Source organism: Bacillus sp. THAF10, from assembly GCF_009363695.1.
GTDB lineage: Bacteria > Bacillota > Bacilli > Bacillales > Bacillaceae_I > Sutcliffiella_A.
This window is the reverse complement of the sequence record NZ_CP045403.1, coordinates 210,514-268,184: the sequence shown is the minus strand read 5'-3', so window position 1 is coordinate 268,184 and position 57,671 is coordinate 210,514. Positions and strand designations below refer to the sequence as shown.

Here is a 57,671-nt window from a genome sequence, read left to right as displayed (position 1 = left end):
AAGCTTCTTCGACGTTTCCTCCACTACATTCGTACAAAAGCTCTTCTCTCCAATATCACCCGAGTAAAGTAGGCAGGTTCCTCCATATTTCTCGACTAAGTTTTTTGTTTCCTTGGCATCTTCATGTTCATCTAAATAAACAATGCTCACATTTGCGCCTTCTTTTGCATAAGCGACCGCAACTGCACGGCCGATTCCGCTGTCTCCACCAGTAATAATGGCATTTTTCCCTTGTAGCTTTCCACTGCCCTTATAATGTGGGTGATCATAAATTGGCTCAGGGATCATTTGATGTTCATCCCCTGGTTGTTTTCTTTGTTCCTGAGCGGGTTGTCCATCTTTTTGGCGATTTGCAAATAATTCATCCATTTTATACACCTTCCCTTGTTAGATTTGATAGTTACACCATTCCACTTGGGCAGGTTTTAAAACGTATTAAACGATAGGAAAAGCCAATCGAAAAAAAACTTGTTTATTTTTCTTTTGACAGGGGAATTACCTTCTGTGTAGACGTTGAAAAAAAATACCATTAAAAAAATAGAAGGAGGAAGGACACATGCTTTGGACAATATTTGTTGTACTATTGGTCTTATGGATACTCGGTTTTGCAATGGAAATTGGCGGAGGTCTCATTCACATTCTGCTAGTCCTTGCTTTGCTTGCTATCATCTTTAATTTATTTGGCCGCAGACGAGTCGGATAGACACTGTTCCAGATATTAGAATGAGTAGGTAAAACCATATCAGGGCATACCTAATATAAGGCTATCATGTCGTATAGTTAGGAGGCAGACTTCGATGTTATGGACAATCTTTATCGTACTTTTAATTCTATGGTTGCTTGGGTTTTCCTTTGATATTGCAGGAAATCTCATTCACATCGTTCTTGTAATAGCACTAATTGCTTTAGTCTATAACCTTTTCATCGGCCGAAGAAAGCCGTAGTAACAAAAACTACATGCGCAGGCAGATGCATAGGAGCTAGACGTCACTACTATGAATTTACTTAAAAAAAGCCGGAAGAGGGATAAACCTTCTTCCGGCTTTTCTGTTGTCTTTTATTTTGTTAAAGCATCCGTCAACACTGGGACTACTTGTTTTTTACGAGAAACGACACCTTTAAGTAAAACAGTATTGTTCTCTAGAGTAACGTTATATGCTTTTTCTACTGCAGGCGCCTGAGAACCCAGTGCAAGACCGACAGAATCGTTTTCAAGAATATCCGTTACCACTAATAGGAATAAATCTAAGTCCTTGTTAGCAACAACCTCTTTAATCACGCCTTCAAGCTCTGCTTGCTTAGCAAGAACATCGTTTGTATCAACCGTATTCACCTGAGCGATTTCTACTTTGTATGAACCCATTTGGAATTCCTTCGCATCTAAAGAAATCAGCTGTTCTACTGTTTTGTCACTAATGTCCGCTCCAGCTTTTAGCATCGCCAAACCGTATTCCTCTGCATTAACTCCTGCAATTTCAGCAAGCTCTTTTGCAGCTTGAACATCTTGTTCTGTGCAAGTTGGAGATTTGAAAAGCAACGAGTCAGAAATGATCGCAGAAAGCATTAATCCTGCAACACTTTTTGAGATCTCTACGCCGTTTTCTTTGTACAGTTTGTTTAGAATAGTCGCCGTGCAACCCACCGGCTCGGCACGGTAGTATAACGGGTCACTTGTTTCGAAATTAGCGATACGATGGTGATCGATAACTTCCAATACACGAACTTGATCAATATCATGGACGCTTTGCTGACGTTCATTGTGGTCAACTAAAATTACCTCTTGTACTTCATTTGCCACCGTTTCAACTAAGCGTGGAACTTCTGCATGAAACTCCTTTAAGGCATATTCTGTTTCCCCGTTCAGCTCACCAAGGCGAACAGGCTCTGCATCCATACCTAATTGTTTTTTTAGCTCTGCATACGCAATGGCAGAACAAATGGAATCTGTATCTGGATTTTTATGTCCTAAAACGAATACTTTTGACATGAGAACGCTCCTTGTAAAAAAGATATTAAGCTACGATAGCTCTTCCTCTTTGTATATTACCTCATATTTTAGTTAGTTTCAAAAACAAAAAAGAACGAGTACAGTATCGCACTCCATACATAGGCATAAAGGGGAATCTTACAATCTACTCCTTATTTTATAACGCGCCTATTAAATTTGATTTTCCTGTTCCTTCCATAATGAGGTCCTTTAATTGAATAAAAAAATCTTGTTGATTACACCAACAAAATTTTTTTGTAAGCAAAAGAGTATCGAAATGATCATATTCCAATACTCTTTTTAGATATAGGTGGTTTGTAAAATTGATCGCTTAAAGCTTTTGGGTTCAGCTTATCTTAACTTTTAGTCAATTGAGCTCGATCCTCACTAGATGGTGGTTCTTCCATCCAACCATTTTTGACCATGATTCTCCCACCTTGTTTTGCAAAATCATAAATATCTTTTGCAAGGAGCGCCATTTTTGCAGGTAAATCGCTTCGTAGACTAAACGCACCGCCAATTGCATTACTTCCAAGTCCAAATGTACTTAATAAGCTGGTATTGTACATCATTAATTTATCAGAGAATGGAGCGACAGTTGAATTTGTAGCTTTACCTGCATGAGTAGCCGGTGGCTCAATGTAATCCTGACGGAAAAATTCTCCTAAAGCTGTTTCAACTTTCTTTGATAATTCCATTCCTTTAACAAAATATTTTCGTACCTTATCTTCTTGTGCTACTTGAGCAAATCCAATCATTAATTGCATGCCCGTAAGGTTGGTCTCAATGGAATGATGAATAAGAGAAATCTCAATTGTATTTAAGGGTCTTTCATTACTTAACCAATTCAACCCAGTTAAATATTTTTGATTATGTACAAATTTAACTTCTTTTGGCATCGAAACATAAGGGGGACGTGAAAGAACTCCTGCTTCTAAAAGAACATGTGTGGCTTGGTCATACGCCTCTTGTCCTTCCTCAGTTAAACGTCTGAAAAATTTTCTTATATCTTTCCTGTAAGACATGGTCGAATAGAGAGCGTAAAGATTCGTTCCTATTTTAGACATCATGTGCAAATACATCACATCGTACATATAGTCAAATAACTTTGGAGCCTCTTTATTAACGTCTTTTTCAGTAAAACCGATTGGAATAGCCGCGCCTTCTTGTTGAAAAATCTTGGTCACAAACTCTACACTTTCAGTAGCACGGTCATAATAATACTGTAGAATCATTCGTATTTCCTCTTTTTCAACATGTTCCAGGAAGTATTCCAGAAATCTCATGATCATTGTTTTGTCTTGATAAGTCATCCACAAGTTCGCTAATTCTGAAGATGCTAATGGTATTCGATTTGAACTATCCACTCAAAAACCTCCAAACTCCATTCGTTTTCTTACACTTAATTTGAAAATTTTAGTAGAGAATCATTATTTTTTAACAGCAAAAATTGTTGAAAAAATCGTTTATTTAGGATATGGCAACAAAAAGCGAAATGAGGGGTTACTTTATTTATTATGTACTTTCATCAATTATCCATACGGTAAGCTCGTTCTTTCTCCCTTTTGGAAAGTTGGTATATTTTTTACATAGAGAGAAACGATATGGTGAAGTTAAAATGAAAAGCTAATAAATAGGAGGAGATGGCCATGTCTAAGGAAAAAAACGGATTTCACAACCAAGAAGAGAATAAGCATTCCGAACAACATCCCCCATACTTTGATGCTACCATACCAAAGGATTCCATCATGCTTGATGAAGATATGTCAAAAAATGCAACAAATGTCGATGATATTGAAAGGTAGCTTAATGTTATGGAAGCAAAAAAAATCCGCATGATATAGGCAACCCATTAGCCTTTCATGTCAAACTTACGAAGCGTACAGTTGGAAGAGGATAGAAGAATAGAAAGAGCCTCAGGATTTTGGAGTCTCTTTCTTTAGCCAACCTCGCAACCTAGAATGTAAACAAAAAAAAAACGCCCGGTGAATTTCGTTTGTGAAATTCGGTGCGTTTTCCTTTGATATTTACTTGTTTGCACTACAAAACTGATTCTAATGGGTAAGCCGCCCCTATTTCTGCATTAGTTATGGAGTCGGAGTTACTGTTCGTGCTTCTTTGCTCGATTTTTTGTTCACAAGTACCACAATTCTGCCGTTTTCAATATCTGTGGCATACATGGGAGCTTCTCGATCGGAAAGACCCAGTTTTGCGAGCCTATTGCCAACACCCTTTGGAATCTGCGCTCCATCTGGAATGAATGTATGCTTTAGCTTATCCATTACAGAATCCTCTTGTTCTGCTTCAATTCGTTCGAGTCGTGTGCCGATTGGATAGTCATGGCTAACATTATTGTCGAGTGCAACGACGACAATTTCTTCTGCATGATACCCTTGTACGATAAGGCCTTCAACAACATTTCGTGCTTTTTTATCCGAATCGTAAACACCAAGTATTGTCTTCATGTTTTTTCCTCCTAAGAATATCAGTATTGTTTTATACTGAATACATTCCCGTCTGGAGGCTATTCAAACAATTTTCCTGTCATTACCATCTGTAAGATCTCATCCAAATTGAGCCTGATGCAGTCTGCTATAAATTCCCGCAGAGCTCAATAAATCTTCATGACTTCCTTGCTCTGCAATTCCGTCTTTGGTGACCACCATGATTCTGTCTGCATTTTTTATCGTGGCCAAACGGTGGGCAATGACCAACGTCGTCCGGTCCTTCGCAAGCTCCGTTAAGGAAGCCTGAATCGCACGTTCTGTTTCGGTATCTAGCGCGGACGTTGCTTCATCTAAAATAAGGATCGGTGGGTTCTTTAAGAAAATTCGGGAAATCGCCAGGCGTTGCTTCTGTCCACCAGATAGCTTCACTCCCCGCTCGCCTATTACCGTATCCAAGCCTTGAGGCTGCGTCTGAATAAATGTATCTAGCTGCGAGCGACGTGCTGCTTCCATGATTTCCTCATCTGTGGCATCGAGTTTTCCATACGCAATATTTTCACGGATTGTTCCGGAAAACAAGAAAACATCCTGCTGAACAATGCCTATTTGACTACGTAGGGATTCTAGCTTCAATTCACGAGTATCGTAGCCATCAATGAGGATGCCGCCTTCTTCAAGCTCATAAAAACGTGGCAACAAGCTGCAAAGCGTGGTTTTACCTGCACCAGATGGTCCTACAATCGCAATGGTTTCTCCTGCTTTAACAGAAAGGTTGATGTTTCTCAATACTTTTTCTGTGCCCTCATAGCCAAAAGAGACGTTTCTATAGTGAATTTCGCCTTCAAGCTCCGCATGCACAGCTCCTGGTGCATCAGCAATATCAGGCTCTGTGTCCATAATTTCTGTGTATCGCTTAAAGCCTGCAATCCCTTTAGGATAGCTCTCAATAACGGCATTAATTTTCTGGATTGGTCCTAGTAATATGTTCGAGAGTAAGATAAACGCGACAAACTGTCCGTAAGTCAGCTCTCCGCCAATGACAAAAAACGTTCCGAATAGCAGCGTAAATAATGTAACTAGACGCATCAGCATATAGTTCGCAGTCACGTTCTGCGCCATAATTTTATATGAAGAAAGCTTCGTGTTTCGGTAGCTTTCATTGTTCACAGCGAACTGCTTTTGCTCGTGTTTTTCATTAGCAAAGGCTTGAACAACACGGATTCCCCCGATGCTATCCTCCACTCTCGCATTGATTTCGGCGACATTATGAAACATGCGGCGGAAGGTTTTGGTCATTTTCTTATTAAAATAGATCGCAAGGACCATTAGCACTGGAATCACGATAAAGGAAAGGATTGCAAGCTTCCAGTTGATGGTCAGCATGATGATGAATGCACCAACAAGCGTCATCAGCGCAACAAAGACATCCTCTGGTCCGTGATGAGCCACCTCGCCTATTTCCTCTAAGTCCTTCGTTAGCCTCGAGATAGAATGACCGGTTTTGTTGTTATCGTAGTACCCAAACGATAGTTTTTGCATATGCTGAAACAGCTTGCGGCGCATGTCCGTTTCAATATTGATGCCTAGCATATGTCCCCAATATGTAACAATGTAGTGCAGGCCCGTATTTATGGCATAAACAGCCAGCAACCCAATGCAGGCCCAGACAATTAGGTTCCAGTTCTGCTCCGGCAACAACCGGTCTATCACCTGATTAACTGCAACCGGAAAGGCAAGCTCCAGAATCCCCACAAGTACCGCACAGGAAAAATCTAAAATGAACAGCCATTTATATGGCTTATAGTAGGAAAAAAAACGGCGAACCACGGACTCCACTCCCTCTTAGGAAAATTTCGTTTCCCTAATGATAATCATTATCAACTATGATAACTATACTATTTTTCCATGCGGAGCGTCAACGAGTAATAGTAGGAAAGTAACCTAGAGTTTAAAAAAATGGAGAATATAGGATAGTTTTTGAGCGACCTGTATACCCCCTGCACGTATATTTTTTAGGGATTCAGCGATTATACGCAGAATTCAGCGAAAATGAACATGATTCTGGCGAAATTTTCGTTTATTCAGCGAAAAATAAGAAATTCAAGCGAAAATCACGATATTTCAGCGAAACGATAAATTTGTTGCTTTCAAAAACCCCATATACCCCCTGCATAGAAAAAGCCACCAAAGGGAGTGTCTCCCCTTGGCAGCTAACCAACTACATAAACACACTTTTCTCAATTTCTTTCATTTCATAAAAATAACCCTTCGCTTCCATCAATTCATGGTAGGTGCCGCTCTCGACCACACTTCCATCCTCCATCACCACAATCTGATCCATTTTTTCCAGACCAGTGAGACGATGGCTGATGAGGACAAGGGTATCATCCGCAGCCCTTTTAAAGAGTTCCTCCAAAATCGCACGTTCTGTAATGGCATCTACAGAGGAGGTAGGTTCATCTAACATCCACACACGCTCGCCTTTGAGAAAAGCACGGGCAATTGCGAGTCGCTGCTTTTCGCCACCTGAGAGGTTTTCTCCCTTCTCAAGAACACGATCCTCCAGCGTAAAGTGATCGAGTTGCACTTCACGAAGTGCTTCTCTCATTTCGTCATCCGTCAGGCCATCCTTTGCAAGTGCTAAATTGTCTCTGATCGTTCCGTAAAAGAAGTGATTTTCCTGCAGAACAACATTACTTCTGCTCCAAAGACTTTCAGAGTCAATATCTCTGCTGTCCTGATCATTCACCAAAATACTTCCACTTTCATGCTGTTGCAGCTTCAACAGCAAGTGCAGCAATGTCGACTTTCCAGAGCCACTCGGACCAACGATAGCCGTTTTGGTTCCTGCTTTAAGATTCACACTCACATCACGAATCGTGGAACGGGGCTCATTCGGAAAAGCAAAGTCAACTCCCGTCATGTGAAACGAGAGCGCTGTACTATGTGGCAATTCTTTTAAACGCGCAGAAGGTGTGGGAATCTCCTCCTCATACACTACTTCCTCCAAACGGCCGGCTGCTCTTCTGCTATCCTCATAAAAGCTAGGTAATACCGCCATTGGTGCGGCATTTTCAAAGACCGTCAAGCTAATCATGACCAGCATTGCAAGGAACAGCCCTTCAAATTGACCTTCTGCTGTTAGGAAAGCACCAAGCGCTAACAGGACCCAGGTCACAAGCAGTGTCACAAACGTATTAATGGAATGATTTAACATGGCCTGCTTGCCTTCGCGTTCTTGTTCTGTCACGTAGTCAGAGGCGACTTTTTCTAGCAACGCTTCTTTTTCTTCCAGCCTCTGATAAATTTTCAAATCTCGAAAGCCATAAAATAGTTCGGTTACTTCCGCAGAAAGCTTGGCACGCTCTTCTCGCACATTACGCTGAAGCTTGCGTTGCCCGAGTGCAAAAATCGTCGGCACGACAAATCCGGTGAGAAGTAGCCCAAGAAGCATAACGACTGCCAATGCCACGGAAAAATAAGTGATGAAAAGAATCGTGCATAAAAAAACGAGAACGAGCACTGCCGGTGGATAGAACACGCGTAAAAAGTAGTTTTGCAGGCTTTCGACATCGCCGACAATTCTTGCGAGCAAGTCCCCACTTCGATATTTTTGAAAAATTCGCGGTGCCAATGGCTCCAATTTCTTATAAAACGAAACGCGCAAATTACTTAAAATAGAGAAGGTTGCACGGTGAGAAAAATAGCGCTCTCCGTAGCGACTGAAGGCACGCGCAAATCCAAATAGTTTTAAGACGGCAATCATGACCGTTAGCGTATAGATTGGTGGAGTTAACGCTCCTTTAGAAATCAAGTATCCACTTGTTGCAAATAGGCCAACTGCGGCTATTCCAGCAGCAAAGCCCAGAAGGATGGACAGTAGCACATCTTTTCTTTCTCGTAACACCAAAGTGGTGATATGGCGCAATTCCTTCATTCCGCATTCCCTCCTTGCTGAATGGATACCATCTCTTTATAGGCTGGGACTTTTTCCAAAAGCTCCGTATGGGACCCTTTAGCTAGTAGATTTCCGTTATCTAAGAAAAGAATGAGGTCCGCATTTTTAATCGTATGCAGGCGGTGGGCAACTGTAATGACGGTTGCGTGCTCCGAAAGTTCTCGCAGCGATGCTTGCAGTATTTTTTCTGTTTGCAGATCTAGTCCAGTTGTTGGCTCATCAAACAGAATGATAGACGGTTTTTTCAAAAATGCCCGTGCAAGTGCGAGTCGTTGCTTCTCGCCACCTGAAAGCCCGCGGCCCCCTTCTCCAATATTCGTCTGAAAGCCCTGTGGTAAGGACTGAATCAACGTAAAGATACCGGCCTTTTTTGCAGCCAGGTTCAACTCTTCTACAGTAGCTTCAGTCTTTGCCCCAATGATCATATTTTCTGCAATGGTTCCCGCAAAAATATAGGGATGTTGTGAAATATAACTTACTTGGTCAAACCAGGTTTTTTCCTGATAGGTAAACAACGGCTTGCCATCTATTACTACGGTCCCTTCAGACGGTCGGATGAGTCCGGAGATAAGGTTAAGCAAGGTGCTTTTACCGGAACCACTTTTCCCAACAAGCGCTACTTGTGAAAAAGGCGGTAACTTCGCTTCGACCCCCTTAATCGAGAAGCCTTCTGCACCATACTGAAAGCCAGCATGCTTTAGTTCGATAGCAGGTGGCGTTAGCTTATCTGGCAGCTCTTCATTGCCCCACTCCATCGCTGCTTCCTCTTTGTTTAATTCATCGAAGATTTTCTGCGCAGCTCCCATGCTTCCACGACCTGTGTGGAAGGCACTACCGAGCTCTTTTAAATAGAGATAAAATTCCGGTGCTAATACTAGAACAAAAAAGGCCGTGAAAAAGCTGATATTTTCAAAGACAACAAGCTGAAAGCCTGCCTCCAATGCGATAAGCCCAATGGCAAGCATCGAAATAAATTCCAGCATCAGCGCTGATAAAAAGGCAATTTTCAACACTTCCATCGTGGCATCGCGAAAGCTTAGACTGCTATTCTCGATTGTGTGCTCCTGCTTTTGCGAGCGATTAAACAGCTTTAAGGTAGTTAACCCCTGTAACGTATCAAGAAAGGTCCCGGAAAAAGCATTTAGCTTTTCCATTTGTTCTTCTGATTTATTCTTCGTCTTCAACCCAACAACAATCATGAAAATCGGGATAAACGGAGCGGTGACTAAAATAATGAGACCGCTGTTGACGTGCTGACTGAAGGCGGCAATTAAGATGATTAACGGAACAATGCTAGATTGCATCACCTGTGGCACGTATTTACTAAAATAGGAATCTACTTCGTCCACTGCATCCATCATCACACTTACCTTTTGGCCTGATTGCCCTTGAAGCGCTGCTTGGATTGGACTTTTAGATAGTTTTTTTAATAGCGAGGCTCTTAGCTCCTTTTTCACTTTAGCAGCAAGCTTCACACCGGTAATTCCATTTAGATAAGTGAGGGCTGCTCGTGCTGCTAAAACAGAGAGTAAGCCTGCAAGAAACGGTAGTATTTCTGTGAACGAGTAACCCTGAAGGAACACCCGATCCACAATGGTCACAAAGAAATACGCCTGGCCAATCACGGTCAAACCGGTGAGTACGGCAATAAAAAGAAGTCTCATTCGAATGCCTTTATGTGATTTTGCAATGGCTTTTAGGTCCGTCATGTCGTTTCCCTCGTTTCATTTTGATGATGGGATAGGTTTTGTTTGATTGTTTGTTTGTTTGTGAAAAATCTCACATACTCTTCTAGTACCCATTATATAACAGATACAATCCAATTTCTCTTTCTGTGATTGACCAATTTATGACAGATTTGGGGCGGGATTTAACCTATTGAAGTTTGATGTTGGAAGGGACAGGCTGCTTGATTCGTTTTCTTTTGCGACTGCGGTTTTTCGGTCGTCCACCACCCCTGCTCGACTCATTTTCCTCTTCGGCTCCCGTTTTTCGGTCGTCCAGCATCTCTGCTTGACTCATTTTCCTCCGCGGCTCCCTTTTTTCGGTCGTCCAACACCCCTGCTTGACTCATTTTCCTCTGCGACTCCCGTTTTTCGGTCGTCCACCACCCCTGCTTGACTCATTTTCCTCCGCGATTCCCGTTTTTCGGTCGTCCAGCACCTCTGCTTGACTCATTTTCGTCTGCGACTCCCGTTTTTCGGTCGTCCAGCATCTCTGCTTGACTCATTTTCCTCCGCGACTCCCTTTTTTCGGTCGTCCACCACCCCTGCTCGACTCATTTTCCTCCGCGGCTCCCTTTTTTCGGTCGTCCAGCACCTCTGCTTGACTCATTTTCCTCCGCGGCTCCCGTTTTTCGGTCGTCCAGCACCCCTGCTCGACTCATTTTCCTCCGCGACTCCCTTTTTTCGGTCGTCCACCACCCCTGCTTGACTCATTTTCCTCCGCGACTCCCGTTTTTCGGTCGTCCAGCACCTCTCCTTGACTCATTACACTCCGCGGCTCCCGTTTTTCGGTCGTCCTACACCCCTGCTCGACTCATTTTCCTCTTCGGCTCCCGTTTTTCGGTCGTCCAGCACCTCTGCTCGACACATTTTCGTCTGCGACTCCCGTTTTTCGGTCGTCCAGCACCTCTGCTTGACTCATTTTCCTCGGCTACTCCCGTTTTTAGGTCCACCACCAGCCTCCGTGCTCAACCCACTCTCCTCCAAACCCCTCCTTTTCCGGTCGTGTGCAATGCGCTTTCAAAAAAAATTATTGCATTTCTCGCTTTCCTGTTGTAAATTAGTAAAATAATTAAAACGTTCAGATAATACTAATAACTATATAATGAAATTTCTTATCCAGAGAGGTAGAGGGAATGGCCCGATGACACCTCAGCAACCAGCAGCGCTCAGAACAGCGTTGAAAAGGTGCTAATTCCAGTGAGCAATGTAGGTTGCTTGCACAGATGAGAAGAATGAACTTTCAACCAAAAAGTCTTCTTCTTATAAGGAGGCTTTTTTCTTTTTATCCAAATGCCTCCTCCCCCATCCTAAGGAAAACCAAAATTAGCTATCGGGAGGTCTATTCTATGTATAAAACAGACACAAAGCTTGCGCAAATTGGTAATAGAAGTGAAACAGCCACTGGAACGGTCAATCCGCCTGTTTATTTTTCCACGGCTTATCGTCATGAGGGGATTGGTCAATCGACAGGCTATGACTACACGCGTACAGGAAATCCGACGAGACATGTGTTAGAGCAAGCAATTGCGGAACTTGAAGATGGCGACCAAGGATTTGCGTGCAGCTCTGGAATGGCGGCGATCCTCACGATTCTTTCTCTTTTTAAATCAGGTGACGAACTCCTTGTTTGTAAGGATTTGTACGGTGGGACTTACCGACTGTTTGAGGAAGGCTATAAAAAATGGGGGCTGTGTTGTACGTATGTGGATACCACAAACCTAGAAGAAATCAAAGCAGCGATTACCCCACAGACGAGAGCTATTTTTGTGGAAACTCCAACTAATCCCCTGATGGTAGAAACAGATTTAGAAGCCGTGTCACAGCTTGCAAAAGCGCGAGACATTCTTTTAATCTGTGATAATACCTTTTACACTCCTGTTCTATTAAATCCTATAAAGCTTGGTGCGGACCTTGTCATTCATAGCGCGACCAAATACCTTGGTGGCCATAATGATGTGCTTGCCGGACTGATTGTTGCAAAAGGCAAAGAGCTTTGCGAATCGCTAGCGCTTCACCATAATGCCGCAGGTGCGGTCCTCAGTCCTTTTGATTCTTGGCTATTGATGCGGGGCATGAAGACCTTGTCCTTACGTATGGAACGTCATGAAAAAAATGCGAAGGCCATTGCAGAGTATCTCAAAACACACCCAGCCGTAACCGATGTGTTGTATCCGGGGAGGGGCGGAATGCTGTCCTTTCGCATTCAAGAGGAAGCCTGGGTGAATCCGTTTTTGCAAAACTTACAGCTAATCACCTTTGCTGAGAGTCTTGGTGGCGTGGAAAGTTTTATCACCTATCCAGCAACCCAAACGCATGCCGATATACCAGAGGAGATTCGCATCAAAACCGGCGTTTGTAACAGGCTGCTTCGTTTTTCTGTTGGTATAGAAGACGCTGATGATTTAATACGTGATGTAGAGGCTGCCCTAAAAGCAGCATCCATTCAAAAGGAGGTCCTATCGTGAGCCATTCTTTTCAAACGAAATTGTTGCACAATCAGCATAAGGTCGATAAGCAAAATGGGGCGGTCAGTGTGCCAATCCAGCATGCTTCCACCTTCCATCAGTTTGATATCGATAGTTTCGGAAAATATGACTACGGCCGCTCGGCAAATCCGACGAGAGAAGCTTTGGAAGAAACCGTTGCCCAGCTGGAAGAAGGAACGAGAGGCTTTGCTTTTTCATCCGGCATGGCGGCAATCTCCACCTCTTTTCTCTTACTCTCGCAAGGTGATCATGTGCTGATTTCGGAGGATGTGTACGGCGGGACGTATCGGATGGTGTCGCAGGTGCTGACACGATACGGGGTTGAGCATACGTTTGTTGATATGACGGACTTGGATAGAGTAAAAAAAGCAATCAAGCCAAATACAAAGCTTTTTTACGTCGAAACACCGTCCAATCCGTTGTTAAAGGTGACCGACATCAAAGCCATTTCTGAGCTTGCTAAACACATAGATGCCCTAACCTTTGTTGATAACACTTTTTTAACGCCAGCATTGCAAAAACCGCTCGCACTAGGCGCTGACCTTGTTTTACACAGTGCAACAAAATTCTTGTCTGGTCACAGCGATGTGGTCGCAGGACTTGCGGTTGCCAAAGACCCAGAGCTTGCCAATCGACTGGCATTTTTGCAAAATTCCTTTGGAGCAGTGCTTGGGGTGCAGGATGCATGGCTTGTCCTACGAGGATTAAAAACCTTGCATGTTCGGCTAGAGCAATCGATGAAAACGGCGCATAGACTTTCAGATTTTTTCATCCAACACCCCGCCGTCAAAAAGGTCTATTTTCCAGGGCTCTCGACACATCCTGGCTTTACCCTTCAGCACAGACAGGCGCAAGGACCAGGAGCGGTGCTATCGTTTGTGCTTGAAGAGGGTGTGGATCTGCGAAGCTTTGTTAACAGCGTCGAAATTCCAGTGTTTGCTGTTAGCCTTGGTGCGGTGGAGTCGATTCTTTCTCTTCCGGCGAAAATGTCTCATGCGGCGATGCCAGAAGAAGAACGACAAAAGCGTGGCATCTCAGATTCTCTGCTGCGATTATCAGTTGGCCTTGAGAGTGCGGATGATTTAATTGCTGATTTTGATCAAGCATTACACATCGCTTCAGAAGGATTGGTTGAACAACGGAGGGTATATCATGGGAATATTAGATAGCCTACAGCAGGATAACATTTTAATTGCAGATGGCGCGATGGGAACCCTCCTTTATTCTTATGGATCGGACTGTTGCTTTGAGGAGCTGAATCTTTCCCAGCCTAACCAAATCTATCATATTCACCAGGCCTATTTGAATGCCGGTGCGGACATCATCCAGACCAATACCTATGCAGCAAACTACCATAAACTTGAACGTTACGGCCTTCAGGATCAGGTAAAAGAAATAAACAGCGCTGGAGTAAGATTAGCAAAAAAGGCGGCAGCTGACCATAAAGGAGCCTATGTGGTCGGAACTATTGGGGGCATCCGCGCAATCAAACCAGAAGCCATACCACTAGAGGAAATTAAGCGTACCTTTCGCGAGCAGCTCTACTGTCTTCTTTTAGAAGGTGTGGATGGTATTTTACTAGAAACATTTTATGACCTGGAAGAACTCGAAACGGTATTGCAAATTGCTCGAAAAGAAACGAAACTGCCCATCATTTCACAGGTGTCTCTGCAGGAGGTCGGGTATTTGCAAAACCGGGTGCCAATTACAGAGGCAATGAACCGGCTTGAAGCCTTAGGTGCTGATATTGTTGGCTTAAACTGTCGGCTTGGCCCTTATCACATGATTTCGACACTAGAAGAGGTATCGATTCCACAAACTGCCTTTTTGTCCGCCTATCCGAATGCAAGTCTTCCTTCTTATGTGGACGGCAAGCTCGAATATGATAGTGATGCCGCTTATTTTAAGGAAACGGCACTTGCTTTTCGAAATCAAGGGGTTCGGTTGCTTGGAGGCTGCTGCGGAACAACGCCAGCTCATATTCAGGCCTTTTCTGAAACGCTAAGAGACGTTCCTCCTGTAAAAGAAAAGCAGGTGAAGCGAAGAGAACGGAAGATTATCCTTCCGTCCAAAAAGAAGGATGTTCCTACCCCTCTTTTTGAAAAAGCAAAAAAAGAACAATCCATCATCGTGGAGCTAGATCCTCCACGTAAGCTAAATACAGATAAATTTTTGCAAGGAGCTCAGGCATTAAAGGACGCCGGCATTGACGCTTTGACGTTGGCTGATAACTCTCTTGCATCTCCGAGAGTTTGCAACACGGCACTCGGCTCGATTGTGAAATCACAAATTGGAATACGCCCGCTCATTCATATCACCTGCCGGGACCGGAATTTAATCGGATTACAATCGCACCTGATGGGACTCCACCAGCTCGGCATTCATGATGTGCTCGCTGTCACAGGAGATCCGACAAAGGTTGGCGATTTCCCTGGAGCTTCGTCCGTTTATGATGTGACATCATTTGGCTTGATCAATATGATTAAGCAGTTCAATCAAGGCGTCTCTCTTTCCGGAAAAGAGCTCGGCGAAAGCACCAGCTTTTCCGTTGGCGCTGCCTTTAATCCAAATGTCCGGGTGATTGACAAAGCGGTGGCACGACTGGAGAAAAAAATAGAAGCTGGAGCGGACTATTTTATCAGCCAGCCTGTCTTTTCAGAGGAAAAACTGCTGGAAGTTTACGATGCAACCAAGCATATTGATGCCCCTATTTATATTGGTATCATGCCACTGACGAGCAGCCGGAACGCGAACTTTTTGCATCATGAGGTACCAGGAATCAAGCTTACGCAGCCTGTTCTTGACGCGATGAACAGCCATCAAGATCACCCCGAGCGTGCTAGACAAGAAGGCCTGACGATTGCCAAAGGGCTTCTTGATACGGCGCTAACGCTATTTAACGGCATCTATCTGATTACGCCGTTCATGCGCTACGAGCTGACGGTAGAGCTAGCAAACTATGCAAAAAAACAAAACCTGTCTCATTCAGCAAGGAGGATACAAAATGTCTAAACCTATGACACTACTAGAGCAGCAGATGCATAAGAAAATCCTCATCATGGACGGTGCGATGGGAACCATGCTGCAGGAGGCAAACCTGACACCAGATGATTTTGGCGGTGAGGAGTACGACGGGTGTAATGAAAACTTAAATATCACAGCTTCTCAGGTCATTGAAAACATTCATGTTGCTTATCTTGAAGCAGGTGCTGACATAGTGGAAACGAACACATTCGGTGGAACTAATCTTGTTTTAGACGAATATGACCTCGGCTTCAAAGCGTACGAGATTAATAAGCTGGGCGCCGAAATTGCCAACCGTGCGACAGCAAGGGTTTCTACCTCCGAATGGCCACGCTTTGTCGCTGGCTCGATCGGCCCTACGACGAAAACGCTTAGTGTGACTGGCGGAACCACCTTTGATGACCTCACAGAATCTTACGAAGAACAGGCTCGCGGCTTACTCGATGGCGGCTCTGATTGTCTTTTAGTAGAAACAAGTCAGGATTTATTGAATGTAAAATGTGCGTTTCTTGGCATTCAGCGCGCATTTGAAAAAACTGGCCTAAAAGTGCCCATTATCATTTCTGGCACCATCGAGCCTATGGGTACCACGCTTGCAGGGCAAGCCATAGATGCCTTTTACATTTCTGTGGAGCATATGAAGCCACTTGCGGTTGGTTTAAACTGCGCAACAGGACCAGAGTTCATGCAGGATCACATCCGTACTTTATCTGGCCTTTCCAAAAGTGCGGTCAGCTGTTACCCAAACGCAGGGCTCCCAGATGAAGAGGGACACTATCATGAAACGCCTGAAAGCTTAGCTACTAAGCTTGGAGGTTTTGCCGACCAGGGCTGGCTCAATATTGTCGGAGGGTGCTGTGGTACCACGCCAGCTCATATTCGTGCCATTGCAGAAATGATGAAGGATAAAACGCCTCGTGCAACAAAGGCTGTTTCTCACCATAGTGTTTCTGGGATTGAATCGTTTATCTATGATGATCCTTCCCTTCGACCAATTATGGTTGGCGAGCGGACCAATGTCATCGGCTCCCGTAAATTCAAGCGTTTGATTGCAGAAAAAAAATATGAGGAAGCAGCTGAAGTTGCTCGCGCCCAGGTTCGTGGTGGTGCACATGTCATTGATATCTGCCTTGCGGACCCAGACCGCGATGAGCTGGAAGACATGAAGGCCTTTGTTCAAGAGGTCGTGAAAAAAGTGAAGGTCCCACTTGTCATTGATTCAACGGATGAACATGTCATTGAAGTGGCGCTGAAGCACTCGCAAGGAAAGGCTATTATCAACTCTATTAACCTCGAGGATGGCGAGGAGCGCTTTGAAACCATCATCCCGCTCGTTCATAAATACGGGGCAGCACTAGTTGTAGGAACAATTGATGAAGACGGCATGGGCGTGAGCGCAGAACGCAAGCTTGAGATTGCCAAACGATCGTACGATTTACTCGTAAATAAGTATCATGTATCGCCATCTGACATCATTTTTGATCCGCTTGTTTTTCCAGTCGGTACCGGGGATGAACAATACATTGGTTCTGCGAATGCCACTGTGGAAGGAATTCGTTTCATCAAAGAACATTTTCCTTCCTGCTTGACCGTTCTTGGTGTGAGTAACGTATCGTTTGGACTGCCACCAGTGGGACGCGAGGTCTTAAACGCTGTGTATCTTTATCACTGTACACAGGCTGGACTGGATTATGCGATTGTGAACACCGAAAAGCTTGAGCGCTTTGCCTCTATCCCTGAAGAAGAGGTGAAAATGGCCGAGCGTTTGTTGTTTGAAACAACAGATGAGTCACTTGCAGAGTTTACGGACTTTTATCGTGGGAAAAAGAAAGAGGCAAAATCGAATATTCCGGATCTTCCGCTTGAGGAGCGCCTCGCCTATTATGTGGTTGAAGGCACGAAAGAAGGGTTATTGCCAGACTTAGAGCTTGCGTTAGCCGCTTATCCGACACCGCTAGAAATTATTAACGGCCCTTTGATGAACGGAATGAAGGAGGTCGGCCGCCTATTTAATGACAACCAGCTCATTGTGGCAGAGGTTCTGCAAAGCGCCGAGGTCATGAAGGCATCTGTTGCCTTTTTAGAGCCGCACATGGAAGCAAGCGACACCTCTTCCTCTAAAGGCAAGGTGCTACTTGCAACTGTCAAAGGCGATGTTCATGATATTGGCAAAAATCTCGTCGACATCATTCTAAGCAATAATGGCTATGAGGTGGTTGACCTCGGAATAAAGGTTACCTCCACCGACCTAATTCAAGCGATTAAAAAAGAAAAGCCAGATATCGTCGGGCTCTCAGGACTGCTCGTTAAATCAGCACAGCAAATGGTCTTAACAGCGCACGATATGAAACAGTCAGATATCTCTGTTCCTATTTTAGTAGGCGGAGCTGCACTTTCGCGAAAATTTACCGACCAAAAAATCTCTAAGGAATACGAGGGTCTGGTACTCTACGCCAAGGATGCGATGAACGGATTGTCGCTTGCAAATCAGCTGCGCTCACCGGAGGAGTTTCAATTGTTAGTTGCGGAACAGGCCCAAAAGAAACGGAAGCTGAGTGAGGTTGCTGCCGAAGCTGCTGGAATTAGTCAACGAGCTTCTTCAGCGGTCGCGACTGCCGTAAAGGAGAAGGTCCGCTCCAACGTTTCGCGCGATGTCCGGGTCTTTACGCCAAGTGACACTAAGCGTCACTTGTTACGCCATATTTCCGTTTCCCATGTGGAGCCTTATATCAATATGCAAATGCTGATAGGCCACCATCTTGGCGTGAAAGGGAAGATTGAGAGATTGCTTGCTGAAGGGGACACGCGTACGCTTCAAGTAAAGGATGTAGTGGATAATCTGTTATCACAAGCCAAGCAGAAGCAGCTCATCTCCCCTGCTGCACTGTATCAACTTTTTCCTGCTCAAGCGGAAGGTGACACCCTGTTTATTTACAACCCAGAGGACCATTCCCAAGTGCTGGAGCAATTTGACTTCCCTCGTCAGGAAAAAACGCCGCATCTTTGCTTGTCAGACTACGTAAAGGAACGGAGTAGCGGTGTGATGGACTATGTGGGCTTTTTTACCGTCACGGCAGGCCGAGGCATCCGCGAGCTTGCCGCAACGTATAAACAAGAAGGCCGGTTTTTAGAAAGTCACGCCCTACAAGCTCTTGCATTGGAAACTGCAGAAGGTCTAGCTGAGCTTGTGCATCAGCAAATGCGCGATCGTTGGGGCTTTCCGGATTGTGTTAGCTTTACGATGAAAGAGCGTTTTGCAGCAAAATACCAGGGGCAGCGCTTCTCCTTTGGCTACCCGGCATGTCCAAATTTAGAGGATCAAGAAAAGCTGTTTAACTTGTTAAAGCCTGCAGACATTGGTGTGGAACTGACAGACGGCTTTATGATGGAACCAGAAGCATCGGTATCCGCCATCGTTTTCGCCCATCCAGAGGCTAGATATTTTAATGTATTGTAATAACAAGAAACAGGCTGGGACAAAATTTTTTTATCCTAAGTAAAAACCGAACTGATTATAGTATTTGATCAAATCAGTTCGGTTTTTTTATTATTACAATATGCTTTTATTTCTTAGATGACACCAGCGGTTGATTGGAGTGCATACGTAGACTCCTGCTTAGAGAAGTGGCCAATGTGAGACCCCGCATACGAAGCCGAGGAGGCTCACGGGTCACCCGCGGAAAGCGAAGTCTTGCACGGAAATCAATAGCGGTATTTAATGCGGCATTACTATTGTTCGTCTTTTTGTTTGTGTTTTTAAGTTTTGTCCCAGCCTCTTATTGTTGAACGAACGTTTCATTAAACGAGCGTAATGGAATATGAAGGATAAAATATTTTTTTGAATGAACGATCGTTTAAGTGCCTTAACCCTTAGTGCGACAAGGAATGATGGTGGTAAAACGAACGATTGTTTAACCTGTTGATTGGGCTTTATTTTTTGTGTTAGGTTTTAATCGATCGTTCGATTAACTGTTAAGGAACATCAATTGTCAGATCATCAAAATAATATTTTGCCGGCACATAGAATATCCCAAGATCCTTTGGCTTTATGGTTGTTTGATAATAAAGCTCCACATATTTTCCTTTTACTTTGTATTTGGTTGGTTGATACATGGTGTTTTCCTTATCCTCTAACTGCAAACTGCTACCAATCAGTTCATGTGGTATATTCCCTTTATCAATCGTCACGACAAGGCTGTTGTTTTTCTCCATTACCTTTATCACCTGAAATGTACCATTTACCGTATGGTAGCCTTTTCCTTTTACCAACGGTTCTCTAATTACATTACTAGGAGTATAATCAGCAATTATCGGGATGATTTGGTATGATTCCACATTCCGAAGAGGAGCAAATTCTGCCAGTGCTGGGTACGATTTTTGCTGACGTATTCTTTCAAGAAATTCATCATTACTGCTCATTGTAAAATAGTTATCTGCCAGATAATATCCACCTGATTGCTTTCCAATAATAATATAATTTAAATGCATGTTATTGGTAATCTCGGTTGAAATCTGTTCTGGCAAAAATAGATTTGTTTGTATTTCTAATTTAGAAGCAGTTTCCTCTAGAGTAGCCACTCTAAATTTAGCGCCTTCTTTGTTTTGTTTTTCAAGACCCATCCCTTTGACGAGATAACCACCTTCATTTATTAAATCAAATTGAAAATCCCACTCTGCCTTTGGTTTTTTCCATTCCTCATATCTTACATTTAATTCGAAGTTCACTTCATCCGGGAGGTCACTCACATCAAAGGAGAATATTCCTGTATGTTCTTTGTTCGGCTCTAGCTTATTCAAACTATACACTGTAACACCAAGGTCCTTATCCTGATAACTTAAATTGGTGACCATTGTTCCTTTTTGCTCCTCTTTTGATAGCACCTTGTATCCTATCACCAATCGTCCTTCATCCAAAAACGCTTCTGTCAGCTTTAGTTGAATATCATTTGATTCCTGCTCTAAATTTAATTCCGTGGCTTTTCCTTCTGTAACAACTAATTTGATTCCTTTGTCACCATGCTGATACAAGATATTGTCCTCAAAGCCGGCACTAGAAGTAAGCTCAGTGGTTTCATGTTGGCTAAGGAAGGATGAAGCTAGGACGGATATAATCCCGATCACTAGTATTGCGGCAAGGCTCCCTTTCCAGGCCTGAAACCTCCTAGCCCTTTTTCGATGTTGCTTTTGGGCAATTTCCAATGCATGTTGAACACGTTTGTTTAATTCCTCATCTGGAACATGAATTTCTCCAAACGCTGCATCTAGGTCATGATTAAGCTTCTCCAACCTTTTCTCCTCCTTCATCCAACTCCGATTTTACCTTTGCCAATGTTCGGTGAATTTGCGATTTAATGGTACCCTCTGGCTTATTGAAAATTTGTGCCATTTCTTTTATCGAATAACCGTAATGAAACCTCATCATCAAAAGCGTTCGTTGTTCAGGCTTTAGCCTTTGGAGTACTTCTGCGAGGTCTAGCTTATGTATGGAGAATTGGGTTTCCTTGATGGGCTCTTCGTATTTTTCTATTTCTAAGAAGGTAATTTTTTTCTTCCTCCTGAGTTCGTTGTTTGCTGCATTGATTAAAATTCTAGTCATCCATGTAGAAAAATACTGCACGTTTTGGAGCTTTTCAAATGCCTGATAGCCATTGATGATGGCTTCTTGTACAACATCGAGCGCATCCTGCTCATTTTTCATGTACGAAAAGGCTATTTTATAGAGTTTTTCTTGTTCTTGTCGAATTAAGCTTTCAAATGTGGGTCCTGAGTCGGACGTTTTAAAGAATTTGTTCCATTTTTTCATCTCGTTTGGACCTCCTTTCCTTCATTAGACAAACAGAGGATGAAATACGTTGCGTTGATAAAAAAAATATATGAGCTGTGAAATAAAAACCCCCAGCCATACGCAGCCAGGGGTCCATTACTCACATTTAATTTTCTTCTGTTAGCTTAAATCGCTTAATCATCTCACTTAAATCCTCACTCATCGTAAGCAGCTCCTCAGCTGAATAGGCGATGGTGCTAATCGCTTTCACCTGCTCGTCGGTTGACGCAGCGATCTCCTCTGTTCCTGCTGCGGATTGCTCAGCAATTGCCGAAATACTTTCAACAGAAGCAAGCACTTCTTCTTTCGACTCGTTCATCACCTTCATGTTTTCCATGATTTCTTCGATAAATCCGATAATAGAACGAATATTCGTTGCAATCTCACCAAACGAGTCTCCCGTGTCCTTCACCGCATGGCTTTGTTCCTCAGAGATATGATTGGTGCGTTTCATCTCGTCTAATATAACCTTCGATTCTGCTTCAATGCTTGAAATAACACCTTTAATATGGTGAGTGGAATCTGCTGTTTGCTCGGCAAGCTTTCGCACCTCAGTTGCAACAACTGCAAATCCACGGCCGTGTTCGCCGGCACGAGCAGCTTCAATGCTCGCGTTTAAGGCTAGCAAATTAGTCTGTTCCGAAATTTCATTAATGGTGTGCGTGATTTCTTCAATACTTTTAATCTTGTCGGTAAATTGAGTCATCCGTGTATCCAAGCTCTTGACAATTTTTCGTGATTCATTGGTATGATCCTGAAGATTTTCAAGTTTCTGCATACCCGTCTCATTTGCCTCGACAATTTGACCCGATAGCTTATCGAGCTCCCCTTGCTTAGAAAGAACGTCTTCAATGTTTTCGGCAAGATGTAGTGTACGAGAATTGGTTCCCTCAAGGTCTGTCGCTTGTTGAATCGCACCTTTTGATAGCTCCTCAATAGCACGATTCATTTCCTCACTTGTTGCGGATACCTCTTCTGTGACTGCACTCATATCCTCCACCGCTGCTTTCACCTTTTGCGATGAATCTCCAACCGTACTAATCATTTCGCGCATATTACCAAGCATCGTTTTAAACGAAGTGGCAAGCAACCCGATTTCATCCTTTGTTTTCACTTCAATGTCACCGGATAAATTGCCTTCCGCAACTTTTTTCACTTCTTCATTTAACTGCAATACAGGTTTGGTAATATATCTTGCCAGCACAATCGTAATCACCATCGCTAAAATAATGGCAATTACTCCAACAATCAAAATCGTTCTTAAAATATCTGCTGCTAACTGCTGCATGTTTTTCTCTAAAAACACTCCACCAATTTTCCAGCCTGTTTCATCGACGGTTTCATAAGCTAACACTCGTTTTTCCCCGTCAAAAGTATACCTTTCTACACCGTTACCTGCATACTCCTCGTACATGTGGTCGATAAAGGGTAGGTCTTGATCGAGTAAATTTTCTCCACCCAAGGTAGGGTGAACGAGTGCCACACCATAGTTATCAAGAAGGATAGGATACCCTCCATAACCTAATTGCTTTTGTGCAACTAAGGCCTCTAAAGAAGTCAGGTTGATATCTGCAGCAATGACTCCACTGATCACACCATTCGCTTTTACTGCTTTTGCAAGCGTGACAATGGGTTGATTGGTGTTTGTGTCTATATACACATTGGTAAATACAACTTCATTTGGGCTGCTTAACGCGTTAATATACCACGCGCGAGTGGTTGGATCAAAATCTTTTGGCAGCTCAATTTCCGGTGACGTATACAATTTTTTGTCTGGAGTTGCTATGTAAAATAACTGCATGTCTGGAAAGTTTTCTAATACTTGACTAAAGCCTTCAAGCATTCTCTCGCGATTATCTGGTGTTTCTCTTTCCAAGAAGTCAGACACCAAAGGCGTGCTACCGAAGCTTGAAATAATACTAGAATATTTATCTAAATAAATATGAATAGTCTCTTCCAAATCTCCCATTGCGGCTTCGGCATTTGCCACCACATCACGATCAATCTTCTTTTTTGCTTGAATGTAAGTAATCACACTTACACTAGAAATAATTAATACAATAACTGCTATAAATGAAAAAACAAGCTTACTTCGTAAAGTTCGAAACATGTTGATATCTCCTTTAGGTTTTTACACTAAAAGTTATATCGTCAAAGGAATTAGAAAGTTAAGCATTCCGTCAAAAATGATTCATAGTTTTGATGTAACAAACGCCCCTGTACCAACAAGGGCAAAAAGCAAAACTAAATATAAGGCAAGCATCCCTGTTTCCACTGTTTCTACACCCATAAAAACCAAAAACATCAGTACTGCACCACTACCAACTAGCACAAAATAAAGCGCACCTAGAAAATATCGTTTCATCATAAGGATGTTTCGTTCATCGAATGTAGGGATGTTGGTTTTATTCTTTTTCTTCCTTACTAGGAAACTAATAATAATGACAAATAGAACTCCTCCAAAGGTACCGGTAAATACTGACCTTAAAAGCTCCATATCAAAAATGCCATCTTTTCTGCCGATTAAGTATACCCCTAAGCTTCCTCCAGCCAGAATACAACTGATGATGAAGGCAAAAGCTGACCAATACAAAATTTTCATTTTCACCTTTTTTTCTCCCCCTTTGTTTCTTCCAAATAAAACATTTCTTCCATCGGTACATCAAAATAAGCAAGGAGCTTTAAGGCTAATTCCAAGCTTGGATTGTACTTGTTTTTTTCTATAGCGTTAATGGTTTGTCTGGTAATCTGTAAATCTTCGGCCATTTTCACTTGTGTGATCCCGCGTTTTTGCCTTATTTCTTTTATATGATTGACAACACTCATGAACGCTTCCTCCAAAAGGTAAAGATATCTTTACATAAAGTATAAAATAAAAAAAAGAGCGTGTAAAGATATCTTTACACACTCGCCTTCCGTTCCATAAAATTCAATCCAATTCCCATAAACAGCACGCCCATACAGAACAATACAGAGGCAGGCAAGAAAAATTCCGACAAGCCCCACTCTAAGATGGTCGCTCCCTTTAGCATCTCCATTCCATATGTCATTGGAACGAGCTTTGATAAAAACAATAGTGCCTCTGATTGAACGATTTCTAGTGGCCAATAAGCCCCACCAATCATCGCCATGCTGACAGCAATCAGCGGAATAATCCCATCAAGCTGACGTGGGTTCGTTGCAAGCGCACTAATTAGCACTCCTAAGGAAACGAGCGCAAACAAATAAGGAATAATGACAACGAGAATAAACGGAAACCCTCCATAAAGATCCACACCAATTACATAGTGAAAAAATAAAAAGATAACGGCAAGCTGCACATACCCAATGAAAAAGCTATAGCTAACATGCCCAAGATACATTTGTGTTTTTGTTAGTGGGGAGAGCACCATTCGGTTCCAAATGCCATTACGCTTTTGGTCTAGGATGGTACTTACTGTGAAGCTGACTGTAAACACGACGAAAAATAGAGAAAAGCCAAATAATGACTGAATGGCAGCGTCATAAACAAACTCATCTTCATTAAACGATTTTTGGGAAAATGAGAACATGCTGCTCGCACTCGCTACTTTTTCCTTCAATTGCTCTGGAGTTGAACCAAGTTCCGTCGCTGCCACACGTAGCACACGCTCATTTTGCAGCACGGTTGCCACATGCGACTCCATTAAGGTGCTATTTTGGGTGGTGGCGCTCATAAACAGCTTATAGCTATCTTTTTCAAGCTGTAGGCCAACATCGATGCTCGCTTCATCTAGCTTCTCTTTGATGACTTCTTCTTTTTCAGCGATAAAGGTGAAGTTTTCCACATCCTCATTCAGCGCTTGAAGAAGGGAGGTCAACTCGGTTTTACTAAGCTCCTCAGAAAAGACAGGAACCTTCACTGGGGATGCATGATTTACTTGACCAAGTGCTAGGGCAAACACCACAGTCAGGACCATCATCCCAATAACCGCAAAGGGCTGTCTGCGTAAATGATGTATGTGATTGATGAGTATTGCGCGCATTTAACTCACCCTCCTTTTTGGATAACATGGAATAGCAATCATGATTAACAAGACTGAAATGGCAAGGAGACTTCCAAGGTTCGTGACAATATCGGCAAGCTCTCCGCCGCTTAAAATTTTCACATATCCCTGCAGAGCAGCTCCATTTGGCGTAAAGGCTCCTATTGCATACATCGTTTCAGATACTTCACTCCACGGCACAAAACTGCCACCTAAAAAGGCAAATATGCTGACAAGGAACCCGGAAAAAACAGTAGAAATTTGCTGAGTGTTGTAGCGATAATTCAGCGCCGTAATGAGCACGGTCATCGATCCTATCACTAAGCTAAAGCATAGGGTTAAAAGTAAAAACGCGACAATATCCGACCATAACACCTGATACACCAGCGCCGCCGCCCCGAACAAGATACTAAGCTGGACAAACGAAACCATTACAGCTGAGAACCATTTACTTGCTGCATAAATGAAAGGAGACGTGTTGGTAAGTAAAATTCGGTCATATACAAAGGATGTCTTTTCGTTATAAGCATAGCCTGCAACAAACGAAATGACATAAAGGGCAAACATCGTGCTCATGCCAACAGCAAAGTATGCAAAGGAATTGACAGGTACTTCTCCTTCTAAGGTCACTTTTTCACTATCAATCTCAGAAACTGTCTCAAAATCTGGGGAAGCCTGATTATTCTGCTGTGCCTCCCTAGTAAGTACCGTATAAAGCCGCATTTGCTCGGTAAATTTCTCGACCACATCTGATACCACACTAGCTTCAAGCCCTTTGTCCTGATTCAACATAAGTTCTAGCTTGGTATTAGCGTCTTCATCAAAGAACTGCGCTTTCCACGTTTCAAATCGATAGCCCTCTGGAAAATAAAGCACACCAGCATATTTTGCATTTTCTACAGCTGCCGCTCGTTGGGCTTCTTCTTTTACCGTTAGAAAATTGGATAATTCCCCTTTCATCACTCCATCGACTAACATCTCAGGAAAAGCCGTTTCCTCGGCAGCAGTGACAAGCGCTACCTGTGCTTCTTCTGGGATATCCTCCTCTTTCATCCAAGCCTTAAATTGCTCTAGTTCTTGTGCTAAATTCCCATGATCGACCACCGCTACCACAGCATTCAATTTCACGCTGTCCTTTCCATTGCCACCTAGTGCAAAGCCAAGAATGGTGATAAGGACAAACGGCATCGCCAGGAGAATGAGCACTTCTTTTTTATCTCGCAATAAATGTAAAAAATCTTTTTTTATAAATGTTCGTAACATGCGCTCCCTCCTAATCTCTCAATGTCCGACCTGTCAAATGCAAGAATACATCCTCAAGCGTTGGTGCTTTAATTTGAATGCCTTTTAGCGGGGAGTTCGTTTCCTTTGCTGCAGAAAACACATCCTCTAATAGATTGATATTTTTTGGCGCGAGCAGGATGATTTTTTTTTCGGCGACGGTTACAGACGAAATGACAGGAATCGCTTTAAGCTTTTGTATAAAATCCGGATTGGCTGTCTCCACCTCCACCTCAATGGAATGCTCCGAGGAGAGGATGTTTTTCACTTCTTCTTTTGTCCCAGAAGCGATGACCTCTCCTCTGTCCATGATATAGATGCGCTGACAGAGAAATTCGACCTCCTCCATGTAATGACTCGTATACAAAACCGTCATCCCTTTCTCTTCATTCAGCCTTTTCACGGTCTCGAGGATATAGTTTCTAGACTGCGGATCAATCCCGACTGTCGGTTCATCCATAATGAGGATTTCTGGATTATGAAGAAGCGCAATCGCAATATTCAATCGGCGCTTCATTCCACCTGAAAAATTCTTCACAGGTTCCTTCTGTCGACCTTCAAGTCCCACAAGGGTAAGAACCTCTTGAATTCGTTGCTTTAACTCCACTTTAGGAAGCTTATAAATGTTCCCGAAAAAACTCATGTTTTCCATTGCCGTAAGCTCTGGGAAAACGGCAATTTCTTGCGGCACCACCCCTAAAATTTCTCGAAGATGCTTTGGTTGATCCTTCACACTTTCACCCTTTAGGAGCACCTCTCCATTTGTCGGCTTTACAAGCGAGCTCAGCATGGAAATCGTGGTGGACTTCCCCGCTCCGTTCGGACCAAGAAGTCCCACGGTCTCCCCCTTTTCCAAATATAAATTTACCTCTTTAACGGCTTGTGTGCTTTTAAATGTTTTTGTTAATTGAATGGCTTCTAGCATATAGAAAACCTCCTTTGATACATTTACTATACTTTCCGATTGGAAAATTTTAACCTGAAGAAGGTCATTACTTTGAAGGGATGAGGGTGACTTTGGTCATTTTTCATAAGGCTCTTTTCTAAAAAATTGTTGCTAAAACCTAAGAAAAAGTCGGCTTTAAGACTTTTTCCAATCTTCGGGCTAAGAAAAATTGCCACGTTTTTAAAACTACTCCACGAAAAGAGCACGACAGCAACGTTGATGACGGGTGTCTTAAAGATACACAGTAGCAACAAACTTTGCGAAAACAGCCTTTTATATAGGCTCTTTTCTACCGCTGTTGATTTCCACAAACAGGCTCCGCGTCCACGGGGCGATTTGTAAGCCTCTTCGGCTGCGCCTGTGGGGTCTCCAGCCTATCGCTTCATTCCCGCCGGAGTCTCCGCCATTTGCTCCAATCATCAGCTAAAAACTACTCATTATTAACATCGTTCTTTCACTAAGCCAACATAAAAAAGGGCTGGCACCCACCGGCAGCCTCACCCCACAATTCTTTGTTTTTCTTTATCCGGCAATTTCAAAAGATTACTAGCACCTAGTTTGACAAGATTACTAGAACCTGTTGTTTCGTCTATCACATTTAGAGCAAATCCTTCCATGGTACCTGGAAGCTTCCATCGCTCATACACCCCTTCATCGGCACACACGATGGCATAAGGAAAAGCTGTTGCGTGCTGGTGTACGACTTTTGCAAACATGGATGGAGGAATCATCACACTTTCTTGTTTCATTCTTGCCAGCAATAATAATGCTGAATGTAGCTGTTGCTTTCCTTCCCCTACATTTAATTCGACGTAAGAGGGATTGCCAAACTTTTTAATATTAACCAGCACCGAGTAGGCAATATTATGTTTGGTTGCATAATGGAGGAGGAAGGCGGCACCGCGGAGTTTTTCTTCAAAGTTGCTTGTATGAATGTCGATGATAAATAACCAGGACAGCTGCGACGTTCGCTCGTAAACTTTGGATTGAAGGGTGTTCATTCTCGCAGTTGCTTTCCAATGGATTTGTCCAAAGGAATCCCCGTTCACATAATCTCTTGTGCCAATCACCCTGCTTTTTTCTTCAAAAAGAGACGTTCTTACTGGGTGTTCTCCTTGCTTTTTAGGAAGAATCCGTTCTAAGCCTTGCACCGTTTGACTTTTCGGATACACAATCACCTCAAACTTCAGCCTTCCCCTCGTCTGCTGGTACACCTTTCCCCAGCCAAAAAACGATTCAATCTCTAGGTCAAATAGCTGCAACTGCGCTACTCCTCTTTTTGTTGCTGTAAAGGGTAGCTCCACCTCCCAAACACTCCTGCCAATCTGTTGAAACGGCATATACATCTGATTGATATGAAGCAGCTTTTCTCCGCCATGAAACAACAGGTTCTTGTCTGTTCCCACGCGCAGTTTACCAAAGAAAATCGGGAGATGACTTCGATGACTGATTTGCAGGCGAAGCACTCCCTGTTCTTCATCAAACAGCTTTATTTTCTCTTCTACCACCTTCATTTCCAAATCCCGTCCAACAAACATTAAATAGAGATAGTTAGCCCACATGTAAGCAAAAATCGAAAACAGGAGGAATATCATCAACGTAGATCCAACATAGAGAGCCGATGAAAGTAACATAAACAAAACCGCTGACGCCATTTTGTGCTGCTTGGTTATATTTATTTTTTGATGCCAGCCCTTCCATTCCCCATTTTCATACAAGCCCGTACTTCTATCTCCTAACCTTTCCTTTACCCTTCGTACCATGGAATCATAATAATAATCCCGCATATTTGGATCCACACTGCCACCCCCCTATTCCATCAGACGATACCATTTCTAATAGCAAAAATCGCCAGCTGCGTTCGGTCCCGCAGACCAAGCTTTTGTAAAATTGCGGTGAGATGATTTTTCACCGTCCCCACAGACAAATACAAGGCTTCTGCAATCTCTTGGTTATTCTTCCCCTCGCCAACTAATTGCAAAATTGACCTCTCCCTGTTTGTCAAATCAACTTCCTCGTTTGTTTGCGGTTCTGACCGATTGATTAGCTTTGGCACCACTTTCCCTGCTACCGCTGCATCAAGTGAGATGCCACCATCTAAGCAGCTTTCCATAGATGAAAGTAGATTTGCTGCATCCGCATCCTTTAAAATGTACCCAAGTGCCCCAAGCTTCAAGGCCTCCATCGCATACTCATCATCAGCAAAGGTGGTCAAAATAAGCACCTTCGCCCTTGGGTCTCGCTGCCGAATGATTTTAGTCGCCTCCAAGCCCGTCATCACAGGCATTCGAACATCCATTAACACAAGATCTATAAGGTGCTTTTCATACGCATCCACTGCATCCTTTCCGTTTGCCACCTCCGCTACGACCCGGAAATCTGGATGCTGCTCAATCATCATTTTGATTCCTTGCCTTACTAAGCCCTGGTCCTCTGCCAACAAAATATTATTCATGCTTATGTATCTCCCTTCAAAGGGAAAATCCCTTTCACAATGAAGTCTTTCTCTGTCGTTTCTCTTTCCATCCTGCCTCTGAGTGCTTCCATTCGCTTACGCATATTTTGAAGCCCAAAGCCCTCCTGAACGGACTGAAAATGGGCTGTCTTATTTTTGATTGTCACTTGAAAGCTGTGCGCACCAAGAATTTCAAAGGTAATCGTAATCTCCCGTGAGCTTCCGTGTCGCATGGCATTGGTGAGCGCCTCCTGAACAAACCGATAAACCGTACTATTTTGTTCATTGGTCAACGCCTGCGTCAAGACCCCGGTTTTTGTGGTCAGCTGAATTCTCATTTGTGTTTCAGCTTCCAACTTCCGAATGAGATGAATGACAGATGATATCCCCTTTTCTTCCTCGCCCTGCAGTGCCTTTACTGCCTTGCGCATTCCTTCTAGGCTATCCCGTGCCAGCTGTTTTGTCTGTGTGATGATGCCTTTTAGCGTTGGTTCCCTGTCCGCTTGCTGCTCTGCCACCGCAAGCTGCATCATCAGCGCTGTCAGCTGATGCCCAACTGAATCATGAATATCCCTGGCTATCCGATTTCGCTCTTCTACCCTTGCCACCTCTTCATTTTCATGCAGCTGTCTTTTTAATGCCCGGTACTCCACAAGCAGGCTTTTCCAATCCCGATCCAGTCTGCTATTTTCAGTATAGTACTGATGTGTCCACGCCGCTGTTCCTACCAATAAGAGGAGCAGAAGCAGCTGATAAAAGAAAGAATCTGAGAATGCTAAAGTAGTAATAGAATAGAAAGTCGGAAGAAGAATGGCAGCTAGACTGTGTCGTTTCTTACCTAACTGCAACATGGCATCAAGCAATAAAAAATACAAAAGCAGCCATGGAAGTAAATCATATGGGGTGAGAATCAAGTGCTGCATGACAACAACCGTAAGGGCCGTTAAAAAATATGCCGGCCATTTTACTTTCCAGATTGGGTAGGAAAAATATAACGCGAGTGTTGTGCCAGCTATTAGCAGATATACTGCTAGTATTGAGTTTGATAGCGAATAGTAATAGGGGATGCTGAGAAGTATGACAAGAAGAAATCCAAGCTTCCCCCAAAAACGACTAATATTCATTCTAATGTCCTTCCTTTAGGGTGTAGTTAAAGCTCTCTTTATCTTTTTCATTGTTTGTTCATTGGTATAGACAGAAAAATGGGTGAAAAGTTTCTGCAGTGCTTCCTCCTTGGACAGGTGAGACGTTTCCAGGTTATTTTTTGCACACCATTCTTTCATCGTTTCGTAGGAAGTACTGCTCCAGCCGTTCTTTTCCCCATTCTCATCCTGCTTTTCCTTTGTCCCAGATACCACAATCGCTAAATTACCTTGCAGCTCCAGCAATGCTTGATCAAACGCCTTTTTCTTTTCTTTTTCCTTCATGTCCGCTTTTGCTCTAAGCACTCGCGTATCGATACCAGGCTCTTGTTGGATTATTTCGTAAAGTATTGCCCCTTCCTTCGATACCTCGCCTTTTTGATATCGCTCGTCGATGGATTCTTGTGATTTTGGGAAGGCTGCGAGCATAATTGGCAGCATGTCCCTTGATACAAATACGGCCTTTTTCTTTAAGAATTTCCCGTAAGCTGCCACCCCATCAGCTGCAAACCTTGTCCTCCACATCCACGGATCTCCCTCTGTATCTGAATGCCACGCCTCTTTTTCCGTCAAGCTTGTGAGCGAAGGGTAGTTTTCAAAAAGGGGCGCGAGCGGAAGAATGCCGAATTCTTGGATGGCCTCCACCGCTTCGTTGTATGTATAAATGGTGCTTGCTTTTAACGTCATGTATCACATCTCCTTATTTTTCCTTTTTAATGAGTTCTACATGGGGGGTGGATAGTCCTTTAAATATGGAGGGGATTTTGGGGGTGGGGGAACTGGGGTCAGGGTCTGATGACGGTGAGGGTGCAGATGCGGGTGGGAGTGCGGTGCAAAAATTGTCGGTGTGTGTCGAATGGCATTTATATGGTCTGAGTTGGACAAATAAAATGAAAAGCGGCTTAATTATTGAAAAGTTGGACAAATAAATTCCAAAGTGGCTCAATTATCGAATAGTTGGACAAATTCCCATCGCACCCCTCTCCTCCCACTCTAAAATTTCCCACAAATATACCTTGCATTACAAGATACCTCCCCATATAATAAGGGTATCATGTAATGCAAGATACCTACCATCACTCCAAGTCAGTACCTTGCATTACAAGGCACCAATCTAAAACGCAAAGAAGGTGACCAAATGGCAGCAAGAAGCCAGCTTTTGAAGGGAATACTTGATGCTTGTGTAATGGCAATCGTCGAGCAAAAGCCTGTGTATGGGTATGAGCTTTCCCAGCAGCTTCAAAAAGTCGGACTGCCGGATATCAGTGAGGGCACGATCTATCCTGTTCTGCTCAGACTTCAGAAAAACGGCTTCATCCGAGGGGAGATGCAGCCTTCCGCAACAGGTCCAAACAGAAAATATTACTTTCTAACAGATGCTGGCAAGGAAGAATTAACAAAAATCGCGAACGAATGGAGCTTGATTGCAGGCCCAGTCAGTCAGCTCCTACACAAAGGGGAATGAACATGAGAAAAACAAAGGAACTAATTGAGGAAAACAATCAAAAACGGAAGCTGCTTAGTGATGATAACCTAAAGCTTTACGAGGATTTTCTTGTCTATATCCGGACGGACCTTCGAATTGCTGAGCAGGAGAGTGAAGAGCTTTTAATAGAATTGCTTGATCATTTGCTAGAGGCGCAGCATGCGGGCCGCAACGGAAAAGAGCTTTTTGGGAATGATCCGAAAGCTTACGCAGAAGAGCTGATAGAAGGACTTCCGAGGGAGAAAAAACGTAAGACCATCCCATTTATCACTTCCATCCTATTGAACCTTTTCGGCTGGGGGGCTGTCATACTTGCCATTGTCCATCTAGTGTTTCCAAGGTTTATGGATGTAAAGGAAGTCCTGTCACTTGGCAGCCTTATGTCCAGTATTTTTCCCTTAATCTTGATTACGTCAATTGGCACCAAGGTGATCCTTACTCTTGTACGCTCCACCTTGTTTAAAGAAGAGAAACAACATAAAAAAGCATATTGGAAAGCAGGACTATTTGGTGGAGGATCATTCGCCATCATTCTCCTCATCACGTGGCTTACACCTGACTTTGGCCCGAACATACTTGTGGCATGGTGGATTTATCTTATGATTGGGCTTGGGTTTATCCTTTCAGGTAAGGTTATCCAAAAGGCGTTTCACACACATTAGAAAGGAGAATTTGACATGAACAGCCTTCCATTATCAAAAGAAAGCAGAACGTTTATTGAAAATTTACGAGTCTATTTATTTTCGAGCGGTAAAAAAACGGACGAAATTGATGAGATAACCTCAGAGCTTGAGGTCCATCTTTATGAAGCCGAGAAAGAACAAAAAGATGTCACACATATTATTGGAAGCTCCCCAAAAGAATACATGGAACAGCTTTCAAGTGAAATGTCCTTTGATGTCCTTGGCTGGGCGAAGTTTGTTCCCATCATCATTCTTGGCGCATTCTCCGGAATCGTGCTGAAGGACATCATTTTTACAGGCTTTCAATACTCCCTACTTGAATTAATCGGTTACCCTATTGTTTGCATTATCTCCCTGTTTGTCTTCATGGGTACCTTTAAATTCATTGCAAGCCATAGCTTGTCCCGCTCGAAGGAATTCTTATTTCTTAGTATTGCTGGCATCTTACCTATGTTCCTGTTTGGAGGATTAATGTTCCTTTCTAACATCGTCACTACCCCTATAATTTTGTTAGGTTATTACGGGAACATTGTTGTCGCCAGTCTGGCCATTACCTTTTTAATCGGGATTTCTATTTGGAGTAAAACTCTCGTTTCCATTATGTTATCCATCTTCTATATTGTTCCGGAATATCTGCTTGGAATGACTACCCTATCTATGGAAACACAAGTAATCGCTAGTAGTATCCTCATGTATGCAGGAATTGGAGGCTATTTGTTCCTCGTGAGTAAAAAAGAAAAGAGAGCTGCCTAATCTTTCATGGCAGCTCTCTATTTTACTGATTCTGCTTCCATACGGTCCATGTATTCCTGTACCACTTTGTTGTTACTTTTTTCACTGCCAAGCTTCAGCATGGCACGGCCAACAAAGTTTACTCCCTTGTTTTGACCCTCATACGTTAATTTTGTGTGCTGCTCGTCCACTTTGTCTAGCGTGAAGCTTAACGTAATTTCAAAGGCCTTCCCTAAAACGAAGGAGATTTGTTTGTGTTTTTTCTCTGGAGTATCCACATAAGCAAGTGTTTCTACAATATACGTTTCCACCCTCTTGCCCTCACGGTATTTTTGGCGGTGCTTAGCGCCAACCTCTGTTTCTGTTTTTTCAATTAGGGTATGCTCCTCCACTTTGGGCATCGTTCTTGTAATATTTTTATCAAGATACAGCTCCCACACCTTTTCGATATTCGCTGGAATTACCCGTTCTTCGTGCCATTCAATCATGATTCTGACTCCTTTCCTGATTCTAAAAACGCATCAATTTCCTGTGATTTCGTTTTTAGTTCTTCGATTTGTTGTTTGATTTTTTGTTGTTTTTGTTTGAGAAGGTCTTCTAAATGTTCAAAGGATTGATCCTCCATGACGGAGACCATTTCTTGAATCGTGAACCCGAAGCTCCGCAGTTTTGTGAGTAGTACAGCTAAAAAGTAGCTGCCATCGTCATAATAGCGGTAGTGGTTGTTCGGATCAATGTAAGCAGGCTCTAGCAGCTTAACTTCTGCATAATAGCGCAGCGTTTCTTTACTCAGTCCAGTCATCTCGGAAAACTCGCTTACCTTATACATTTCTTGCCCTCCTTTTTACAGTTTAAACTGTGGGGTGCACCACAAGGTCAAGGGGGATTAGCGTGGGAATTGCAAAATTCATGGGGGAACAACCAAGGTGTGGGAGAGGGCGAAAATTGCCGATGCTTGTCGAATGGCCTTTATATGACCAATAAGCGCAAATAAAATGAAATCTCCGCAAATATATTATAATCTGCGCAAATAAAACCGCCAAACCCGCAAATAAATCAAAATCTCCGCAAATAAAAACCACCCCTCCCCCAAAAATACTCTCCAAAAACCAAAACTACCCGAACCAACCAAAAAACCCAAGGCACGCTTTCATGCCTTGAGTCCCCCAATCTCAATTTTCTCTACCAACCAGCTTTGTTATCGTATATTTGTCATTATCAAAGTCATATTCGTACGTAATAGTGTAGTTCTTCCCCACTTCAAATTGCTTACACGTCTCTTCAGCGGCTTCCTTGCTGCCAGGTGAACTGCTATAGCTAGTCTTCAATTTATTGTCGGTGACCGTACACACAAACCTTTCATTATCACCTTCTGTCACAGCCACCTCATCCGCGGTAATTCTCTCTTCCCCAGACACTTGAGGAACATAGCTATACATCACAAACGTAAAAATCAGCAGCAATGTCCCGGCCACTATGGAAATCCGGCCTTTTTTCTTTTCCGACCTCACAAGCGAACTAAACACGCCATAGCCGACCAGCCCAAAGCTGATAGCGAACAAGACCAAACCTAAAATATACATAGATTACCCCCCGTTTCTACTCTCTCTACTTACCATTATATCGTATAGCTTGGCAATCATTCGTACTTTTTTATGGAATGGATGAGTTGTTCAATCTCAATATCCTCCAATTGTTGATAGCTGTTCATTATTTGAAAACTTATGCCACCCTCCTTCCACGTAATAATTTGTAAATCTGGCCTTGCGTTTTTTACGGTATATTCAATTTCTTCCCCTTTTATCGTAAGGGTGGTATTTGTATAGGTTGGAGCATCTTGGACGACTCCATTTGGCATATCAAAATAAACCATTAATGCGAGTAACTCCCCCTCGGATTCCTCCCCTATGTATCTTACATCCACAACTCTAGAAAAGCTGAATTGCAAAGGGGTTGAAATAACTTTTTTGTATTCAAACGGCAACTCAGTAAGGTGGTACACCGGCTCCCCAATTTCCTCAAAAGCACTTAAACTATCCTGAAGTTCTGCTGATAGGCCTGGTTTTTCTGGTATCAGACTTGAAACGAAAAATAGGAGCAAGGTCGCGATAGTAACAGAAACGAGTATACTCGGAAGTAACAAAGGTTTTCGGCTTTTTTCCTCTCCCCGCAACACCCGCTCCAGTCGTTCACTTTCAGATTCATCCATAAAAAGATCAGGTCGATGCTTTAGTGGTTCCAGCCATTCAGGGTTATTTTTCATAAAACATCACTCCTTCCGCATCATGGCCAATGGATTGTTTCAATTTATGGAGAGCGCGGTGGTAGGTGGTTCGTACTTTCGCCTCTGACCAATCCAGGATTTCAGCTGTTTCTTTAACGGAAAAGTCCTTAAGTGCCCGCAAGATGACGACTTGTCGATAGTCCTTTTTCAGGTTGGAAAGTGCATGCTGTAACAATTCCCAATCCGCTTTTCTTTCAACGTGCTTTGTAACTGTAGTATCTTCCATTAGCTGTTCTCTGCGCCAACGTTCTGGCAGCAGCCGTTGGAATTTCTTTTTCCGGTAGTAGTCGATGGTAGTGTTTTTGGCGATGGCCATTATCCATGTTCGTGTGATCGATTTTCCTTGAAAGGTGTTTATGTTATGGAAGGCTTTGATGAAGGTTTCTTGGGTGAGGTCCTTTGCTTCTTCTATGTTATTCGTAAAATAAAGGCAGTATTGGTAGACGTCCTGGTGGTATGGCTGATAAACGTCCCTGATAAACGCATCCTTGTTATCCTCCAATCAATATTCCTCCTTTTTCAATAAGTCTGTAGTTAATAGTCGATTGAGTTGTTAAATTGTTACAGTTTTAGTTTGCCTTTTTAAAAAAATGCTCCCCCAACCAATCTGGCTGAGGGAGCTTTTGTCTTCATTTCATTCAAAAAAATACTTCCGAGTGCGCATTTGAACATTAATCACAATCCCAATTGCGATCATGTAGGTTAACAGCGAGCTTCCACCATAGCTAAAAAACGGCAGTGGAATACCGGTAATCGGTAAAAGTCCAATGGTCATCCCTATGTTTTGGAACACTTGGAAGGTGAGCATGCCGATGATGCCTGCGCATAGGTAGGAACCAAACGTATCGTGACACTGGAGGGCAATCATCGTTATTTTATAGATCAAGAAGAAAAATAGGGAAATGACGACGGTGGCACCAATGAAGCCAAACTGACTGGCGATGGCGGCAAATATAAAGTCGGTGTGCGCTTCAGGCAAGTAGACGTTCATTTCCCCGTAGCCAGAGCCGGTGTATTCCCCTGAGCCGATGGCAAGTAAGGAACGCACGAGCTGGAACCCTTGTACGTCCTGATATTCGTATGGGTTTAACCATCCGTAAAATCTGTCCAGCTGGTATTCTGGAATCAGATACGTATGGAAAAAAGTTGGATGGGCGATAAAAATATAAATGAAGGTGGCAATGAAAACAATCACGGCGCCTAAAATGGACAGGATGATGCTCCATCGTATCCCTGAAACTAAAATTAGTGCTGCAATAATTGCACAATAAACAAGGGTGGTTCCCATGTCTGGTTGTTTGGCGACCAACAGAAGTGGCAACGCAGACACACCAAGTATTTTACCTAGTAATAGGTAGCTTTCGCGAAGATTGGATTCTTCATGTTTTGCACGATGGTCGGTAATCACTTTACTGATGACGAGGATGATGGAAATCTTCATGAGCTCAGAGGGTTGCATGTTTCCAAGTCCGGGTAGTTCGTACCAGCTTGTAGCACCTTTTATTGTACTGACGAGGGAAGATGGAACGTTAAATTCCAGCCCCAAAAGGAGCACTACTCCGATGCCGTAAGTGATCCAGGCAAGGTTTTGAAGGTAATCAAAGTGAATAAGCAGGGAGATGCCTATTCCTATTGCACCGATGACAAACCATACTAATTGTTTTTCTACAAAATTAATATTTTGTAATACTGGTGGCAAGGTTGGTTCTACACTTTTGAGTGCGAGCAAGCTTGCCATCACCATAATCCCCATAATAAAAAGTAACGTGGTATCCAATTGAGGTTTATAGTCTTTTTCCACTTCTATTCTCCGTCCTATGCTTTTTCTTTTTCTTTGATTTAATTTATATTATGATGTTAGTAATGGTATAATTTTATATTTTCCCAAGTAAAGCATATTCGAGATTCTTTCATAGGTCAATCGTTAATATTTGGGTTGTGCATGGTACGTCGAATAAAGGGAAAAATATGCTTACCCTAAAATTAGGAGGAATACATACATTGTTCATTGCAATATTGTTCTTTTTGTTTATGTCTTTTTTCTTGTCTGGTAGTGAAACGGCGTTGACAGCTGTGAATAGGATGAAGATTCAAATTCGTGCAGAAAATGGGGACATCGCTGCTCAAAAACTATTAAAGCTCATTGAAAAGCCAGATAAATTTATTACAGCCATTCTTATCGGAAATAATATTTCTAACATTATGCTTCCCACCTTAGTCACGTTAATTGCCATCAAGTACGAAATTAGTGTGGGTGTTGCGACTGCTGTTCTTACTGGTGTAATTATTATCTTTGCTGAGGTGCTGCCAAAATCGGTTGCTGCTACCTTTGCAAATAATGTGGCTTTTATTGTTGCACCTGTTATTAGGTTTTTACTGATTATTTTCAAACCGGTCATCTTCCTTTTATCACTTTTTACCAATATGGTCATTAGAATTCTTTCTAAAGGCATGGTGCAAGAGGCAACGCTTTCTAAGGAAGAGCTAAAAACGATGGTCGATATCGGACGCAACGAGGGAACCTTTTATGAAGAGGAGTCTCAGCACATCATTGGTGCGATTGATTTTTACACTAAAGATGTTCGTGATGCCCTTAAGACGCCGAGGATTGATATTCATGGGCTTTCTTGTGAGGTGACCTTTGAGGAAGCTAGGGACTATGTGATGGAGAGCAGCTATACAAGGTATCCTGTTTATAAAGAGAACATGGATAATATTATTGGTGTGTTTCATGCCAAGCTTCTTCTTCATTGGTCCTTGCGTCCGGAGTTAGAAATAAAGGATTTCATGGACACGACCCCGCTGTTTGTAGCGGAAGCAACCTCGATTGAAAAAGTCTTTAAAATGATGCTAAAAGAAAAGAAGCATCTTGCCATTGTCATTGATGAATACGGCGGGACGACAGGGATTATCACGCACGAGGATATTATTGAAGCGATGATCGGACAGGAAATTGAAGATGAAACCGATGAGTCTGGCGAAATTCTCATTGAAGAGCTCACAGATAGTCACATCATTTGCCACGGTAAAATAGCCATTCGACGTTTTAATGAGGTTTTCCGGACAAGAGTTCCAGAAGAAGAGGACACGATTGCTGGCTTTCTTTTTAAGGAGCTTGGCCATATCCCGGAAGAAGGCGAATCACTGGAGTTCCACCATTTACACTTTGATATTGAAAAAATGGAGGACAACGTAATTAAAAAAGTGAAGGTACGAAAGAAGGCAAATTAAAAGGTGCACCTCCTGATTAACGGAGGTGCACCCTTTTTTATGATGATTGATGTTGATTTGATAAGGCATTAAGTTGCAGGCAAACCTGCTTCACTTGGTGATTTTCCATATCCAGTACGGTCCAGACGTTATCACCATGTTCCACTTGCTCTGCTTCATCTTCCTCGATATCTTGGAGCATCACCTGCATCCAACCACCGATGGTATCAATATCGTCTTTTTCATCAAATGTGACACCAAACTCTTGCTCAATATCTGTAAGCAGCACAAGGCCATTTATATGATAAAGATCGGTTTTTATTTCTTGGATGTCAGGAACTTCGTCAGCGTCAAACTCGTCACGAATTTCTCCAACGATTTCTTCTAGAATATCTTCCATCGTGAGTATTCCAGCTGTTCCACCGTACTCATCAATAACAAGCGCGATATGCACCTGCTCTTCTTGCATTTTGAGTAAGGCATTCTGCAACGATGTGACTTCATGGATAAGTGGCAGCTCGTGAAGGAAGTCTTTCAACTCTCCTGATCTGCCTGCTGCCATGTTCGTCAGCATTTCTTTTACGTTCACAAATCCAAGTATATTATCCTTGTCCCCATCCTCTGTAACCGGGTAACGAGTGTATTGGTGCTCGTCAAGGGTTGCGATAATTTCTTCACGGGACATACTATTGGACAAAGTGACGATCTGTACACGCGGAATCATAATATCCCTCGCCACTCGCTCGTCAAAAGTGAAAATGTTTTCCATATAGGATAATTCTGTTTGATTAATTTCTCCACTTTCAAAACTTTGCGCCATGATGATTTTAAGCTCTTCTTCTGAGTGTGCTTGTTCATGAGATGCTGGCTGTACCCCAAACATGCGAAGTAAGACACGAGCAGAACCGTTTAGCAACCAGATTAGCGGGTACATAAGCTTACCAAACCAATACAATGGTCTTGCGAACAAAAACGTCATTTTCTCCGCATATTGAATCGCCAGTGTTTTTGGTGCAAGCTCTCCTACCACCACGTGTAAAAACGTTACTAAGGAGAATGCTACTGCAAAAGAAACTAGGGTTGTTACCGTTTGCGATACCCCTAAGCTCTCAAAGAGTGGGTACAATAGTCTTTCTACTGTCGGTTTTCCTAACCAACCAAGACCAAGCGCTGTAACAGTAATACCAAGCTGACAGGCAGATAAATAATAGTCCAGATCTGTCACTAGCTTTTTAGCGATTAGCGCTGTTTTGTTTCCTTCTGCAATTAGTTGATCCACACGAGACATCCTTAACTTAACGACTGCAAACTCTGATCCTACAAAAAAAGCTGTTAAACCAATTAACAAAGCTAATAAAAGTAAATTCATGATCAATATACTGTCAATATCCAATTGGTTCCCTCACCCGAGGGATTCACCTCCGAAAATTTCACTTTATTGTTTATTCCTATAGTTTTTTCCTCGTACTTAGGTGCGAACTCCTCCTGTCACTATACGAAAAAAACCCTACCACCTAGCTGGTAAAGGGTTTTGTTTGTGTAATTATTCTACCTTCACCTGATTGGCAAAGGTCTCGCAAACAACATTTTTCAAAAAAATGTTGCCAGTTAAGCCGGTGATACGATAGCATCACGGATTGACGACATAACTGTCAGCTACTCCCCTTTGGAGTATATATAGGCCCAAAAAAAAAGGGCGATAGTCTAAACTCATAAACTATCACCAAAATTCTAATATAGTTTTCTGCAATTGTCAATTTTTTACGAGAATAATAGGATAGAATGTCCAGCCGCTTAGGTCAAAAGCTGGACGTTATTTCTTTTTCGTGCCAGTGTAAAGGAAGACCGCATCTCTTAAAAATGCTGCCGTTCCTGGTTGTTGCTTGTCATAGTAAGCCGTGAACCTTTCGTCATCGACATACATCTGTGCAAGCCCAGCGTGAGCCTCTTTTGAATAGCTGTCCCAATAGAAGCTTAACCATTGTCGGTGCAATTCAGCTGCTTTTTGTGCAAGTGGCGAAGTGGGATCTCCCGTTTGAAAAGCTTCATGTAGGACTTGTAACACCTCTTGTCCAAGCTTTTCGCCTTGCTCGTATTTTTCCTTTGACATGCCTTTTAGCTTGGCATTCGACTTATCGATGGTTTCCTCGCCGTATTTTGTGCGGATTTCCGCTCCATACTTTTGTTCATTATCATCTATGAGGTTTTGTTTAAAGGCTTCGAATTTTTCTTGATCGCTCATGGTAATACTCCCTTCCTTTGCAGCCAAAGTCATGTCGACACTTTTTATTAGTCCCTCTAGCCGCTTCTTTTTTGTCAGAAGCTTGTCACGATGTTCTTGGAGTGCTGTTACTTCGTCAAAGGCTGGCGCATGAATGATTTTTCCGATCGCCTCCAGATCCAGGTCCAGCTCGCGGTAAAAGAGGATCTGCTGCAGCAGGTCTACCTCTTTTTGCGAATAAATCCTGTACCCTGAAGAGTTCATTCTCGCCGGCTTAAGAATGCCAATCTCATCATAGTATCGCAGCGTCCTGCTAGTCACCCCAGCCAATTTTGCTAATTTTTGTATCGTATATTCCACCTTGAATCACCTCCTGACAATTTCACTATACACCTTGACGCAGCGTGAAGGTAAAGGGGGTTTTTGAAGTTTTTTTTGAGGAGAATGGGGGAAAATTGGGGTTTGGCATCAACTCGGGGGTTTTTGGCACGAACTTAGTAGTTTTTAGCATCAACTCAGGGCATTTCCGCATCAACTCCACTCATTTCGGCATGAACTTGCTGTAAAACGCTTTAATTTGTTATTTTTTTACAAAATATAGGTGGTTAATTGGAGCGCAGAGACCGGTTTCGACCTAAAATTGAACTGTTAGCATAAACATTCTCCATCTAAAATTGCCAGGCTGTCACAAAATAGTGGTCGTGCCCCCGCCATACAGCAGGGGTCACCACCAGTTATTCCACCCTCACTGCCGTACCATAAGCAATGATTTCGGAGGCGTTGGTCATGACACTTGAGGTTTCAAGCCTCATACAGACAATCGCATTCGCGCCTTGTGCTTTTGCGTCCTCCACCATGCGACCAATGGCTTTTTGACGAGCATCCTGCATCATTTCGGAGTACTCCTTAATCTCTCCCCCAACGATGGTTTTTAAGCCTGCCAAAATATCTTTTCCAATATGCTTGGATTGCACGGTGCTTCCCTTTACAAAGCCCTTTAATTCCACAATTCCCTTACCCGGAACCGTTTCAGTAGTCACGATAATCATTTTTGTCATCCTCCTCTTTTTCCTTTTGTCGCTCGATTATGAGCACAATGAAAAGCCCAATAACTGCTAAAGCATACAATATGTAAAACAATACACCTAACCAAAAATTAATAAGAAGTAAGACTACACCCACAACCTGTCCAAGTACTGCAACGAGTAGCAAACTGGTTTTCAGAGTTTCTATCATCGCTTATCCCCCCACAGATTAATTCCCTCTAAAAGTAGAAACTCCTTTATTCATTTGAAGTATATTTTCCAGCTTGTCTTTTCATACATGATTAGGACAAATTTGTTCAATATAAAAGGGAATGTGAAATTTTTTAAGGAGAGATGCTACGATGCAAAATCAAATGAACTCACAAGGACAAAATATGAATCAAATGCCACCAACCGGCACACAAGCAAGCACCAATCATGGCGGCCATGAGCTGTATGATGCTCACGAAGTCATTGCAACTGTCATTAACATGCTCGATCAATACCAAATGTATGACCAACATATCCAAGATCCTGTTTTAAAAGACATTCTACACCGCCAATATGCCTTTGTAACGCAAATGTACAACACCATTGTCGAGAGCTTCAGCACGGGGCAAAAGCCATCTGAGTCCACACATGTGTACAACATGAATCAGACGCATGATGTCGTGTATGGCATTAAGCCTACACAGCCGAAAAAGCCAAATCAATCGGTGAGCGACCTTGCAGACAATGGGCTATCGGCTTATATGCTAGGACAGACGAAGGGGCTCGCTTCTCTATTTTCGATGACAGCGCTAGAAATGACAAACCCTGTACTTCGACGTGTGATTGCCGATAGCGTTCCGAACTTCATTGAAATGAGCTACGAGATTTTCCTGTATCAAAACAAACATGCCTACTACCAGGTGCCACAGCTTTCCATGCAGGATATGAATACGATGCTGCAAAGCTATGTAACGGTGCCAGAGCAGCAGGGGAATTTGCCGCATTAAGAACAAAAGCGGAATGCGCCAGCTTTTCTGGAGTATAGAGCTAAACAAGAAGGCCGTTGAGCATATAACACTCAACGGCTTTTTGTTATTTCTTCTCTCTTCTATATAAATCCATCGATTTGTAGCCTTCTCCTAGTATGGTTACCATTTCAAGCAGGCGTTTTTCCTGCGTTTCCTCACGCTTAGCACTATACACATAGCGTGCCCAGTCCTTTTGATAGCCGTAGGTGAGCGCATCATATTTCGCCAGCACCTCTTCATTATTTTTCAAAAAGCTGCGAATATCGTCAATGTGCACGATATAGTCATCCACACATTGGCTTTTCTTTGCGGTCGTCGCCTTCTTTTTCGGTGGTACAGCCTTCATCCCTACCACGGTGAAGGTGTCATTCAGACTGACCATCCGAGAAAACTTGAGGATGCTGTTTGGCAGATATTTTTCTTCATCTAATTGAAGACTTTCGTATAAGCTGTCGCGTTCGATGTATTCTTTGTAGGTAGGATTGTTCTTTTTAGGATAGGCCACGTACAAGTAGCCGTTTTTCTCAATTTTTTCATTAATGGTGCTAATGTTCTTATCGAAATCCTCCATGCTAAAAATAAAAAGGATGATGAGGTCATACTTGTCCTTTAGCACGGAAGTATCGTGTTTGAGCTCCTGAAAGTCCTTTAAATCTTGTGGCATATTTAAAATTAATCGATTGCTGTATTTGTCCAGGTTAAGTTTTTCAATAATGGTTTTTTGCGCTTGCATGCGACCCGCTCCTTTTCAGAAAATGGAAAACTCTACTTTCTATAGTATAACAAAAATCCAGTAGAGAAAAATGAAGGAGAAGTTTATTTTTTCGCGTGATAGAAGGATTTGCGCTCGTCTTCTGTTGTGTTACAATATTGTCTATCATAAGTGTGGAGAAGTTCACAACATTTTAATAAGGAAGGTTGAATACTTTGGAACATAACCCCGCTAACTCTAATTTTATCCGCAACATTATTAAGGAAGATTTGGAGTCAGGCAAGCGAAATCACGTGATTACCCGCTTCCCTCCAGAGCCGAATGGATACTTACATATTGGACATGCAAAATCAATCGTCATCAACTTTGACCTCGCCGATGAGTTCAACGGCAAAACAAACTTGCGCTTTGATGACACGAACCCACTAAAAGAAGACGTCGAGTACGTAAATTCAATTAAAGAGGACGTCAAATGGCTTGGCTATGACTGGGATGGCCTTTTCTTTGCCTCTGATTATTTTGAAGAGATGTACAACCGTGCCGTTCTTTTGATTAAAAAAGGCAAGGCGTATGTGGATGACCTGTCTGCTGATGAGATTCGTGCTTACCGCGGAACCTTGAAGGAGCCTGGAAAAGACAGCCCATACCGTGAGCGTTCCGTGGAAGAAAACCTCGACCTGTTTGAGCGCATGCGTAAAGGCGAGTTTGGAAACGGTGAAAAGGTGCTTCGTGCAAAAATTGATATGAAGTCACCAAACATCAACCTGCGTGACCCGGTTATTTACCGTATTTCGCACGCCACTCACCATAACACAGGCGACAAATGGTGCATCTACCCGATGTATGCATTCGCTCATCCGCTTGAAGATGCGATTGAGGATGTCACCCACTCCATTTGTACGGTCGAATTTGAAGACCAACGCCCGCTTTATAACTGGGTAGTCGCGGAAACGGAAATGGCTGGAACGCCTCAGCAAATTGAGTTTGGCCGCTTGAATATCACGAATGCAGTGATGAGTAAGCGTAAGCTCCGTAAGCTTGTGGAAGAAGGCATTGTCGACGGCTGGGATGACCCACGCATGCCGACAATTTCTGGGCTGCGCCGTAAAGGCTACACGCCAGAAGCCATCCGCGCGTTCGTTCGCGAAACTGGTGTTTCCAAGGGCTCTGGCTTTGTGGACTCACAAATGCTCGACCACTTTGTGCGCGAGGATCTTAAATTGAAATCCCCTCGTACGATGGGTGTGGTTCGTCCGCTGAAGGTGGTTATCACTAACTACCCAGAAGGACAAGTGGAAATGCTGGATGCCGAGATCAATCCGGAAAATCCGGAAATGGGTACAAGACAAATTCCTTTCTCCCGCGAGATTTACATCGAGCAAGAGGATTTCATGGAGGACCCACCGAAGAAATATTTCCGCCTCTTCCCTGGTAACGAGGTTCGCTTGAAGCACGCGTACTTCATTAAGTGTGAAGACTTTGTAAAGGACGAGAACGGCAATGTCGTGGAAATTCACTGTACGTATGATCCTGAGACGAAGAGTGGCACAGGGTTTACCGGACGTAAGGTGAAGGGTACGTTGCACTGGGTGGAAGCATCGCAGGCGGTTCCTGCTGAGTTCCGTTTGTTTGAACCGTTGCTTTTGGATGAGGAGCCTGAGTCTGAGGTAGCGCCTGAGGTGGCAAATGTTGCCGGCACGGAAGAAGAGTCTGTGGAAGCTGTCGAAAAGTCCTTCCTTGACCAGGTGAATCCGAATTCAATGCAGGTGCTGAACGGCTTTGTCGAGGAAAACATGAAGGGTGTGGCGCCGCAGGAGAAGTTCCAGTTCTTCCGCCACGGGTACTTTAATGTCGATCCGAAGTATACGACAGCTGATAAGCTTGTGTTTAATGAGATTGTGTCGTTGAAGAGTTCGTTTAAGTTATAGATTGTTATGTGTGTGGCCCCCTGTTCTGGTTGGAACGGGGGGATTTTGTGTTTTGGGGTGGTTGGCCGGGGGATTTCGCGGGGTGAGTGTCTGTCGGCGAAACGTGTCGCTTGGTGTCGAATGGCCTTTATCTTGCCTCAAATGGACAAATAAATGGAAAAGTGGCTTAATTATCTCGAAAGCGGATTAATTATTTGAAAAGCGGCTCAATTAATTAAAAGTTGGACAAATTAATTTCACCACTCGGCTAATCCGGCCTCGGAAGTAATGCTCGAGCACAAAAAAATCCCCCCGTTCCTACAAAACGGGAGGATCATTACCTACTTTTAAACAAACCACCTTAGATAAACGAAAAATCCAACTATAATAACAACAAATAAGGCTACATAGATGTAGCTGAGCCGTCTCACATTCCCCTTTGATTCCTCCCGGTACTTTTTGTCCCCGGTTCCCGCCACCTGGATCGTTACAAACAGTCCGCCAATTAAAATAAGGATACTTAGTACTCCTAATGCTACCATCATGGTCGCTCTCTCCAATCGTGAATTTCTATCTACTTTGAAAGTAGCGTATTTTGGTAGCTTTTTCAATGAATTGGCTTCGAATTTTCTGTTACCTAGGTACGACGGGCCGCTCCCTCCGCATTAACCTTGCCATCGGAATATAGGTGAGCACGAAAACCAGCAAAGCTGCCAGCTCCAAGTTAATGTAATACCAGACACCTGATCCAAAAAAGGACAAGATGGTTTTTGATTCCGTTGGGTTAGCTAAATAGAAGAAGTTTGTGCCTAGGAACATATTGATGAAGAAGATGGGCGCCGCAATAATGTTTACAGCGATAAAGCTTCTGATGATTGCCTTCTTCGGGACTCGGTACCCTTCATAAAAAATAAAATAGAGCACCGCCCAAGGGATCGCGGAATGATGCAGAAAGTATTTCAGGAAACGATAGTGTGGAAATTGGTAGACCATTTCAGGGGTGACCATGCTTAAGATAGGCGGAACAAGTCCAATAAAGTAGAGTAAGTGGAAGAGTTTTTCGTTGGGTTTAATGAAAAGGTAAATGGCCATAAAGGTGCTAATGGAGCAGAGTTGAATGGGCAGGTCCTCCACTCCCCATTGATTGGTGGTCACCACCCAGACCTGATGGGAGATTTCGCAGGCTACTAAGATGATACATAATGTCCACTTGATTTTTGACTGATGGGGCTTGAGGTTCCTCCAGAAATAAACCAACACAAAGCAGATACTGAGAAACACGAGAAACGCTACGATATGCTGCACAGAAAACAAACGAAATGTTTGCATGGCGGTAACGGAAAACATGTTGGATGTCCCCCTCTCTTATGCGCTTGTATGTATTTTATTCTTGGTGGGTGGGGGTTACGACTAATGGTGGGGAATTTTTAGGGGGATGTCGTGGGGGATGGTGACTGAAGCGGCGCGAAACGTGTCGCGCGGTGTCGAATGGCCTTTATCTTGCCCCAAATGGACAAATAAATGGAAAAGTGGCTTAATTATCTCAAAGGCGGACTAATTATCTGAAAAGCCGCTCAATAAATTAAAAGTTGGACAAATTAACACTCCACCACTGCCAACCCGAAAACAAAAATGAAAAAATTTCCATATCAGGCAGGGAATCCACCTCCCAAAAACGAATTAAACAGGGAAATCCACCGAAGAAAAGGAGACAATCATGATCAAAAAAGAACGAGAAAAGCCCTTCAAGTTACTCGCACATGAAGCCGCCATGAGAAGAGTCCCCAAAAACCATCCAAAATACCCTCAAATGGAAAAAGAATTCTCCCGATTGCACTATGGTTACAAAGGTGAAAAGGCTATGGACTACTTTTCCTCCTTCCTTCCCCATGAAAACTATCAAGTATTGCACGGATTAAGAATCCCGGACACAAAGGGTCGCCACTTTCAAATGGACTCCCTCCTGATTACTCCAACTCACTGCCTCATCCTAGATTCCAAGTACACCTCAGGAAAACTAGAGTTCGATGAGGATACCGGGAGTCTCATTCGGCACAATGATGACGGGTATGAAAGGCTTGGTGACCCGCTGGCGCAGCTTGCAAGACAAAAAATTCAGCTAGCCTCCTTAATAAAGGAACTTAAATTGCCTCCGATTAAAATCCAGACACAAGTGGTCATCTCGCACAAAAACGCCACCTTATTTAGAAAATCCCCTACTCTACTTAACAAAATTGTCTTTCACACTAGCCTTCCCACCAGAATCCAAGCTATCGACAACACACAAAAGAACTCTTTCTTTTCATCTAAAGAAACCAATAAACTGGTAAAAACACTTCTAAAAAGACATAAGGATGACACTTCGTTTAATTTGATGGAGTCTTACGGCCTCACACCATCTGATTTTATTAAAGGGATTATTTGCGATAAGTGCAGTTATGCTCCTATGAAAAAGCATTTTCAAAAATGGGAATGTCCAGCTTGTGGCCATAGAGATGAAGAGCCTGTTTCGAAAGCCATCAGGGACTATCCTTTGCTTGGACTCGGTAACACGATAACCAACAAGCAGTTTAGAGAATTTGTCTGCATCCTCTCTACAAGCATCTCCTCTAAAGTGCTTCTAACTTTAAATCTTCCACACAAAGGAACTACAAAAGGCCGAACCTACTTTTTAAAATAATCCCCCTCCCTTCCATATTGCATAAACTAGTAAAATAGTTATATACTTAATTGAGAATGATAATCAATGTTATTTATTTTTTCTGTGGGGAGTGACGGAGCTTGAAAATGGATGTGTTTGATGTAACGATTATTGGCGGAGGTCCGGCGGGGCTTTATTCTGCTTTTTATAGTGGGCTTAGAGAAATGAAAACGAAGCTGATTGAGTACCAGCCTCAATTGGGCGGTAAAATTCATGTGTATCCAGAAAAGATGATTTGGGATGTTGGGGGATTGACGCCTGTTCCGGGTGCTAAGTTAATGGAGCAGCTGGTGGAGCAGGGTTTAACCTTTGATCCTCAGGTTGTTTTAAATAGAAAAGTAGTTTCCATTAAACGAAAGGAAGAGGGCCTCTTTATTCTTGAGGATTCCCTTGGTGAGCAGCATTTTTCTAAAACGGTGATTGTCGCTGTAGGAGGAGGCATTCTCCATCCACAAAAGCTGGATATCGAGGGCGCGAATAGGTTTGAAGTGACAAACTTAAACTATACGGTGAAATCCTTGAAGCATTTTAAAGATAAAACGATCATCATTTCTGGTGGTGGGAATTCGGCCATTGATTGGGCAAACGAGCTCGAGCCAATCGCCAAGCAGGTGTATGTTACATATCGGAAGGAAGCATTATCCGCACACGAGGCTCAAGTGTCTCAGCTTTTAAACAGTTCGGCGGTTTGTTTTTTCCAAAGCTCCATCACTAAGCTTATTGCAAGCTCCAATCATGAGGTTATTGAACGAGTGGAGCTCACGAATCATCAAACAGGAGAGGTGTCTTATTTAGCTGTTGATGAAATTATTATCAGTCATGGGTATGAAAGAGACGGAACATTGATCGAGAACAGTGAGCTGCCAATTGAAATGATGGATACTTATTATATTAGTGGCAATGCCAACAGCGAGACGACGGTACCTGGCCTTTATGCTGCAGGCGATATTTTGAAGCATGATGGCAAGCTACACCTTATTGCAGGTGCATTCCAAGATGCTGCAAATGCCGTTAACAAAGCAAAGCAATACATTCAACCACAGGCTACCAGTTACGCAATGGTATCCTCACATAATGAAATCTTTAAAAGTAGAAACAAAAAACTTATCAAGCAATTGGTAAAATAAATAATCTACCAGCTTTGCAGTCCTCCCTACTATAAGGGGGGACTTTTTGTTTAGGACAACCACTTCCCCCTGCGCTATACTAGTAAAATACTATTTCCCATTCTGTTTATATTTTTACAAAATAAGGTATTTAATCTAGAGAAAAAGGTAAAAAGGGGTTGGTTAGGTTGGCAGAGGTGAAACAAAGAGAAAAAAGAGGCTGTCTGGAGATAATTCTTAGTAGCACTTCTAACCTATTCATCATCATTGTTTTTTTGGCAGTTGGTGTAATAACGGGGATTTCCTCTATTGAATTTTTCTCAAAAGCGAATTTCTTATATGGTTTGGGGCTTGGGGTACTTTGTTTATTTTCAGGGGGAATCATTTGGGTTTCCTGCCGCGAATTAATCGGGATAGAGTAGAAAGGAAGATCACGCTGTGGAATTTATTTTTGTTATTAGCTCCATTTATTCAGCTCCTTTTCTGTGGCTGATTTTCTCTGCAAAGGCTGCTGAAACAGGGAAACGGGAGAGGACAAATTGGAAAGGGCCCATCAGCTTTCTAGTTGGCGTCCTTGTGCTGATAGGCCTGTTGAATGCCCTGTTTTATTTTGAATATGGCTTGGCGTTTTTCCCCAGCATGAAAGAGAACATGATTGGAATCATCATTACAGGAAGCATACTTGTGGTTTTCGTCGGCTCAGTGCTGTTGGCCTCAAAAACAGTGAAAGGCGCTCCGTCCTCCCATTTTCATAAAAAAGCCGCGTGGACTGCAGTCGCTGGCTTCACTCTTTACTTTCTCCTATTATTTATGCTGGTGTTGCCTACTTCGGAAAAGGCAGCATACACAAAGAACCTTGAGGAAGCTATGAACACATTGACTAAAGCAGAGACCGACCTGGAATTTACCGTCGTAAAACAGGATACGGAAACTCGCTGCAAAAGCCGCGGCTCCTCGCAAAGATGTCTGGATTGGGAATATGAGCATTATTTTTTTATCAGAAATAACTTAGATGTTCCAAAAGAAGTTCAGGTGAAATTCCACATTGTCACGAAGAATGAGACGAAAACTCTCGATTCCTTAATTATGAAAATGAAGCCTGGGGAAACGAGGCTGGTGGAAACGGAAGAAACCCACAGTAGCAGCAGTATCTGGGGGAAGAACACCTTCACCACCCCACTTCAACTTTTGGATCATGATTATATGTACCGCTTTAGAGATGTAGAATAATAAACCCTCCCCGGGCTAGTTTGTGGGGAGGGCAAAAGATTGTTTTTTAATAAATAACCTTGACTTATTATAGATAAAAACCTTGAAGGCTTTCACCAAACAAGGTTTTTCATTACATATTTTTATTTGCTTAACTCTTTATATTATTAATATTTTTCTAACATTTCTAAAGAAAATACTAGTTTATCAAATTTAGTTTCAAAACCGATATCATTACATCCGTAAATTAATTCATTATCTTTTCGCTGTAGTACCATACCAGATGAATATGATTGAGATTGTTTTCCGTCACCTTTATCCCAAATATTATAAAAACTTAACACACCCTTACTTGTAAAACATTTTATATATACTTCTTTCGGAGCAGTATCCTCCCATAATTCAATTGAAGCATAAGTTTGCCCCATAACTTCTATTCCTTTATCTGTTTTAAGCCAAACACCTTGACGATAAGGAGAATCTTTCTTCAGAAATGTTATTTTCACTTCTTGTTCATCAAAAATTGATTGAACTTCCCATTTTATTACCTCGCCTTTACCTTTAAATCCTTGGTTTATTATTCGTTCAAAACTCAGCTTGTTTCCTCCTTTCAGGTTTTGAGGGTTCTTTAAAAATTCCATTTTGCTGCTATTATTTCTTTTGGCTGTTCTTCCTAGAGGACACTGACGAGAAAACAATTGATTTTTAGATATTTATTACTGATTTCCTAATATTAATTGATACTCATTTATCCCAGCAAAAGCTTTCATTTTTACACCTTTTTCGTAAGCATTTTTCGCTCCAATGGTAAAATAATGATTCTTATAATACTTCTTCACGCCTGACTTTGGAACCATAACCCATACCCCTTGGTGCATTTCCTCTTTAAATATTTTAATGACTTTTTTCCACAGTTTAATATTTTCAGAATTAGTTGCCCTTGTTCCTATGGTAGATTCTTTCATGCTTTCTTCTGTTCTCTCACCAATTTGTAGTACAAGGCTTTCCGCATTTTGGACTAAAAATTCATGATAATTATTCGATAATTGCCTGGGAGTTTCTTTCGAAAAAAAGATAAATCTAGCAGAATTAAGATACTCTTCTTTCATTGTATCGATTATCTGGTATTCAAAATCTGGCCAAAGTTTCACAGCTACTACTGTTAGTTGATATTGAAGCATTATACTATTTATTAATTTTACAACTTCATCTTTTTGTGCATGAAATCCAATATTAATATTCCCCATATATTACTCCTTCTTACGAATGCCAGGTACTTAAGTAAACGATATAAAAGCATCATTCTTAATATAATAATGAAATGCTTGAAACAACTCTAATTCTGAGCATTTTAAAAGTTGTTGCTGTGCATTATCAACAATATCTTGAACATCTGCCATAGATAACACATATATAAAATCACTATCTATTGCAAATTTAGGAAGATCTTCATCATCCTCTAAATCATCTAAGTTAAATAAAAAGCACTGAGAGCTTAGAGACCATTTTTCACTACTAGATAGAAATAGTGAATCTTCCCAATTGAAGTCCGTTGCATTCAATAAAACCTCTCTCAATTCTATTAATTTTCCCATAATTAATTCCTCCAGTAAATTATCGTCCACCACCCCAGTTTTCCATTCGACCACGTCCGCCTGGATGGAGAATTTGCTGTATTGGACCTTTTGCTTGATGTTGGTTCCTAGGTACTAATTGTAACACTCCTTCACGGTCTGCATGATGATGCCAAGTTTCCTCTTCTATAGGAGCATTACGTGAAAGTTTCCCTCTGCTACCTGGTTATACCCCTTTATTATTTTCTGGGTATAATCCTTCCATGATGTTCAGTTTGACTTCCATAACAACCATTATGATCTCTCCAATCTCGAAAATCATATTGTTCTACTTAAATATTAGCTGGTCTACTCTTTCAATCTCTAATCTTGCTTGTTCCTCAGAAACTCCAGCCTTCATGTAGAACAGGCCGGATGAGCTGTCGTGTACAGCGCCGGTGAACTTCACATCATTTAGGAAGCTTGAGGAGCCGACTTCCTTGGTATTTCCGAATTCGTCGTAAGTGTATCCTTTGACACGGGTTGCTTCGGAATCGATGATGCTGGTTACGCTGTTTCTGTTATCGTAAGTTGTAGTCGTATACTCCGTCACAGCTCTTGGAGGCAACGATGGTTCCGTTTGGCGTTAGGATGTTCTCTGTTCCCTTGCTGTTGTTGGTTTAGGTGGAATAGAGAAGGTGATGTCCTACCTTTCCATTCCATTTTACTTTTACTATCTCCTCTTTTTTCAGATTGATAATTATTAAGAAAATATCTTAATCTGCAAAAAAACCTTGAGTGACTCATTCGCCAATCAAGGTTATTACTAGTTAGTTTTCAAAATGGAAGTCTTTAAGTTTAGTACCCTGAGGAAGATCTTTAGACTGTGTAATAATTTGTGCACAAAGATTCCAATAGACATTCATGTCCACTTTCTCTAAATTAGAGATAGTGTCACTTCCTCCAAGAAATAATAATACTTTATAACCTATACATTCATCAGATAAAAGGTTTTTAGGGTCCTTAAATTTCCAATCTTCATAAAATGATGAGGCTAGACAAGCATTATGATACTCCACTATTTCTTCATTATGAAAATCAATAAAACTACAAGGAATTTCTAAAGCTTCACTAGTTCCAGGCTCTAGCATTAGAATTTGAGCTTCTCCTGCTTCTAATCTACCTTTATCAAGAGCAAACTGCCTCCCTAACCAATCATACCCAAAGCATTCGATTCTATTTTCAAACTCGGGAAAGGCTTGAAGTATAATTTTATTCCAATGCTCAATATTATTCAGTTTATGCAACCTATAAAGTCCACTTCCAAAAGTAAATCCTTCATACTTACTAAATAGTTCAATAAAACCTTTGGTGTTTTTCTGAAGGTTATTGAATTTCTTTGGTTCATTGTAGTTTTTTCTTAAATAATCTTTGATCCTAAAAAATTCTTGAAATGATTGAAACATTTATACTCACTCCTGATGGTTTAAGTGGATATATTGAGTTACAAGTCTATCTCATGTTTCTTGCATTTATTTTCTAATTTAAATCTCGCATGCTTTTATGTATTCTTCTTAGAATAGAAAAAACCTTGAATGGCTTCAAAAATGCCAGTTTTAGTTCCACCATCGCAAATGGACGTGTTTATGGAAACTTTAAGATACTGCCCAGTATCAATCTCTGATAAAAGACATCCCGTCTTTATCAAATGGGCTGTACTTCTTTAAAAATGTATTTTAAGTTCAAACCTTGTTCTTTACAGTACGCTTTAATTTCATCTTCTTGATTATTCAAGCTGTATCCATATTTTGCTTGCACTTGAGTGGAGACTCGTATATCCCCAACAACGTTCAATTTTTCACCCTCCCGTTACGAAAATTACAATTTTTGTAACGCTTATTAATCGAATAGCTTAAAAATACAACCTAAAATTTAAAAGCCTAAGCAATAACAGAACACCCTTTTACGTTACCCTATGGTTTATCGACACGAACTTTGTCCTCTTTATTTATCTATTTTCATACAAAGATAACCGTTTTATTATTTATTAATTCTCTATTTATCTGTTTTCTTTTCTAACTCTTTTAAAAAATCTGGGTCAACCCATACTTTTTTCACTTTGAAACCTTCTTCTGATTCCTTTAAGTCATCTCTCTGAATAGAATTTAAAAATTCATTAAATGTTTTTGCAATCAAATACAAATCATTAATAGTTATTTTTCCTTCTTCGTAGTTAAGTTCCTCTTCATGATCCCAAAAGTAAACATATCCATATCTATCTTCTGATAAATTTAAACATACCAAATTCCCCCCTGCATCTCTTCCAATTGGAATACAAGTATTTGGTGTTCTCATTTTATATGTTTCAAACTGGCTTAGTAAATCATCGTCTGCCCCTAATCCAAACATAGATGTCAAAATAAACTTTTGCATTCCATTTTTAAAATAACTACTAATGCTATTTTTTACATAGCCACCATTATGGTTTCGCAAAAATTCAATGTAATCCTTCGGTAAACAAAAACCAATTTTATCAGACAATGTAATTAAGTCATTTTCATTAAATCCTCCACTTGAAATTATGTTAATAATAAAACACCTCCAGTGTGCCTTACTGCTCCATGAATATCACTTGGAACCAACATCATTGTCTTTCCATCTTCTACATGATGCCATGTAAATCCTGCTGGATTATTTTTGAGTCCTAATGCCTCATTAGCTTTTTTGAAATCATAATAATGGTCACCAATTAATCCCTCTATTTCTAAATTTGCTTTTGAATACGGACTAAAGTCAGGAAAGCCTTCTTTCGAAAATTTGACACCTTCTGGATATTTTTCACCTAAATCACCACTTAGTTCATAGACTTCTCTTGCATATTTTTTATTTATTATTCTAACTTAGGTTTTGCACCTGCAATTGGAACAGTCGCGGACGGAATCAACGCCTTAATTTATCTGTCTGATGGCGACTATACAAATGCAGGAATTAACGCCTTTGCGATGATTCCTTTTGTGGGAGATGCCGCTAAAGCTGTAAAAATGTTGGGGAAGGGTACAGATAATGCTTTAGATGCATTTTGATATTCTTATTCCTTTTCCATTTGCTTCTGGAGCTCAATATAATTAACAAAAATAAAATTAACTACAAAAATAAAGAACCTTGTAAGCATTAAACTTATCAAGATTCTTTATTAAGAAAGCAAATAAATACTTTTATCTAGGACTCATTCCAACGTCTAAAATATATCTATATAAATTTTCATACTTTGTTTCTACAACTTTATTAATTTCATGGTCAAAGAAACTAACTTTTGAATCACAAACCCCTTTTTCAAACGTAAAACCATAATAATCACCCGTTTCCATATCAGAAAAAGCTAAAAATGAATGTGAGTTTCTAAGTCCAATTTGATTATTTAATTTGACAATATTCCAATCTCCAATTTCACTTACTGAGAAAATATTTGTGAAAGCGAAATAACCACCACCAAATTCTTTTACAAAGCGTTTATATTCATCTGGCAGGGAAAGTAATAAAGTTTTTTCGACATTCTGTATTTGAAAATCACTACCTTTAGGTTCAGATTCAATTCCAAACCAGATAGGCCTTTTATTTCGGGTTTCATTGATAATTTTAAGAAATTCATTATAGTTCATTTAACTCAACTCCAAAAGAAATTATTCATCATAGATCCATCCAGGTAAATACATCCCCACTTTGTTCCCTAGACTCTATATCACAAATGAAGTTGTCTGTCCGTTTGGCGCATTTCAGGTGTAACACCTTAATTATATCGATTTTGAATAACTTCTTGCCCCATGATGCAAACACGTATCAAGGTTTCTAGAAGATTTAACGCTTTAACTTTAAAACATATTCAAACGCTGATTCATACTTTTTTCTTAATCCAGGTCGTGAAAAGTTTTCATTTAATGTTTGTTCCGCTTTTTCTAAGTTTCCTATTGCAATATAAGATGCGGTTATATATAGTATCCACTTTTCTGATAATAATGGCCTTTTATCTCGCTGTTCATAACCTATGACAATACCTGCGGCTGAATTATAATCGTTAAGAAAAACAAAAACCCACTTACTAATAAATTCCCCTATTGTATTTCCTAACTCTATTGTTTCTTTTTCTCCAGATATAAGCCATCTACTTTGCTTCTCCTTAGGTAGTAAGGTATCGATTGGTTGTCTAATTGTAATTTCAGGATTGTTTGCAAGTAAAATTTTATCCTTTACCATGTTACTTGCATGTACGTTTACTTCTGGAATTTCAATTTTCACCCAAGGATATATATGGGCAATAGAATCAGGAGCATACTTTGGTTTATAAAACATATTCATCTCTATATATTGTCTTGTACTATCAATACTTCTTTTATATAGAATAGAATTTTTAGACCTTTTAAATTGCTGGATATCACATAATGGATCGATCTCTTCTTTTAACATTGTTAATACCCATTGTTTTACTTCTTTTTGCCCAACCAATTACCTACCTCCTAATTTGAATTGTTCTATTAATAATTATAC

General features: G+C 41.9%; 60 protein-coding genes, 1 pseudogene and 1 riboswitch (1 of these 62 running past the window's edge). Of the genes and pseudogenes, 17 read left to right on the top strand and 44 right to left on the bottom strand.

The genetic code is table 11. From position 1 onward, the window contains the following. Positions 1–369 carry the beginning of an SDR family oxidoreductase gene (locus tag FIU87_RS01445; RefSeq protein ID WP_152442952.1) on the bottom strand. The gene continues 507 nt to the left of window position 1, outside the view, so only the first 369 of its 876 coding nucleotides appear in the window; it begins with the start codon at positions 367–369; its stop codon lies off the left edge, out of view. A 187-nt stretch (positions 370–556) separates the two neighbouring features. On the opposite strand from FIU87_RS01445, the gene FIU87_RS01440 reads away from it, so the two are divergent. Together FIU87_RS01440 and FIU87_RS01435 are read left to right on the top strand one after the other, a co-directional pair. Beyond that, a complete protein-coding gene (locus FIU87_RS01440; protein ID WP_152442951.1) occupies positions 557–703 on the top strand; it encodes a lmo0937 family membrane protein in 147 nt (48 codons plus the stop codon). Positions 704–797: 94 nt separating this feature from the next. Further along, positions 798–944: a lmo0937 family membrane protein gene (locus tag FIU87_RS01435; RefSeq protein WP_152442950.1), complete on the top strand. Its 147-nt coding sequence runs from the start codon at positions 798–800 to the stop codon at positions 942–944. 113 nt (positions 945–1,057) lie between these two features. On the opposite strand, the gene FIU87_RS01430 is transcribed toward FIU87_RS01435, so the two are convergent. Beyond that, positions 1,058–1,987 carry a manganese-dependent inorganic pyrophosphatase gene (locus FIU87_RS01430; protein WP_152442949.1) on the bottom strand — a complete coding sequence of 310 codons (930 nt, stop codon included), beginning with the start codon at positions 1,985–1,987 and terminating at the stop codon, positions 1,058–1,060. Between the two features lie 356 nt (positions 1,988–2,343). Then, complete coding sequence (locus FIU87_RS01425; protein WP_253905559.1) at positions 2,344–3,300, bottom strand: DUF3231 family protein; 957 nt, start codon at positions 3,298–3,300, stop codon at positions 2,344–2,346. A 336-nt stretch (positions 3,301–3,636) separates the two neighbouring features. On the opposite strand from FIU87_RS01425, the gene FIU87_RS20840 reads away from it, so the two are divergent. Further along, positions 3,637–3,792, top strand: a complete 156-nt coding sequence (locus FIU87_RS20840) for a hypothetical protein (RefSeq protein WP_172970907.1) — start codon at positions 3,637–3,639, stop codon at positions 3,790–3,792. Between the two features lie 282 nt (positions 3,793–4,074). On the opposite strand, the gene FIU87_RS01420 is transcribed toward FIU87_RS20840, so the two are convergent. The 5 genes from FIU87_RS01420 to FIU87_RS20835 all read right to left on the bottom strand — a co-directional run bounded on the left by FIU87_RS01420 (position 4,075) and on the right by FIU87_RS20835 (position 10,414). Next, positions 4,075–4,452, bottom strand: coding sequence for a general stress protein (locus FIU87_RS01420; RefSeq protein ID WP_152442947.1), 378 nt, complete (start codon positions 4,450–4,452; stop codon positions 4,075–4,077). A gap of 99 nt (positions 4,453–4,551) precedes the next feature. Further along, positions 4,552–6,261, bottom strand: coding sequence for an ABC transporter ATP-binding protein (locus FIU87_RS01415; RefSeq protein WP_152442946.1), 1,710 nt, complete (start codon positions 6,259–6,261; stop codon positions 4,552–4,554). 391 nt (positions 6,262–6,652) lie between these two features. Further along, positions 6,653–8,371 (bottom strand): thiol reductant ABC exporter subunit CydC, encoded by a 1,719-nt coding sequence (gene cydC / locus FIU87_RS01410; protein ID WP_152442945.1) that lies wholly within the window; start codon positions 8,369–8,371, stop codon positions 6,653–6,655. Continuing rightward, complete coding sequence (gene cydD / locus FIU87_RS01405; protein WP_152442944.1) at positions 8,368–10,101, bottom strand: thiol reductant ABC exporter subunit CydD; 1,734 nt, start codon at positions 10,099–10,101, stop codon at positions 8,368–8,370. The genes cydC and cydD overlap by 4 nt, the downstream gene beginning before the upstream one ends. 166 nt (positions 10,102–10,267) lie before the next feature. Then, on the bottom strand, positions 10,268–10,414 hold the full coding sequence (locus FIU87_RS20835) for a hypothetical protein (protein WP_172970906.1): 147 nt from the start codon (positions 10,412–10,414) through the stop codon (positions 10,268–10,270). 814 nt (positions 10,415–11,228) lie between these two features. Then, positions 11,229–11,349, top strand: a riboswitch (SAM riboswitch). A gap of 116 nt (positions 11,350–11,465) precedes the next feature. Here FIU87_RS20835 and FIU87_RS01400 point away from each other — a divergent pair. Genes FIU87_RS01400 through metH form a run of 4 tightly spaced genes read left to right on the top strand, consistent with a single transcriptional unit; the run spans position 11,466 to position 19,086 of the window. Continuing rightward, positions 11,466–12,584: a methionine biosynthesis PLP-dependent protein gene (locus FIU87_RS01400; RefSeq protein ID WP_152442943.1), complete on the top strand. Its 1,119-nt coding sequence runs from the start codon at positions 11,466–11,468 to the stop codon at positions 12,582–12,584. Then, a complete protein-coding gene (metC, locus tag FIU87_RS01395) occupies positions 12,581–13,774 on the top strand; it encodes a cystathionine beta-lyase (protein ID WP_152442942.1) in 1,194 nt (397 codons plus the stop codon). Before FIU87_RS01400 ends, metC begins: the two co-directional genes overlap by 4 nt. Continuing rightward, on the top strand, positions 13,758–15,617 hold the full coding sequence (locus FIU87_RS01390; RefSeq protein WP_152442941.1) for a bifunctional homocysteine S-methyltransferase/methylenetetrahydrofolate reductase: 1,860 nt from the start codon (positions 13,758–13,760) through the stop codon (positions 15,615–15,617). Before metC ends, FIU87_RS01390 begins: the two co-directional genes overlap by 17 nt. Then, positions 15,610–19,086 carry a methionine synthase gene (gene metH, locus FIU87_RS01385; protein ID WP_152442940.1) on the top strand — a complete coding sequence of 1,159 codons (3,477 nt, stop codon included), beginning with the start codon at positions 15,610–15,612 and terminating at the stop codon, positions 19,084–19,086. The genes FIU87_RS01390 and metH overlap by 8 nt, the downstream gene beginning before the upstream one ends. Before the next feature lie 515 nt (positions 19,087–19,601). Here the strand turns inward: metH and FIU87_RS01380 are convergent. From FIU87_RS01380 to FIU87_RS01325, 12 genes are all read right to left on the bottom strand, one after another. Next, a complete protein-coding gene (locus tag FIU87_RS01380; protein ID WP_172970905.1) occupies positions 19,602–20,915 on the bottom strand; it encodes a DUF4179 domain-containing protein in 1,314 nt (437 codons plus the stop codon). Then, a complete protein-coding gene (locus tag FIU87_RS01375) occupies positions 20,902–21,432 on the bottom strand; it encodes a sigma-70 family RNA polymerase sigma factor (RefSeq protein ID WP_152442938.1) in 531 nt (176 codons plus the stop codon). Before FIU87_RS01375 ends, FIU87_RS01380 begins: the two co-directional genes overlap by 14 nt. A gap of 127 nt (positions 21,433–21,559) precedes the next feature. Further along, entirely contained in the window at positions 21,560–23,563 is a 2,004-nt protein-coding gene (locus tag FIU87_RS01370) for a methyl-accepting chemotaxis protein (protein ID WP_152442937.1), read from the bottom strand. A gap of 81 nt (positions 23,564–23,644) precedes the next feature. Next, a complete protein-coding gene (locus FIU87_RS01365) occupies positions 23,645–24,061 on the bottom strand; it encodes a hypothetical protein (RefSeq protein ID WP_152442936.1) in 417 nt (138 codons plus the stop codon). After that, positions 24,058–24,279 carry a helix-turn-helix transcriptional regulator gene (locus tag FIU87_RS01360; RefSeq protein ID WP_152442935.1) on the bottom strand — a complete coding sequence of 74 codons (222 nt, stop codon included), beginning with the start codon at positions 24,277–24,279 and terminating at the stop codon, positions 24,058–24,060. The genes FIU87_RS01365 and FIU87_RS01360 overlap by 4 nt, the downstream gene beginning before the upstream one ends. A gap of 74 nt (positions 24,280–24,353) precedes the next feature. Beyond that, positions 24,354–25,457: an ABC transporter permease gene (locus tag FIU87_RS01355; RefSeq protein WP_152442934.1), complete on the bottom strand. Its 1,104-nt coding sequence runs from the start codon at positions 25,455–25,457 to the stop codon at positions 24,354–24,356. Then, positions 25,458–26,720 (bottom strand): ABC transporter permease, encoded by a 1,263-nt coding sequence (locus FIU87_RS01350; protein ID WP_152442933.1) that lies wholly within the window; start codon positions 26,718–26,720, stop codon positions 25,458–25,460. Positions 26,721–26,730: 10 nt separating this feature from the next. Beyond that, positions 26,731–27,663, bottom strand: coding sequence for an ABC transporter ATP-binding protein (locus FIU87_RS01345; protein WP_152442932.1), 933 nt, complete (start codon positions 27,661–27,663; stop codon positions 26,731–26,733). A 518-nt stretch (positions 27,664–28,181) separates the two neighbouring features. Continuing rightward, on the bottom strand, positions 28,182–29,483 hold the full coding sequence (locus FIU87_RS01340; RefSeq protein ID WP_152442931.1) for a DUF58 domain-containing protein: 1,302 nt from the start codon (positions 29,481–29,483) through the stop codon (positions 28,182–28,184). A 20-nt stretch (positions 29,484–29,503) separates the two neighbouring features. Next, positions 29,504–30,139: a response regulator transcription factor gene (locus FIU87_RS01335; RefSeq protein WP_152442930.1), complete on the bottom strand. Its 636-nt coding sequence runs from the start codon at positions 30,137–30,139 to the stop codon at positions 29,504–29,506. 2 nt (positions 30,140–30,141) lie between these two features. Further along, the gene (locus FIU87_RS01330; RefSeq protein ID WP_152442929.1) at positions 30,142–31,263 is read right to left on the bottom strand and encodes a sensor histidine kinase; all 1,122 of its coding nucleotides are present in this window, start codon (positions 31,261–31,263) and stop codon (positions 30,142–30,144) included. A gap of 15 nt (positions 31,264–31,278) precedes the next feature. After that, entirely contained in the window at positions 31,279–31,968 is a 690-nt protein-coding gene (locus FIU87_RS01325) for an AlkZ-related protein (RefSeq protein WP_152442928.1), read from the bottom strand. Between the two features lie 451 nt (positions 31,969–32,419). Between FIU87_RS01325 and FIU87_RS01315 the strand changes: the two genes are divergently transcribed. From FIU87_RS01315 to FIU87_RS01305, 3 genes are read left to right on the top strand one after another with little or no spacing between them, the layout of a single operon-like run. Further along, a complete protein-coding gene (locus FIU87_RS01315; RefSeq protein WP_152442926.1) occupies positions 32,420–32,746 on the top strand; it encodes a PadR family transcriptional regulator in 327 nt (108 codons plus the stop codon). A gap of 2 nt (positions 32,747–32,748) precedes the next feature. Then, on the top strand, positions 32,749–33,429 hold the full coding sequence (locus FIU87_RS01310) for a DUF1129 family protein (protein ID WP_152442925.1): 681 nt from the start codon (positions 32,749–32,751) through the stop codon (positions 33,427–33,429). Between the two features lie 15 nt (positions 33,430–33,444). Beyond that, positions 33,445–34,203: an HAAS domain-containing protein gene (locus FIU87_RS01305; RefSeq protein WP_152442924.1), complete on the top strand. Its 759-nt coding sequence runs from the start codon at positions 33,445–33,447 to the stop codon at positions 34,201–34,203. 17 nt (positions 34,204–34,220) lie between these two features. Here FIU87_RS01305 and FIU87_RS01300 read toward each other — a convergent pair whose 3' ends face one another. The 6 genes from FIU87_RS01300 to FIU87_RS01275 form a co-directional block, all read right to left on the bottom strand. Further along, complete coding sequence (locus tag FIU87_RS01300) at positions 34,221–34,670, bottom strand: SRPBCC family protein (RefSeq protein ID WP_152442923.1); 450 nt, start codon at positions 34,668–34,670, stop codon at positions 34,221–34,223. After that, positions 34,667–35,011, bottom strand: coding sequence for a MerR family transcriptional regulator (locus FIU87_RS01295; RefSeq protein ID WP_152442922.1), 345 nt, complete (start codon positions 35,009–35,011; stop codon positions 34,667–34,669). The genes FIU87_RS01300 and FIU87_RS01295 overlap by 4 nt, the downstream gene beginning before the upstream one ends. Positions 35,012–35,354: 343 nt before the next feature. Beyond that, positions 35,355–35,765, bottom strand: coding sequence for a hypothetical protein (locus tag FIU87_RS01290; protein WP_152442921.1), 411 nt, complete (start codon positions 35,763–35,765; stop codon positions 35,355–35,357). Between the two features lie 56 nt (positions 35,766–35,821). Further along, entirely contained in the window at positions 35,822–36,445 is a 624-nt protein-coding gene (locus FIU87_RS01285) for a hypothetical protein (RefSeq protein ID WP_152442920.1), read from the bottom strand. Beyond that, the gene (locus FIU87_RS01280) at positions 36,435–36,968 is read right to left on the bottom strand and encodes an RNA polymerase sigma factor (RefSeq protein WP_152442919.1); all 534 of its coding nucleotides are present in this window, start codon (positions 36,966–36,968) and stop codon (positions 36,435–36,437) included. The genes FIU87_RS01285 and FIU87_RS01280 overlap by 11 nt, the downstream gene beginning before the upstream one ends. Before the next feature lie 132 nt (positions 36,969–37,100). Beyond that, positions 37,101–38,273, bottom strand: a complete 1,173-nt coding sequence (locus tag FIU87_RS01275; protein WP_152442918.1) for an FtsW/RodA/SpoVE family cell cycle protein — start codon at positions 38,271–38,273, stop codon at positions 37,101–37,103. 194 nt (positions 38,274–38,467) lie between these two features. Between FIU87_RS01275 and FIU87_RS01270 the strand changes: the two genes are divergently transcribed. After that, the gene (locus tag FIU87_RS01270) at positions 38,468–39,697 is read left to right on the top strand and encodes a hemolysin family protein (protein ID WP_152442917.1); all 1,230 of its coding nucleotides are present in this window, start codon (positions 38,468–38,470) and stop codon (positions 39,695–39,697) included. A 37-nt stretch (positions 39,698–39,734) separates the two neighbouring features. On the opposite strand, the gene FIU87_RS01265 is transcribed toward FIU87_RS01270, so the two are convergent. The 4 genes from FIU87_RS01265 to FIU87_RS01250 form a co-directional block, all read right to left on the bottom strand. Beyond that, positions 39,735–41,063, bottom strand: coding sequence for a hemolysin family protein (locus FIU87_RS01265; RefSeq protein WP_152446367.1), 1,329 nt, complete (start codon positions 41,061–41,063; stop codon positions 39,735–39,737). 426 nt (positions 41,064–41,489) lie between these two features. Then, a complete protein-coding gene (locus FIU87_RS01260; protein ID WP_152442916.1) occupies positions 41,490–42,257 on the bottom strand; it encodes a MerR family transcriptional regulator in 768 nt (255 codons plus the stop codon). Positions 42,258–42,631: 374 nt separating this feature from the next. Beyond that, positions 42,632–42,946 carry a YbjQ family protein gene (locus tag FIU87_RS01255; protein WP_152442915.1) on the bottom strand — a complete coding sequence of 105 codons (315 nt, stop codon included), beginning with the start codon at positions 42,944–42,946 and terminating at the stop codon, positions 42,632–42,634. Then, positions 42,927–43,133 (bottom strand): hypothetical protein, encoded by a 207-nt coding sequence (locus FIU87_RS01250; RefSeq protein ID WP_152442914.1) that lies wholly within the window; start codon positions 43,131–43,133, stop codon positions 42,927–42,929. The genes FIU87_RS01255 and FIU87_RS01250 overlap by 20 nt, the downstream gene beginning before the upstream one ends. Positions 43,134–43,284: 151 nt before the next feature. Here FIU87_RS01250 and FIU87_RS01245 point away from each other — a divergent pair, with 151 nt between their 5' ends. After that, positions 43,285–43,920 carry a spore coat protein gene (locus FIU87_RS01245; RefSeq protein ID WP_152442913.1) on the top strand — a complete coding sequence of 212 codons (636 nt, stop codon included), beginning with the start codon at positions 43,285–43,287 and terminating at the stop codon, positions 43,918–43,920. Between the two features lie 85 nt (positions 43,921–44,005). On the opposite strand, the gene FIU87_RS01240 is transcribed toward FIU87_RS01245, so the two are convergent. After that, complete coding sequence (locus FIU87_RS01240; protein ID WP_152442912.1) at positions 44,006–44,674, bottom strand: YdeI/OmpD-associated family protein; 669 nt, start codon at positions 44,672–44,674, stop codon at positions 44,006–44,008. 194 nt (positions 44,675–44,868) lie between these two features. On the opposite strand from FIU87_RS01240, the gene FIU87_RS01235 reads away from it, so the two are divergent. Continuing rightward, entirely contained in the window at positions 44,869–46,581 is a 1,713-nt protein-coding gene (locus tag FIU87_RS01235; protein WP_152446366.1) for a glutamine--tRNA ligase/YqeY domain fusion protein, read from the top strand. A 326-nt stretch (positions 46,582–46,907) separates the two neighbouring features. Here FIU87_RS01235 and FIU87_RS01230 read toward each other — a convergent pair whose 3' ends face one another. Together FIU87_RS01230 and FIU87_RS01225 are read right to left on the bottom strand one after the other, a co-directional pair. Next, positions 46,908–47,105: a hypothetical protein gene (locus tag FIU87_RS01230; RefSeq protein ID WP_152442911.1), complete on the bottom strand. Its 198-nt coding sequence runs from the start codon at positions 47,103–47,105 to the stop codon at positions 46,908–46,910. Between the two features lie 88 nt (positions 47,106–47,193). After that, the gene (locus FIU87_RS01225; RefSeq protein WP_152442910.1) at positions 47,194–47,907 is read right to left on the bottom strand and encodes a YwaF family protein; all 714 of its coding nucleotides are present in this window, start codon (positions 47,905–47,907) and stop codon (positions 47,194–47,196) included. A gap of 370 nt (positions 47,908–48,277) precedes the next feature. On the opposite strand from FIU87_RS01225, the gene FIU87_RS01220 reads away from it, so the two are divergent. The 4 genes from FIU87_RS01220 to FIU87_RS01205 all read left to right on the top strand — a co-directional run bounded on the left by FIU87_RS01220 (position 48,278) and on the right by FIU87_RS01205 (position 51,597). After that, positions 48,278–49,240: a nuclease-related domain-containing protein gene (locus FIU87_RS01220; RefSeq protein ID WP_152442909.1), complete on the top strand. Its 963-nt coding sequence runs from the start codon at positions 48,278–48,280 to the stop codon at positions 49,238–49,240. Between the two features lie 107 nt (positions 49,241–49,347). Beyond that, complete coding sequence (locus FIU87_RS01215; RefSeq protein WP_152446365.1) at positions 49,348–50,388, top strand: NAD(P)/FAD-dependent oxidoreductase; 1,041 nt, start codon at positions 49,348–49,350, stop codon at positions 50,386–50,388. Positions 50,389–50,555: 167 nt separating this feature from the next. Beyond that, the gene (locus FIU87_RS01210) at positions 50,556–50,789 is read left to right on the top strand and encodes a hypothetical protein (RefSeq protein ID WP_152442908.1); all 234 of its coding nucleotides are present in this window, start codon (positions 50,556–50,558) and stop codon (positions 50,787–50,789) included. Between the two features lie 16 nt (positions 50,790–50,805). Beyond that, positions 50,806–51,597 (top strand): LTA synthase family protein, encoded by a 792-nt coding sequence (locus FIU87_RS01205; RefSeq protein ID WP_152442907.1) that lies wholly within the window; start codon positions 50,806–50,808, stop codon positions 51,595–51,597. A gap of 146 nt (positions 51,598–51,743) precedes the next feature. Here FIU87_RS01205 and FIU87_RS01200 read toward each other — a convergent pair whose 3' ends face one another. The 11 genes and pseudogenes from FIU87_RS01200 to FIU87_RS01150 all read right to left on the bottom strand — a co-directional run bounded on the left by FIU87_RS01200 (position 51,744) and on the right by FIU87_RS01150 (position 57,629). Next, a complete protein-coding gene (locus tag FIU87_RS01200; protein WP_172970904.1) occupies positions 51,744–52,217 on the bottom strand; it encodes a hypothetical protein in 474 nt (157 codons plus the stop codon). Positions 52,218–52,292: 75 nt separating this feature from the next. Then, on the bottom strand, positions 52,293–52,823 hold the full coding sequence (locus tag FIU87_RS01195; RefSeq protein ID WP_152442905.1) for a hypothetical protein: 531 nt from the start codon (positions 52,821–52,823) through the stop codon (positions 52,293–52,295). Between the two features lie 30 nt (positions 52,824–52,853). Then, the gene (locus FIU87_RS01190; RefSeq protein ID WP_152442904.1) at positions 52,854–53,171 is read right to left on the bottom strand and encodes a DUF7716 domain-containing protein; all 318 of its coding nucleotides are present in this window, start codon (positions 53,169–53,171) and stop codon (positions 52,854–52,856) included. Positions 53,172–53,190: 19 nt separating this feature from the next. Further along, on the bottom strand, positions 53,191–53,340 hold the full coding sequence (locus FIU87_RS21635) for an HNH endonuclease (protein ID WP_152446364.1): 150 nt from the start codon (positions 53,338–53,340) through the stop codon (positions 53,191–53,193). A 138-nt stretch (positions 53,341–53,478) separates the two neighbouring features. After that, on the bottom strand, positions 53,479–53,742 hold the full coding sequence (locus tag FIU87_RS21180) for a hypothetical protein (protein ID WP_152442903.1): 264 nt from the start codon (positions 53,740–53,742) through the stop codon (positions 53,479–53,481). Between the two features lie 217 nt (positions 53,743–53,959). Further along, on the bottom strand, positions 53,960–54,595 hold the full coding sequence (locus FIU87_RS01175; RefSeq protein WP_152442902.1) for a T6SS immunity protein Tdi1 domain-containing protein: 636 nt from the start codon (positions 54,593–54,595) through the stop codon (positions 53,960–53,962). 253 nt (positions 54,596–54,848) lie between these two features. Continuing rightward, a pseudogene (locus FIU87_RS01170) lies at positions 54,849–54,983 on the bottom strand (recombinase family protein); the annotation flags it as partial. 201 nt (positions 54,984–55,184) lie between these two features. Beyond that, entirely contained in the window at positions 55,185–55,709 is a 525-nt protein-coding gene (locus tag FIU87_RS01165; RefSeq protein ID WP_301538667.1) for an SMI1/KNR4 family protein, read from the bottom strand. Beyond that, positions 55,709–55,879 (bottom strand): HNH endonuclease signature motif containing protein, encoded by a 171-nt coding sequence (locus FIU87_RS21630; protein ID WP_367643908.1) that lies wholly within the window; start codon positions 55,877–55,879, stop codon positions 55,709–55,711. The genes FIU87_RS01165 and FIU87_RS21630 overlap by 1 nt, the downstream gene beginning before the upstream one ends. A gap of 465 nt (positions 55,880–56,344) precedes the next feature. Continuing rightward, entirely contained in the window at positions 56,345–56,788 is a 444-nt protein-coding gene (locus FIU87_RS01155) for an SMI1/KNR4 family protein (protein ID WP_152442899.1), read from the bottom strand. Positions 56,789–56,984: 196 nt separating this feature from the next. Further along, complete coding sequence (locus FIU87_RS01150; protein ID WP_152442898.1) at positions 56,985–57,629, bottom strand: hypothetical protein; 645 nt, start codon at positions 57,627–57,629, stop codon at positions 56,985–56,987. Positions 57,630–57,671: the final 42 nt, after the last annotated feature.

Bases quoted from the DNA above. Each gene is read 5' to 3' on its own strand.
- FIU87_RS01310 (WP_152442925.1), top strand. From the start codon at position 32,749: ATGAGAAAAACAAAGGAACTAATTGAGGAAAACAATCAAAAACGGAAG.
- FIU87_RS01305 (WP_152442924.1), top strand. From the start codon at position 33,445: ATGAACAGCCTTCCATTATCAAAAGAAAGCAGAACGTTTATTGAAAAT.
- FIU87_RS01430 (WP_152442949.1), bottom strand. From the start codon at position 1,987: ATGTCAAAAGTATTCGTTTTAGGACATAAAAATCCAGATACAGATTCC.
- FIU87_RS01440 (WP_152442951.1), top strand. From the start codon at position 557: ATGCTTTGGACAATATTTGTTGTACTATTGGTCTTATGGATACTCGGT.
- FIU87_RS01225 (WP_152442910.1), bottom strand. From the start codon at position 47,907: ATGTTTTCCGTTACCGCCATGCAAACATTTCGTTTGTTTTCTGTGCAG.
- FIU87_RS01245 (WP_152442913.1), top strand. From the start codon at position 43,285: ATGCAAAATCAAATGAACTCACAAGGACAAAATATGAATCAAATGCCA.
- cydD (WP_152442944.1), bottom strand. From the start codon at position 10,101: ATGACGGACCTAAAAGCCATTGCAAAATCACATAAAGGCATTCGAATG.
- FIU87_RS01390 (WP_152442941.1), top strand. From the start codon at position 13,758: ATGGGAATATTAGATAGCCTACAGCAGGATAACATTTTAATTGCAGAT.
- metH (WP_152442940.1), top strand. From the start codon at position 15,610: ATGTCTAAACCTATGACACTACTAGAGCAGCAGATGCATAAGAAAATC.
- FIU87_RS01315 (WP_152442926.1), top strand. From the start codon at position 32,420: ATGGCAGCAAGAAGCCAGCTTTTGAAGGGAATACTTGATGCTTGTGTA.
- FIU87_RS01330 (WP_152442929.1), bottom strand. From the start codon at position 31,263: ATGAATATTAGTCGTTTTTGGGGGAAGCTTGGATTTCTTCTTGTCATA.
- FIU87_RS01425 (WP_253905559.1), bottom strand. From the start codon at position 3,300: ATGACTTATCAAGACAAAACAATGATCATGAGATTTCTGGAATACTTC.
- FIU87_RS01355 (WP_152442934.1), bottom strand. From the start codon at position 25,457: ATGCGCGCAATACTCATCAATCACATACATCATTTACGCAGACAGCCC.
- FIU87_RS01190 (WP_152442904.1), bottom strand. From the start codon at position 53,171: ATGGGAAAATTAATAGAATTGAGAGAGGTTTTATTGAATGCAACGGAC.
- FIU87_RS01230 (WP_152442911.1), bottom strand. From the start codon at position 47,105: ATGATGGTAGCATTAGGAGTACTAAGTATCCTTATTTTAATTGGCGGA.
- FIU87_RS01435 (WP_152442950.1), top strand. From the start codon at position 798: ATGTTATGGACAATCTTTATCGTACTTTTAATTCTATGGTTGCTTGGG.
- FIU87_RS01240 (WP_152442912.1), bottom strand. From the start codon at position 44,674: ATGCAAGCGCAAAAAACCATTATTGAAAAACTTAACCTGGACAAATAC.
- FIU87_RS01200 (WP_172970904.1), bottom strand. From the start codon at position 52,217: ATGGAATTTTTAAAGAACCCTCAAAACCTGAAAGGAGGAAACAAGCTG.
- FIU87_RS01295 (WP_152442922.1), bottom strand. From the start codon at position 35,011: ATGTATAAGGTAAGCGAGTTTTCCGAGATGACTGGACTGAGTAAAGAA.
- FIU87_RS01370 (WP_152442937.1), bottom strand. From the start codon at position 23,563: ATGTTTCGAACTTTACGAAGTAAGCTTGTTTTTTCATTTATAGCAGTT.
- FIU87_RS01175 (WP_152442902.1), bottom strand. From the start codon at position 54,595: ATGTTTCAATCATTTCAAGAATTTTTTAGGATCAAAGATTATTTAAGA.
- FIU87_RS01250 (WP_152442914.1), bottom strand. From the start codon at position 43,133: ATGATAGAAACTCTGAAAACCAGTTTGCTACTCGTTGCAGTACTTGGA.
- FIU87_RS01345 (WP_152442932.1), bottom strand. From the start codon at position 27,663: ATGCTAGAAGCCATTCAATTAACAAAAACATTTAAAAGCACACAAGCC.
- FIU87_RS01285 (WP_152442920.1), bottom strand. From the start codon at position 36,445: ATGAAAAATAACCCTGAATGGCTGGAACCACTAAAGCATCGACCTGAT.
- FIU87_RS01350 (WP_152442933.1), bottom strand. From the start codon at position 26,720: ATGTTACGAACATTTATAAAAAAAGATTTTTTACATTTATTGCGAGAT.
- FIU87_RS01255 (WP_152442915.1), bottom strand. From the start codon at position 42,946: ATGATTATCGTGACTACTGAAACGGTTCCGGGTAAGGGAATTGTGGAA.
- FIU87_RS01325 (WP_152442928.1), bottom strand. From the start codon at position 31,968: ATGACGTTAAAAGCAAGCACCATTTATACATACAACGAAGCGGTGGAG.
- FIU87_RS01155 (WP_152442899.1), bottom strand. From the start codon at position 56,788: ATGAACTATAATGAATTTCTTAAAATTATCAATGAAACCCGAAATAAA.
- FIU87_RS01400 (WP_152442943.1), top strand. From the start codon at position 11,466: ATGTATAAAACAGACACAAAGCTTGCGCAAATTGGTAATAGAAGTGAA.
- FIU87_RS20840 (WP_172970907.1), top strand. From the start codon at position 3,637: ATGTCTAAGGAAAAAAACGGATTTCACAACCAAGAAGAGAATAAGCAT.
- FIU87_RS01360 (WP_152442935.1), bottom strand. From the start codon at position 24,279: ATGAGTGTTGTCAATCATATAAAAGAAATAAGGCAAAAACGCGGGATC.
- FIU87_RS01220 (WP_152442909.1), top strand. From the start codon at position 48,278: ATGATCAAAAAAGAACGAGAAAAGCCCTTCAAGTTACTCGCACATGAA.
- FIU87_RS01375 (WP_152442938.1), bottom strand. From the start codon at position 21,432: ATGAAAAAATGGAACAAATTCTTTAAAACGTCCGACTCAGGACCCACA.
- cydC (WP_152442945.1), bottom strand. From the start codon at position 8,371: ATGAAGGAATTGCGCCATATCACCACTTTGGTGTTACGAGAAAGAAAA.
- FIU87_RS20835 (WP_172970906.1), bottom strand. From the start codon at position 10,414: ATGAGTCAAGCAGAGATGCTGGACGACCGAAAAACGGGAGCCGAAGAG.
- FIU87_RS01300 (WP_152442923.1), bottom strand. From the start codon at position 34,670: ATGATTGAATGGCACGAAGAACGGGTAATTCCAGCGAATATCGAAAAG.
- FIU87_RS01195 (WP_152442905.1), bottom strand. From the start codon at position 52,823: ATGGGGAATATTAATATTGGATTTCATGCACAAAAAGATGAAGTTGTA.
- FIU87_RS01215 (WP_152446365.1), top strand. From the start codon at position 49,348: ATGGATGTGTTTGATGTAACGATTATTGGCGGAGGTCCGGCGGGGCTT.
- FIU87_RS01420 (WP_152442947.1), bottom strand. From the start codon at position 4,452: ATGAAGACAATACTTGGTGTTTACGATTCGGATAAAAAAGCACGAAAT.
- FIU87_RS01290 (WP_152442921.1), bottom strand. From the start codon at position 35,765: ATGTATATTTTAGGTTTGGTCTTGTTCGCTATCAGCTTTGGGCTGGTC.
- FIU87_RS01335 (WP_152442930.1), bottom strand. From the start codon at position 30,139: ATGAATAATATTTTGTTGGCAGAGGACCAGGGCTTAGTAAGGCAAGGA.